The sequence below is a fragment of the Haloarchaeobius caseinilyticus genome, assembly GCF_051207395.1.
In the GTDB taxonomy this organism is placed as follows: domain Archaea; phylum Halobacteriota; class Halobacteria; order Halobacteriales; family Natrialbaceae; genus Haloarchaeobius.
On the sequence record NZ_JBPJZC010000001.1, the window covers coordinates 547,746 to 603,943 of the forward strand.

58 protein-coding genes (2 of these 58 cut by a window edge) are annotated in these 56,198 nt (G+C 63.0%); 31 read left to right on the plus strand and 27 right to left on the minus strand.

The genetic code is table 11. The annotated features are described in order from the left end of the window. The 4 genes from ACSC1P_RS02985 to ACSC1P_RS03000 all read left to right on the plus strand — a co-directional run. Positions 1–194, plus strand: partial view of an alkaline phosphatase family protein gene (locus ACSC1P_RS02985; protein WP_435358644.1) — the final stretch only. The gene continues 763 nt to the left of window position 1, outside the view; the window shows 194 of its 957 coding nt (coding positions 764–957); its start codon lies off the left edge, out of view; the stop codon is at positions 192–194. 177 nt (positions 195–371) lie between these two features. After that, positions 372–1,109: a cytidylyltransferase domain-containing protein gene (locus ACSC1P_RS02990; RefSeq protein ID WP_435358645.1), complete on the plus strand. Its 738-nt coding sequence runs from the start codon at positions 372–374 to the stop codon at positions 1,107–1,109. Between the two features lie 176 nt (positions 1,110–1,285). After that, positions 1,286–2,311: a UDP-2,4-diacetamido-2,4,6-trideoxy-beta-L-altropyranose hydrolase gene (pseG, locus tag ACSC1P_RS02995; RefSeq protein WP_435358646.1), complete on the plus strand. Its 1,026-nt coding sequence runs from the start codon at positions 1,286–1,288 to the stop codon at positions 2,309–2,311. Further along, entirely contained in the window at positions 2,308–2,988 is a 681-nt protein-coding gene (locus tag ACSC1P_RS03000; protein WP_435358647.1) for a methionyl-tRNA formyltransferase, read from the plus strand. The genes pseG and ACSC1P_RS03000 overlap by 4 nt, the downstream gene beginning before the upstream one ends. Position 2,989: 1 nt before the next feature. Here ACSC1P_RS03000 and ACSC1P_RS03005 read toward each other — a convergent pair whose 3' ends face one another. The 8 genes from ACSC1P_RS03005 to ACSC1P_RS03040 form a co-directional block, all read right to left on the minus strand. Then, complete coding sequence (locus ACSC1P_RS03005; RefSeq protein ID WP_435358648.1) at positions 2,990–4,036, minus strand: N-acetylneuraminate synthase family protein; 1,047 nt, start codon at positions 4,034–4,036, stop codon at positions 2,990–2,992. A gap of 78 nt (positions 4,037–4,114) precedes the next feature. Then, positions 4,115–5,305: a DegT/DnrJ/EryC1/StrS family aminotransferase gene (locus ACSC1P_RS03010; protein ID WP_435358649.1), complete on the minus strand. Its 1,191-nt coding sequence runs from the start codon at positions 5,303–5,305 to the stop codon at positions 4,115–4,117. Then, a complete protein-coding gene (locus tag ACSC1P_RS03015; RefSeq protein ID WP_435358650.1) occupies positions 5,302–6,252 on the minus strand; it encodes an NAD-dependent epimerase/dehydratase family protein in 951 nt (316 codons plus the stop codon). The genes ACSC1P_RS03010 and ACSC1P_RS03015 overlap by 4 nt, the downstream gene beginning before the upstream one ends. Further along, positions 6,249–7,277 (minus strand): SDR family NAD(P)-dependent oxidoreductase, encoded by a 1,029-nt coding sequence (locus ACSC1P_RS03020; protein WP_435358651.1) that lies wholly within the window; start codon positions 7,275–7,277, stop codon positions 6,249–6,251. The genes ACSC1P_RS03015 and ACSC1P_RS03020 overlap by 4 nt, the downstream gene beginning before the upstream one ends. A gap of 78 nt (positions 7,278–7,355) precedes the next feature. Next, positions 7,356–9,155: a glutamine--fructose-6-phosphate transaminase (isomerizing) gene (gene glmS, locus ACSC1P_RS03025; protein WP_435358652.1), complete on the minus strand. Its 1,800-nt coding sequence runs from the start codon at positions 9,153–9,155 to the stop codon at positions 7,356–7,358. Between the two features lie 2 nt (positions 9,156–9,157). Further along, positions 9,158–10,327 carry a sugar phosphate nucleotidyltransferase gene (locus ACSC1P_RS03030; RefSeq protein ID WP_435358653.1) on the minus strand — a complete coding sequence of 390 codons (1,170 nt, stop codon included), beginning with the start codon at positions 10,325–10,327 and terminating at the stop codon, positions 9,158–9,160. 89 nt (positions 10,328–10,416) lie between these two features. After that, on the minus strand, positions 10,417–11,166 hold the full coding sequence (gene aglF, locus ACSC1P_RS03035; protein ID WP_435358654.1) for a UTP--glucose-1-phosphate uridylyltransferase AglF: 750 nt from the start codon (positions 11,164–11,166) through the stop codon (positions 10,417–10,419). 65 nt (positions 11,167–11,231) lie between these two features. Next, positions 11,232–12,659, minus strand: coding sequence for an oligosaccharide flippase family protein (locus ACSC1P_RS03040; RefSeq protein WP_435358655.1), 1,428 nt, complete (start codon positions 12,657–12,659; stop codon positions 11,232–11,234). Between the two features lie 128 nt (positions 12,660–12,787). Between ACSC1P_RS03040 and aglJ the strand changes: the two genes are divergently transcribed. Beyond that, the gene (gene aglJ / locus ACSC1P_RS03045; RefSeq protein ID WP_435358656.1) at positions 12,788–13,759 is read left to right on the plus strand and encodes an S-layer glycoprotein N-glycosyltransferase AglJ; all 972 of its coding nucleotides are present in this window, start codon (positions 12,788–12,790) and stop codon (positions 13,757–13,759) included. Between the two features lie 18 nt (positions 13,760–13,777). On the opposite strand, the gene ACSC1P_RS03050 is transcribed toward aglJ, so the two are convergent. Further along, positions 13,778–14,116 (minus strand): DUF5789 family protein, encoded by a 339-nt coding sequence (locus ACSC1P_RS03050; RefSeq protein WP_435358657.1) that lies wholly within the window; start codon positions 14,114–14,116, stop codon positions 13,778–13,780. A 67-nt stretch (positions 14,117–14,183) separates the two neighbouring features. Here ACSC1P_RS03050 and ACSC1P_RS03055 point away from each other — a divergent pair, with 67 nt between their 5' ends. Next, positions 14,184–14,393, plus strand: coding sequence for a ribbon-helix-helix domain-containing protein (locus tag ACSC1P_RS03055; protein WP_435333092.1), 210 nt, complete (start codon positions 14,184–14,186; stop codon positions 14,391–14,393). Positions 14,394–14,436: 43 nt separating this feature from the next. On the opposite strand, the gene ACSC1P_RS03060 is transcribed toward ACSC1P_RS03055, so the two are convergent. Next, positions 14,437–14,850, minus strand: coding sequence for a JAB/MPN domain protein-containing protein (locus tag ACSC1P_RS03060; protein WP_435358658.1), 414 nt, complete (start codon positions 14,848–14,850; stop codon positions 14,437–14,439). Positions 14,851–14,955: 105 nt separating this feature from the next. Between ACSC1P_RS03060 and aglM the strand changes: the two genes are divergently transcribed. Both aglM and ACSC1P_RS03070 read left to right on the plus strand, forming a co-directional pair. Next, complete coding sequence (gene aglM, locus ACSC1P_RS03065) at positions 14,956–16,260, plus strand: UDP-glucose 6-dehydrogenase AglM (protein ID WP_435358659.1); 1,305 nt, start codon at positions 14,956–14,958, stop codon at positions 16,258–16,260. A gap of 140 nt (positions 16,261–16,400) precedes the next feature. Further along, positions 16,401–16,943 (plus strand): nitroreductase/quinone reductase family protein, encoded by a 543-nt coding sequence (locus tag ACSC1P_RS03070; protein ID WP_435358660.1) that lies wholly within the window; start codon positions 16,401–16,403, stop codon positions 16,941–16,943. Between the two features lie 37 nt (positions 16,944–16,980). Here ACSC1P_RS03070 and ACSC1P_RS03075 read toward each other — a convergent pair whose 3' ends face one another. The 3 genes from ACSC1P_RS03075 to ACSC1P_RS03085 all read right to left on the minus strand — a co-directional run bounded on the left by ACSC1P_RS03075 (position 16,981) and on the right by ACSC1P_RS03085 (position 18,664). Continuing rightward, positions 16,981–17,214 (minus strand): hypothetical protein, encoded by a 234-nt coding sequence (locus ACSC1P_RS03075; RefSeq protein ID WP_435358661.1) that lies wholly within the window; start codon positions 17,212–17,214, stop codon positions 16,981–16,983. 148 nt (positions 17,215–17,362) lie between these two features. After that, on the minus strand, positions 17,363–17,833 hold the full coding sequence (locus ACSC1P_RS03080) for a pyridoxamine 5'-phosphate oxidase family protein (protein ID WP_435358662.1): 471 nt from the start codon (positions 17,831–17,833) through the stop codon (positions 17,363–17,365). 102 nt (positions 17,834–17,935) lie between these two features. Then, on the minus strand, positions 17,936–18,664 hold the full coding sequence (locus ACSC1P_RS03085) for a hypothetical protein (protein ID WP_435358663.1): 729 nt from the start codon (positions 18,662–18,664) through the stop codon (positions 17,936–17,938). A gap of 131 nt (positions 18,665–18,795) precedes the next feature. Between ACSC1P_RS03085 and ACSC1P_RS03090 the strand changes: the two genes are divergently transcribed. Continuing rightward, the gene (locus tag ACSC1P_RS03090; protein WP_435358664.1) at positions 18,796–19,476 is read left to right on the plus strand and encodes a VOC family protein; all 681 of its coding nucleotides are present in this window, start codon (positions 18,796–18,798) and stop codon (positions 19,474–19,476) included. A 27-nt stretch (positions 19,477–19,503) separates the two neighbouring features. Here the strand turns inward: ACSC1P_RS03090 and ACSC1P_RS03095 are convergent, their stop codons facing one another. Both ACSC1P_RS03095 and ACSC1P_RS03100 read right to left on the minus strand, forming a co-directional pair. Then, positions 19,504–19,800 carry a DUF5779 family protein gene (locus tag ACSC1P_RS03095; RefSeq protein ID WP_435358665.1) on the minus strand — a complete coding sequence of 99 codons (297 nt, stop codon included), beginning with the start codon at positions 19,798–19,800 and terminating at the stop codon, positions 19,504–19,506. 67 nt (positions 19,801–19,867) lie between these two features. Continuing rightward, positions 19,868–20,323, minus strand: coding sequence for a ferritin-like domain-containing protein (locus tag ACSC1P_RS03100; protein WP_435358666.1), 456 nt, complete (start codon positions 20,321–20,323; stop codon positions 19,868–19,870). Positions 20,324–20,756: 433 nt separating this feature from the next. On the opposite strand from ACSC1P_RS03100, the gene ACSC1P_RS03105 reads away from it, so the two are divergent. The 11 genes from ACSC1P_RS03105 to ACSC1P_RS03155 all read left to right on the plus strand — a co-directional run bounded on the left by ACSC1P_RS03105 (position 20,757) and on the right by ACSC1P_RS03155 (position 31,667). Continuing rightward, positions 20,757–21,965, plus strand: a complete 1,209-nt coding sequence (locus ACSC1P_RS03105; protein ID WP_435360254.1) for a LeuA family protein — start codon at positions 20,757–20,759, stop codon at positions 21,963–21,965. Between the two features lie 298 nt (positions 21,966–22,263). Continuing rightward, positions 22,264–24,099 (plus strand): biosynthetic-type acetolactate synthase large subunit, encoded by a 1,836-nt coding sequence (gene ilvB / locus ACSC1P_RS03110; RefSeq protein WP_435358667.1) that lies wholly within the window; start codon positions 22,264–22,266, stop codon positions 24,097–24,099. Then, positions 24,096–24,761 carry an acetolactate synthase small subunit gene (gene ilvN, locus ACSC1P_RS03115; RefSeq protein WP_435358668.1) on the plus strand — a complete coding sequence of 222 codons (666 nt, stop codon included), beginning with the start codon at positions 24,096–24,098 and terminating at the stop codon, positions 24,759–24,761. The genes ilvB and ilvN overlap by 4 nt, the downstream gene beginning before the upstream one ends. Then, entirely contained in the window at positions 24,758–25,807 is a 1,050-nt protein-coding gene (ilvC, locus tag ACSC1P_RS03120) for a ketol-acid reductoisomerase (RefSeq protein WP_435358669.1), read from the plus strand. Before ilvN ends, ilvC begins: the two co-directional genes overlap by 4 nt. Before the next feature lie 32 nt (positions 25,808–25,839). After that, the gene (locus ACSC1P_RS03125; RefSeq protein ID WP_435358670.1) at positions 25,840–26,127 is read left to right on the plus strand and encodes a DUF7989 family protein; all 288 of its coding nucleotides are present in this window, start codon (positions 25,840–25,842) and stop codon (positions 26,125–26,127) included. 1 nt (position 26,128) lies between these two features. Next, on the plus strand, positions 26,129–27,556 hold the full coding sequence (gene leuC, locus ACSC1P_RS03130; protein WP_435358671.1) for a 3-isopropylmalate dehydratase large subunit: 1,428 nt from the start codon (positions 26,129–26,131) through the stop codon (positions 27,554–27,556). Next, positions 27,549–28,181, plus strand: coding sequence for a 3-isopropylmalate dehydratase small subunit (leuD, locus tag ACSC1P_RS03135; protein WP_435358672.1), 633 nt, complete (start codon positions 27,549–27,551; stop codon positions 28,179–28,181). Before leuC ends, leuD begins: the two co-directional genes overlap by 8 nt. Then, entirely contained in the window at positions 28,178–29,158 is a 981-nt protein-coding gene (leuB, locus tag ACSC1P_RS03140) for a 3-isopropylmalate dehydrogenase (protein WP_435358673.1), read from the plus strand. Before leuD ends, leuB begins: the two co-directional genes overlap by 4 nt. 175 nt (positions 29,159–29,333) lie before the next feature. After that, complete coding sequence (locus tag ACSC1P_RS03145) at positions 29,334–30,692, plus strand: restriction endonuclease (protein ID WP_435358674.1); 1,359 nt, start codon at positions 29,334–29,336, stop codon at positions 30,690–30,692. 42 nt (positions 30,693–30,734) lie between these two features. Then, complete coding sequence (locus ACSC1P_RS03150) at positions 30,735–31,313, plus strand: class I SAM-dependent methyltransferase (protein WP_435358675.1); 579 nt, start codon at positions 30,735–30,737, stop codon at positions 31,311–31,313. A 210-nt stretch (positions 31,314–31,523) separates the two neighbouring features. Then, positions 31,524–31,667, plus strand: a complete 144-nt coding sequence (locus tag ACSC1P_RS03155; RefSeq protein WP_435358676.1) for a DUF7557 family protein — start codon at positions 31,524–31,526, stop codon at positions 31,665–31,667. On the opposite strand, the gene ACSC1P_RS03160 is transcribed toward ACSC1P_RS03155, so the two are convergent. After that, positions 31,664–32,164, minus strand: coding sequence for a DUF5799 family protein (locus tag ACSC1P_RS03160; RefSeq protein WP_435358677.1), 501 nt, complete (start codon positions 32,162–32,164; stop codon positions 31,664–31,666). The two genes, ACSC1P_RS03155 and ACSC1P_RS03160, sit on opposite strands and share 4 nt — an antisense overlap. A gap of 149 nt (positions 32,165–32,313) precedes the next feature. Between ACSC1P_RS03160 and ACSC1P_RS03165 the strand changes: the two genes are divergently transcribed. After that, positions 32,314–33,159 (plus strand): Rieske (2Fe-2S) protein, encoded by an 846-nt coding sequence (locus ACSC1P_RS03165; RefSeq protein ID WP_435358678.1) that lies wholly within the window; start codon positions 32,314–32,316, stop codon positions 33,157–33,159. Between the two features lie 24 nt (positions 33,160–33,183). On the opposite strand, the gene ACSC1P_RS03170 is transcribed toward ACSC1P_RS03165, so the two are convergent. Continuing rightward, positions 33,184–33,576, minus strand: a complete 393-nt coding sequence (locus tag ACSC1P_RS03170) for an OsmC family protein (protein WP_435358679.1) — start codon at positions 33,574–33,576, stop codon at positions 33,184–33,186. A 200-nt stretch (positions 33,577–33,776) separates the two neighbouring features. On the opposite strand from ACSC1P_RS03170, the gene ACSC1P_RS03175 reads away from it, so the two are divergent. Both ACSC1P_RS03175 and ACSC1P_RS03180 read left to right on the plus strand, forming a co-directional pair. After that, positions 33,777–34,178 carry a DUF8036 family membrane protein gene (locus tag ACSC1P_RS03175; RefSeq protein WP_435358680.1) on the plus strand — a complete coding sequence of 134 codons (402 nt, stop codon included), beginning with the start codon at positions 33,777–33,779 and terminating at the stop codon, positions 34,176–34,178. 198 nt (positions 34,179–34,376) lie between these two features. Further along, a complete protein-coding gene (locus ACSC1P_RS03180) occupies positions 34,377–35,372 on the plus strand; it encodes a GNAT family N-acetyltransferase (RefSeq protein ID WP_435358681.1) in 996 nt (331 codons plus the stop codon). A 99-nt stretch (positions 35,373–35,471) separates the two neighbouring features. Here the strand turns inward: ACSC1P_RS03180 and ACSC1P_RS03185 are convergent, their stop codons facing one another. Further along, a complete protein-coding gene (locus ACSC1P_RS03185) occupies positions 35,472–36,209 on the minus strand; it encodes a metal-dependent hydrolase (RefSeq protein ID WP_435358682.1) in 738 nt (245 codons plus the stop codon). Between the two features lie 102 nt (positions 36,210–36,311). On the opposite strand from ACSC1P_RS03185, the gene ACSC1P_RS03190 reads away from it, so the two are divergent. Beyond that, a complete protein-coding gene (locus ACSC1P_RS03190; RefSeq protein WP_435358683.1) occupies positions 36,312–36,575 on the plus strand; it encodes a hypothetical protein in 264 nt (87 codons plus the stop codon). 109 nt (positions 36,576–36,684) lie between these two features. Here the strand turns inward: ACSC1P_RS03190 and ACSC1P_RS03195 are convergent, their stop codons facing one another. Next, a complete protein-coding gene (locus ACSC1P_RS03195; protein ID WP_435358684.1) occupies positions 36,685–36,885 on the minus strand; it encodes a DUF7835 family putative zinc beta-ribbon protein in 201 nt (66 codons plus the stop codon). 195 nt (positions 36,886–37,080) lie between these two features. On the opposite strand from ACSC1P_RS03195, the gene ACSC1P_RS03200 reads away from it, so the two are divergent. The 3 genes from ACSC1P_RS03200 (at position 37,081) to ACSC1P_RS03210 (ending at position 40,196) form a co-directional block, all read left to right on the plus strand. Continuing rightward, positions 37,081–37,428 (plus strand): winged helix-turn-helix domain-containing protein, encoded by a 348-nt coding sequence (locus ACSC1P_RS03200; protein WP_435358685.1) that lies wholly within the window; start codon positions 37,081–37,083, stop codon positions 37,426–37,428. Positions 37,429–37,782: 354 nt separating this feature from the next. Then, positions 37,783–38,028, plus strand: a complete 246-nt coding sequence (locus tag ACSC1P_RS03205) for a DUF7521 family protein (protein ID WP_435360255.1) — start codon at positions 37,783–37,785, stop codon at positions 38,026–38,028. 47 nt (positions 38,029–38,075) lie between these two features. Continuing rightward, entirely contained in the window at positions 38,076–40,196 is a 2,121-nt protein-coding gene (locus ACSC1P_RS03210; protein ID WP_435358686.1) for a DHH family phosphoesterase, read from the plus strand. 87 nt (positions 40,197–40,283) lie between these two features. Here ACSC1P_RS03210 and ACSC1P_RS03215 read toward each other — a convergent pair whose 3' ends face one another. Further along, positions 40,284–43,001: a PEP/pyruvate-binding domain-containing protein gene (locus tag ACSC1P_RS03215; RefSeq protein WP_435358687.1), complete on the minus strand. Its 2,718-nt coding sequence runs from the start codon at positions 42,999–43,001 to the stop codon at positions 40,284–40,286. A 205-nt stretch (positions 43,002–43,206) separates the two neighbouring features. Between ACSC1P_RS03215 and ACSC1P_RS03220 the strand changes: the two genes are divergently transcribed. Continuing rightward, positions 43,207–44,859, plus strand: coding sequence for a tRNA uridine(34) 5-carboxymethylaminomethyl modification radical SAM/GNAT enzyme Elp3 (locus tag ACSC1P_RS03220; protein WP_435358688.1), 1,653 nt, complete (start codon positions 43,207–43,209; stop codon positions 44,857–44,859). Between the two features lie 45 nt (positions 44,860–44,904). Here the strand turns inward: ACSC1P_RS03220 and ACSC1P_RS03225 are convergent, their stop codons facing one another. Together ACSC1P_RS03225 and ACSC1P_RS03230 are read right to left on the minus strand one after the other, a co-directional pair. Beyond that, positions 44,905–46,302, minus strand: a complete 1,398-nt coding sequence (locus tag ACSC1P_RS03225; protein WP_435358689.1) for an FAD-binding oxidoreductase — start codon at positions 46,300–46,302, stop codon at positions 44,905–44,907. A 217-nt stretch (positions 46,303–46,519) separates the two neighbouring features. Then, positions 46,520–46,765 carry a hypothetical protein gene (locus ACSC1P_RS03230; RefSeq protein ID WP_435358690.1) on the minus strand — a complete coding sequence of 82 codons (246 nt, stop codon included), beginning with the start codon at positions 46,763–46,765 and terminating at the stop codon, positions 46,520–46,522. Between the two features lie 92 nt (positions 46,766–46,857). Between ACSC1P_RS03230 and rqcH the strand changes: the two genes are divergently transcribed. Continuing rightward, the gene (rqcH, locus tag ACSC1P_RS03235; RefSeq protein ID WP_435358691.1) at positions 46,858–48,993 is read left to right on the plus strand and encodes a ribosome rescue protein RqcH; all 2,136 of its coding nucleotides are present in this window, start codon (positions 46,858–46,860) and stop codon (positions 48,991–48,993) included. A 39-nt stretch (positions 48,994–49,032) separates the two neighbouring features. On the opposite strand, the gene ACSC1P_RS03240 is transcribed toward rqcH, so the two are convergent. Next, positions 49,033–49,485: a DUF4870 domain-containing protein gene (locus ACSC1P_RS03240; RefSeq protein WP_435358692.1), complete on the minus strand. Its 453-nt coding sequence runs from the start codon at positions 49,483–49,485 to the stop codon at positions 49,033–49,035. Positions 49,486–49,664: 179 nt separating this feature from the next. Between ACSC1P_RS03240 and ACSC1P_RS03245 the strand changes: the two genes are divergently transcribed. Together ACSC1P_RS03245 and ACSC1P_RS03250 are read left to right on the plus strand one after the other, a co-directional pair. Further along, the gene (locus tag ACSC1P_RS03245) at positions 49,665–50,375 is read left to right on the plus strand and encodes a DUF4013 domain-containing protein (protein WP_435358693.1); all 711 of its coding nucleotides are present in this window, start codon (positions 49,665–49,667) and stop codon (positions 50,373–50,375) included. 40 nt (positions 50,376–50,415) lie between these two features. Next, a complete protein-coding gene (locus ACSC1P_RS03250) occupies positions 50,416–51,483 on the plus strand; it encodes an mRNA surveillance protein pelota (RefSeq protein ID WP_435358694.1) in 1,068 nt (355 codons plus the stop codon). Positions 51,484–51,494: 11 nt separating this feature from the next. Here ACSC1P_RS03250 and ACSC1P_RS03255 read toward each other — a convergent pair whose 3' ends face one another. The 4 genes from ACSC1P_RS03255 to ACSC1P_RS03270 all read right to left on the minus strand — a co-directional run. Next, entirely contained in the window at positions 51,495–52,778 is a 1,284-nt protein-coding gene (locus tag ACSC1P_RS03255) for an RNA-guided endonuclease InsQ/TnpB family protein (RefSeq protein WP_435358695.1), read from the minus strand. Positions 52,779–52,787: 9 nt separating this feature from the next. Next, positions 52,788–52,928: a DUF2080 family transposase-associated protein gene (locus ACSC1P_RS03260; RefSeq protein ID WP_435358696.1), complete on the minus strand. Its 141-nt coding sequence runs from the start codon at positions 52,926–52,928 to the stop codon at positions 52,788–52,790. A 978-nt stretch (positions 52,929–53,906) separates the two neighbouring features. Beyond that, positions 53,907–54,686 (minus strand): TrmB family transcriptional regulator, encoded by a 780-nt coding sequence (locus ACSC1P_RS03265; protein WP_435358697.1) that lies wholly within the window; start codon positions 54,684–54,686, stop codon positions 53,907–53,909. Next, positions 54,683–56,198: the final stretch of an MMPL family transporter gene (locus tag ACSC1P_RS03270; protein WP_435358698.1), read on the minus strand. The gene runs 2,300 nt beyond the window's last position; 1,516 of the gene's 3,816 nt are visible here — the last part of the coding sequence; its start codon lies off the right edge, out of view — the gene reads right to left on this strand; the stop codon is at positions 54,683–54,685. Before ACSC1P_RS03270 ends, ACSC1P_RS03265 begins: the two co-directional genes overlap by 4 nt.

Sequence of the window (56,198 nt, forward strand, 5' to 3'; positions counted from 1 at the left end):
GAGGCCCAGTAGTGCCAATAAAATATTATGGCCATATGACCGGCTTATATACTAAACAATTGACCAATGTTCCATGGTTTATTATAGATTCAAGCGACAGAAAGTCGATTGAGCGGGGTTCTGGAAACGAAGAAATAATTGAACAAGATGAATGTGTGGACGATAGGCTTAGAGAACTGGGATATAAGATATAGATTACTGGACCCGAGGAGCTCCCAACTCTGTAGAAGTTAGAACCAAATCAACTTATTTTTGATATAATTAAATCAGCACAAATGGGCCGAGCTACCGGAGTTCAGATGGTCACAACAAATGCTCCAGCAAAGCCAACACATAACAACCAAGAACTCCAGAACCCGTAGACAATACAAATGTCAAACACAGTCGCGATTATTCAGGCGAGGATGGGTTCGACACGGCTCCCCGGCAAGGTGCTCATGGATATCGGGGAACACCCGATGCTGTGGCACGTGGTCACCCGCACGCGACGAGCGGCGACACTCGACGACGTCGTCGTCGCGACATCGGAACACGAACAGGACGACGACGTGGCAGAATTCTGTTCGGACTTCGGGGTCCCGTGCTATCGCGGGAGCGAATCCGATGTACTCGACCGCTACTACCAGACGGCCAACGAATACGACGCAGACACCGTCGTCCGTGTCACCGCTGACTGTCCGCTACACTCCCCACCGGTCATCGACCGGGTCGTCAGGCGGTATGGCGAATCCGACGCCGACTACGTGACGAACATCATTGAGTACACTCACCCGCAAGGCCTCGACGTCGAGGTGTTCGATTTCGACGCCCTAGAGACTGCGTGGGAGGACGCCGATGCAGCGGACGAACGTGAGCACGTGACGTTGTATATCAGAGAGTCTGGGAACTTCGAAACGGAGAACGTCACCAACGTCGTCGACGTCTCGTCCTACAGTTACGCGGACGAAGATGCGGTGTTGCGCTGGACGGTGGACTACCCGGAAGATATGGAGTTCGTTCGGCAGGTCCACGAGGAGTTGACCGAGAGCGGGGAGTGGCTCTACGACCAGATTTCGATTCTGGAACTCCTCGAACGTAAACCGGAACTCGTCGAAATCAACGAACGGTGACGACCCCGTGGACGCGGAGGGTTCTCACACTCCGACGTCGTCCACGCCGCCCGCCGGGATAGCTGGTCAAACCGACGCGAGCGAATTCCACCACCCCGAACGTTCAGGGTTTCGGGTTCGTCTCATTTATTAGTTTGCTCGAGGAAGATAGCACCACTAAGTTGACCTCCAGAGAGATGGATGAGAGCAAACAAACCTTCATCGTCCGCGCAGACGGTGGGCCGGGAATCGGACTCGGCCACCTCGTCCGCACCGGTGCTATCGCCGCGGAGTTCCTCAAACACGGCTACCGAGTGGTATACGCCACGGAAACGCCGGAGTACGTCGAGGAACTCTGCCCATCAGCCGTCGACATCGTCGAACTTCCCGATAAGACCTTGGGCACGTTCGAACGTACCCTCGACGCCGTGTCGCCGGACGTGAGCCTCGTCGACTCCTACAGGGTCGGAACCGACCACCAGTCGGCGGCGAGAGGTCACGCTGCACGTGCCGGGGTGATACTGGACGATACGCGATTCACCGTCGACTGCGACGTACTCGTCAACGGGAATCTCTACGCAGACGGCCTATCGTACGAGTGGGAAGGCGACGAACCGACGTGGTGTCTCGGACCGTCGTATCTCCCGCTTCGGCAGTCGGTCCGGCGCTGTGCGAGTCAAGCGTCGACACCTCCGTCGCGCCTCGAATCTATCGTCGTCACGATGGGTGGGACTGACATCAAGAACTCGACGCCGTCCATCGTTAGGGCGTTGGCCGGCATCGACCAGCGGATAGATGTCGTCGTCGGCCCCGGGTTCTCGAACATCTCGGAGATACGGGCCGCCGCGGACGAAGTCGAGACGACGGTCAACGTCGTCGAGAACCCGTCGGATATGGCGAAGCTGCTGTACGAAGCGGACGTGGCGGTCAGTGCGTGTGGCAGTACCGTCTACGAACTCCTCGCGCTCGGAACGCCGTTCACCGGCGTCGTACAGGCGGACAATCAGGAGTCAATCGGTGAGGTGCTCGAACAGCAACAACTCGCGACTGTCGTCCGCGAACCAGTCGACATGGCAACCGTTCGTGACGGCGTCGAGACGTTACTCGAAGATTCGGTCCTCCGCCAGCGACGCCAGCGGGAGGGGCGTGCAGTAGTAGATGGTAAGGGAGTCGAGCGAATCTACAACAGACTCACTGGCTCGACGGAGGGTGAGCGACAGTGAGTGACACCGAAGTCGTGTTTCTCGGAGTCAATGATGCCGGGATGCGCATCTACGAGTGGCTCTGTGACAAAGACGGCGTCACAGTCCACGCGTTGGTGACGACGAAAGAGCAACTGTCGCTGGTTGAACGTCTCAAACCGGATTACCTCGTCTCGGTCGGTTATCGACACATCGTCCCACCATCGACACTCAGCGTCCCGTCCGAAGGCTGTATCAACGTCCATCCAGCACTGTTACCGTACAACCGCGGTGCGAACCCGAACGTCTGGAGCATCGTCGATGGGACGCCAGCAGGAGTTACGATACACCAGATGGACGAGAACCTCGACACCGGCGACGTGCTCGCGCAGGAAGAGGTAGACACCACGTTCGCCGACACCGGTAGAACGCTGTACGAGCGCCTCGAAGATGTCCAATACGACCTGTTCGTCGAGACGTGGCCACAAATCGAGGACGACACCGTCTCGCAAACCGCACAATCGGCTGACGAGGGGACCTACCATCGGCTCAGCGACTTCGACGAGTTGTGCAACCTAGACCCCGAGGAGACGACGACGGTTCGGGAGTTACTCGACCGTCTCCGGGCACTGACGTTTCCACCTTACGATAACGCGACCATCGAAATCAACGGCGAGTCGTATTACGTTGACGTCGACATCGAACCCACCAAGGACTGACTCACTCGATGGCGTCCCACGTGATGCCTTCACCTTCCGCGATGTCCTGCGCGGCAGTTCGACCGACTATCTCGTCGTAGAACTTCGGCTCTAAGCCCTTCTCACGCTGTCCGGGACGAAGCACCGCAATCGTCTCGTCCGACAGCGTCGTGCCCGCAGAGATGTCCGTTCGTGCGTGGATTGCACGCCGGGCGATGTCGTGCAGTTCTTTCTCTACGTCAAGGACTTGCTTCGTTCCCGAACCGACGACCGTTTCGGCGTTCCGGATGGCGGTGACCATCTCGTCCAGTTCGTCGGGCTCGAGTGCGAACTCGTGGTCGGGCCCGTCCATCGACTTATCGAGCGTGAAGTGCTTCTCGACGACTCGGCCACCGAGTGCGACTGTCGCGGCGGGTGCCGCAGTCGGGTCCATCGTATGGTCGGAGATACCTGCGAGGACCTCGAACTCCCGCTGGAGCGTCTCGACGACGCCGACGTGAATCGATTCGAGGGGTGTCGGGTACGCGGCGACACACTGGAGCAAGACGAGGTCGTCACAACCAGCGTCGCGGAGTACGTCAACCGCTTCGGCCACTTCGTCAAGCTCGTGCGCTCCCGTCGACATGATTATCGGTTTGCCTGTCTTGGCGAGCGTCCGGAGGAACGGATGGTGCGACATCGTGTAGGAGGCGACTTTCCACGCCGGCACGTACTCGGCGAGTTCGTCGGCCGACCGCTCGTCGAACGGGGTGGACATGAACTGGACATCTCGTTCGTGACAGTAGTCGTGGAGTTTCGGTATCCACTCGTATGGCATCTCCATCGACTCAATTATCTCGTAAATCGACCGCTCGTCGTCGAGATACTCAACGTCGCCACTGTCACGAACGTAGAGGTCCGTCGCACGGAACGTCTGGAACTTCACGGCGTCTGCACCAGCGTTCGCTGCCGCGTCGACGAGTCGCTTCGCCGTCTCGAAATCGCCGTTGTGATTCGACCCGGCCTCTGCGATGACGAACGTCGGACTGTCCGGGCCGACGGTCTGGCCACCGATGTCGATGTCGTTCATGCCAGTAGGTGAGAGAACGGACGACGTAAAACCCGCCGGTGCGAGACGCGCCACTCCGCTGGCGGAGTGACCGAGAATCTACGAGTGATACGCGTGCAGTCGTCGGACGGCCCGGACCACGTCGCCGACGTCTTCGTCGGTCATCTCCGGGAACAGTGGGAGCGAAACCAACCGACAGTACACCTCGTTCGTGACCGGGAACTCGTCCTCGCTGTAGCCGAACTCGTCCTGGAAGTACGGGTGGTGGTGCAACGGGACATAGTGGACCTGCACACCGATATTCTCGTCGTGCATCGCGTTGACGAACTCTTGGCGGTCACAACCGAACGCCTCGGCGTGAATCTCGACCGCACATAGGTGAAACATCGGGTCGGTATCATCGTGGACGACGGGCATCTCGATACCGGAGACATCGGCAAACGCCTCTCGGTAATGCGCCAGTATATCGTCGCGTCTGCCCTTGAACTCGTCGAGACGGTCTAACTGAGCGAGTCCAAGCGCGGCCTGCAGGTCGGTGACGTTGTAGTTGTAGCCCAGTCCCTCGGTGACCTGATACCACGGTTCGTTCTCGTGGCCGGCGGGCGCGTAGTCCATCTCGAACGACCGGAGTGACCGAAGCCGTTCCGCGAGGTGGTCGTCGTCCGTGACGACCATGCCACCCTCTGCAGTCGTGATGTTCTTGACCGGGTGGAAACTGAACACGACCATGTCTCGCTGTGCGCCGATGGGGTCACCCCGGTACGTGCCACCGATGGCGTGACAGGCGTCCCAGATGACCGTCAGGTCGTGGTCGTCCGCGACGTCGAGCAACGCCTCGATGTCTGCCGGATGGCCAGCGTAGTGCATCGGGACCAGGCCGACCGTGTCCTTGGTGATGCGCTCACGAACCGCGTCCGGGTCGAGCGTCTTCGTTTCGGGTTCGACATCCGTGAACACCGGCGTCGCACCCGTATAACTCGCCACGTGCGCCGTCGAAGCGAACGTCAGGGGCGTCGTGATAACTTCGTCGCCCGCGCCGAATCCGGCAGCCCGCCCACAGAGGTGGAGTGCCGTGGTCCCCGACGTCGCCGCGACGGCGTGGGCGACGCCGACGAGGTCAGCCACACGCTCTTCGAACCGTTCGACCGTCGGGCCACGCGTGATGTAGTCGCCGTCGAGTGCCTCGACGACCGCTTCTCGCTCGGCGTCGGTGATGCTCTGTCCGCCGTAGCCGAGGACGCCCTCGCGGACCGGGTCACCGCCGTAGTGTGCGGGACGGTCCGTCGTCATCGTCGGTCGGGATTCTTTCGGAGCCACTCGCGGAGTCGGTCGACGCCCTCTTCGAGCGACACCTCGGGTTCCCAGCCCAGTTGTTCGTTGGCCTTCGACGGGTCACAGAGCAATTTTTGGACCTCGCTCTGGGGGTGGTGGTGTTCAATGTGTTCTATGTCGGTTCCCTCCGAGGCGACCAATTCCGCGAGGTCGTTTATCGAGATGTCGCGGCCGGTTCCCGCATTGACGACTTCGCCGACGACTGCGTCACTGAACGTCGCGTCGATGATGAAGCGGGCACAGTCGGTACAGTAGAGCAAGTCACGGGTCTGGGTGCCGTCACCGAAGATTTTCAGCGTCTCGCCTTCGATGTCGCGACTCGTGAAGATAGAGACGACGCCACCGGCCATGTCCGTCTTCTGGTACGGGCCATAGGTGTTGAACGGACGAAGAATCGTGATTGGGATGTCGTACCCGTGGAAATATCCCTCCGCCATGTCCTCGCCCGCGAGTTTCGACCCGGCGTACGGCGAGGCGGGCTTGACCGGATGGTCCTCGTCGATGCCGGCGTCGCCACCGGCCATGTCGTACACCATGCAAGTCCCGACGAGACCGAGTCGCGTCTCGTGTTCCCGGCACAGTTCGAGGACGTTCTGCGTGCCGACGACGTTCACCTCGAAGTGTTCTTCCGGTTGCTCGAGGCTCTCGTGGACGTCTATCTTCGCTGCGAGGTGGAAACAGGCCTCGACCGTCTCGTCGAACAGCGGTTCGAGGTCCTCGTGGTGACGCACGTCGCCCTCAACGAACGAGAACGATTCGTCGTCGGCCAACGTCTGGATGTTGTCCCGACTGCCGTTCGAGAGGTCGTCCATCCCGCGGACGGTGTACCCGCGGTCCAAGAGGTCGGAGACGACCCACCGACCGATAAATCCTGCCGCGCCGGTAACCACGACCGTTCCACTCATCTGTCCACCCCCAGAGCGTCGTTCGCGTAGAGGAAGTCGACGATTTCATCTTTACCGAGTTTCTGCGCTGGTTCGGACGAGCGAACGATGTCGTCAGTCGCTTCGAATCCGTCGAGTCCGTCGTGGTCGATATGGCCGGGTTCGTCGGCAGTTTCCGGAAGGACCGCGTAGTATCGGTCGCTCTCGTGGGTCCGATACGATTCGCGCTCAGTGACGATTTCCTCGTGGAACGTCTCACCGAGTCGCCGACCGACAATTTCGACATCGATGTCTTCCGGACTGTACCCGAACTCCGGTGCGAGTTCTTGTATCATCGCTTCGGCGAGGTCCTCGATACGAATCGCGGGCATCTTTCGGACGAATATCTCACCACCTTGGGTCTTGCCGATGGCCGTCCGAACGAGGTCCGCGACGTCGTCGAACGTGAGGAAGAACCGAGCCATTCGCGGGTCGGTGAGTGTCACCGGTCCGCCCTCACTAATCTGTTCTTTGAACAGCGGAATCACCGACTGCGAGGAGTTGATGACGTTGCCGAACCGAACAGAAGAGAGTCGCAAATCGGCTTCGCCGGCGTGCTTGTTCCCCGCGATAATCAGTTTCTCGCCGAGGAGTTTCGTCGTCCCCATCGTGTTGGCCGGATCGACGGCTTTGTCACTGCTAGTGAACACGACCCGCTCTACGTCAGCGTCGATGGCGGCGTCGACAACGTTCTGCATCCCGACGACGTTCGTCTGGACCGCCTCAAATGGGTTGTACTCGCAGATGTCGACGTGTTTCATCGCCGCAGTGTGGACGACGACGTCGATGTTCGACATCGCACGGTCGAGTCGCTCACGGTCACGAACGTCCCCGGCGAGGTACCGGAGTCGGTCGTCACCGTGTTCGGCCCGAATCGCAGAGAGACTCGGTTCGTTGTTGTCGAACACTCGAAGGACAGCCAGGTTGTCTTCGAGAAGTCGAGGGATAAGTGCTCTCCCCACGGAGCCTCCGCCTCCGGTGACCAGTACGTTTTTGCCCTGTAGCATTGAGAGCAAATAGACGAAAGCAGTAGATTAATCTGGTGATGTACCCAGAACCGAGTCCCCCTCCGAAACCGTTGAGGACTATTCCACCGTCACACTCTTCGCCAGATTTCGCGGCTTGTCTATCGGCCGCCCGAGTTCGTCGGCGATGTGGTAGGCGAAAAGCTGTAGGTAGACGTTGGCCACTAGCGGTTCGAGGACGCCCAGTTCGGGGACGGTGAATTCTACGTCAAGGTACTTCGTGGTGTCGTCGAGCGAGGAGACGCCGACGACGGGGGCGTCACGGGATTCGACTTCTTTGACGTTGTTGAGGCTCTTTCGCGGGGCCGCTCCGTCGGTCAACACGGCGACGACGGGTGTCTGGTCGGTGACGAGCGCGAGCGTCCCGTGTTTCAACTCGCCGGCGGCGAAGCCTTCGGCGTGGATGTAGGATATCTCCTTGAGTTTAAGTGCGCCTTCGAGCGAGACGGGCCAGCCGAGTTTGCGGCCGATGAAGAAGAACGCGTCGCTGTCGACGAACTCGGCAGCGACGTCGCGTGTCCGTTCTTCGTCGTCGAGGACCTGCTGGACCGCACCCGGCAGTTCCCTGAGATTCGAGAGCAGCGAACTCGCCCTGTCGCCCGAGAGGGTGCCACGCTGGCGGCCGAGATACACCGACACCATGGTCAGCGTCGCAACCTGTGCGGCGAACGTCTTGGTCGCGGCGACGCCGATCTCCGGCCCGGCCCGGATGTACACCACATGGTCCGCATCACGGGCTGCGGTGGAGCCGACCATGTTTGTGATGGCCAATGTCCTCGCACCGGCGCTGGCGGCCCGACGCATCGCGGAGAGCGTGTCGGCCGTCTCGCCGCTCTGGGTGACGGCAACGACGAGCGTCCGCCACGGGTCGCGGCCGCCGCTGAACTCGTACTCGCTCGCGGTTTCGACGGTGGTCCGAACGTCCGCGAACTGTTCGAACAGGCGGGCCGCGTAGCGGCCGGCGTGGTTCGAGGTGCCACAGGCGACAATCTGTATCTCCTGCAGGGAGCTGAGATACTGTTCGGGCAAGTCCAGTTCGAGGTCCACGTCGCCGGTGACGGTGTCGAGTCGCCCGGAGAGCGTCTGGCGGAGGGCCTGCGGTTGCTCGTGAATCTCTTTGAGCATATAGTGGTCGTAACCACCTTTCTCGGCCGCTTCGGCCTCCCACTCGACGGTCTGGACCGCCCGGTCGGTCCCCTCACCGTCGTGAAACACGGAGACGCCATCGGTCGTGAGGTGTGCCACGTCCCCGTCTTCGAGGTAGGACACGTCGCGGGTGTGTTCAAGAAACGCGGTAACGTCGCTGGCGACGAACGCCCCGTCGTCGCCGTGGCCGACGACGAGCGGGCTGTCCCGTCGTGCGACGACGAAGCCGTCGTGGCCGCTGGCCGTGACGGCGATGGCGAAACTCCCGTCGAGGCGAGCAATGGTCGCCTCGACGGCCGACCGCAGGTCGTGGTCGTCGGCGAGGTACTCCTCGACGAGGTGTGGCACGACTTCGGTGTCGGTCTCACTGGTAAACGTGTGCGAGTCGAGTTCCGCCCGTAGCGCCTCGTAGTTGTCGATGATACCGTTGTGGACTACGGCCACTTCACCGTCCTCGTCGGTGTGTGGGTGAGCGTTCACGTCGGTCGGCTTCCCGTGCGTTGACCATCTAGTGTGACCGATGCCACAGTTTGACGGATGGGTTTCGGGTACGTCGAGGTCGTCGATTTCGCCCGATTTCTTGAACACGTCGATGCCATTTTCGTTCAGGGCGATGCCAACGGAGTCATACCCTCGGTATTCGAGATTTTTCAGTCCCGTCGCAACGATGGGCAGAGCGTGGTCGTTGCCAACATAGCCGATGATGCCACACATGGTTACCCTCGTCGAACCTCCACATTCGAATCAACAGCACCGCCAACAGTCGTGCCGGTGTCGACGAGACTCGAGTCCCCAAGAACAGTCCCGCTTTCGAGGACGACGCCGTCGCCGACGTGGGCGTTGTCTCCGACGACGGCTCCGAGCGATACGTCGTCGTACGCTATCCCGTCTACTACCATCGACGCGCTTCGGCCAGCCACGGTGACGTTCGCCCCGACGCTGGCGTTCTCGCCGACGACGCAGTCGCGCAAGACGGTCCCCGGCCCGATTGTCACGTCGGGATAGACGACGACGTTCGAGAGGACGACGTTCGCGCCGACGGTGACGTTGTCACCCAACGTCGTCCCGGGCCGAATCGTCGTGTTCGCGCCGATTCGCACGTCGGTTCCGAACGCAGTCGCGGCGGCGACCACGGCGCTTTCTTCGACGGTCGCAGTGTCCGAGAGAGGCGTGTCGAATCGGTCGATGACCCGCCGCGAAACGCCGGGGACGTCCCAGAGATAGGAGATGTCGAGCCACAGCCCACGGTATCTCACCGCGCGAACGCCGTTGTCCGCAATGTACCGGTCGACGACAGCAGTGATGCCGAGTTCACCGCCTTCGTCGCGCTTGCACGCGCGGATATAATCGAACACGGATTCGTCGAAGCGGTACACGCCGGCGTTGATGATGCCGGACGGAACGCTCGTCGCTCGTGGTTTCTCGGTCAGCGCCGTGACGAATTCCCCGTCGACGTCCACGACGCCGTACGAACTCGGCTGGTTCGAGCGCGTGACGGCCATTGTCATCCCGTCGGTTGGTCGGTCGACGTCGAGCGTCGCCGAGACGACTGTTGACTCCACGATTCGGTCGCCGTTGAGGACGACGAACCCGCCGTCGATAGCCTCCTCGGCCTGCAGGACGGCGTGGCCGGTGCCGAGTTGCTTCTCCTGTACCGCGTACTCGATGTCGACGCCCCAGTCGGCTCCGTCGCCGAAGTGCGTCTGTATCCGCTCTCGCTTGTAGCCGACGACGAGCATGATTTCTTCGATACCAGCCTCGGCGACTGCCTCCACTACGTACTCAAGTAGTGGCTTGTTGGCGATCGGAAGCATCGGTTTCGGTCGTCTGTTCGTCAGTGGTTCCAGCCGCCGACCTTCGCCAGCGGCGAGTATGACTGCTTTCATTATCTCTGGCTACTGTGCTGGCCGTGTCATTGGAAAGGGGGTGTCACGCTCGCACAGCAACAACGGTTGCCCCAGCTGCAGTGTGAATCTCAGTTGACTTCTTCGCTCGTCCGTACCCCGGCCTCGAACTCTCCCTGTAACCGTCCTTCAGCCTCGTCCCGATCCTCTGGATACCCGATGTCCATCCGCCACCCATCGAGCCTGATCGCGTCGATAGTCCTCCCACTGCGAATCAGCAGGTCAACGGCGTCGGAGATTTCGTACTCGTCGCGGTTCGACGGCTGGACGAGGTGGCAGGCGTGGAAAATCGCCGGCGTGAACGTGTAGAAGCCGGTCATCACGAGGTTCGACGGCGGGTCCTCTGGCTTCTCAACGACCTCGGTTATCTCGCCGTACTTGTTCGTGTTACAGACACCGTATCGGCTGGCGTCCTCCCACGGGACCTCCTCCACCAAGAACGCGGCGTCGGCCCGGTCCTCCTGCTGGCGGCGGACGACGTCTTTGAGGTTCGCCTGGAAGATGTTGTCGCCGAGCATCAGCATGAAGTCGTCGTCAATGTGCTCTTCCACGGTCAAGAGCGCATGCGCCAACCCGTTCTGTTCGCGCTGGTGCGAGTAGGTAATCGGGATGCCGTCGAACTCATCGCCGTAGTGGCTGATTATCGCCTCTTTCTTGTAGCCGACGACGACGACGAACTCGGTCGCGCCGAGGTCGCGCAACTGCTCAAGACAGTGCGTAATAATCGGCTTCCCGGAAACCTCGACCATCCCCTTCGGTTTGTCTTCGGTCAGCGGTCGAAGCCGGGTGCCTTTCCCAGCGGCGAGGACGACTGCTTGCATACCACAACGTGGTCGGTCGGGGGGATAAATACTTTTAGCCCGTCCCTGTTCTAGCACAGAGCGTCTCAGCGGGCATCGAACAGGGGGATGGCGACCGGTAAGTTGTCTTCGACTGTCTGTCTGAATTCTGTCGAGAGAGTTAGAAGCGTCCCAAAGTAGACTCCAGCTCCGGCGCCTGCAAGTGGCACCACGACCAGCAGGGAGTCGCCTATTGCGATGCGACCGACGTAGACGACGAGCGCCATCAGTCCTGCAGCTACCCACTGTTTCGAAATTTCCATCAGTGGCACGTCGAAGTCCAAGATCGACGAGGCGTAATGGTGGCTGAGTACGAGAGCAATGCCCGCCGATATCGTCGTCGCGGCCGCTGCTCCGTACCAACCGTATTCTCCCGTCAGTGCGACGTTCAGGATCAGGTTCACCAGCACGAATACTAAGTTGATACGAAATGTGAGTTCAGGGCGGTCGATCGCATCAATGATGCCGACGAACTGTTCTTCGTAGCTGTACAACAGCCGTGCGAACACGAGGACGATGAGGATGTAGTAGCCCGTGGAAAACCCATCCCCATAGACGGTGAGAACCACGTCACCGAGCAGTGCTGACCCCACGAATCCTGGCACGATGAATAGTCCTGCGTACGTCAAACTCGTCCGCAGCAGACCACCTATCTCGTCATTGTGGCCGCCAGTGGACGACAGTTTGCTGATCTCCGGGAACAGCGTCTTTCGAATCGACAAGCCGAAGATGGCGAACATCGACGCCAGATTCCACGCCACCCCGTAAACGGCGATGACGCTGTTGGCTACAAAAAACCCGAGGACGATCGTGTCCATCGACATGAAAGTCCGTCCTTTCACCGACGAGAGCCACGAAAATTGCGCGTACGAGATGATTCGATCGAAGTCTGCTCGCTCTGGTCGCGAGATTGGTATGGTTACGAAGTACGAACCGACGATGAACGCAACCACACCACCGAGGAAGTAGCCAGCGAACGCACCCGCCAACTCGAAACCGTACACGACGAGTGCTATCTGTACGCTGCTTCTGACGACCACCTCCACTGGTGAGAGGATGCTCGACACGTGCACGAGATGCTGCCCGTCGAGAACGCTGTTGACGAGGCCCGCAGCCAACCGAGCAAACAATAACGCGATGACGACGAGAGCAGCGTCGACGCCCAGATACGACGTTAAGTACGGTCGGGACAACCAGATAGCTACCGCGACCACGGCGTAAAGACTCACCTGAAGAAGTGCTCCAGCCACGACGTAGTTCCCATCGTCGGCCTCGCTCACTCGCTTCCTAATCGACGTTGTCAGTCCGAGATTTGCGGGTATCGCTGCCCACATTATCACCGAGAGAACCAGAACGTAGGTTCCGTAACGACTCTGTCCGAGAGTTTGAGTAAGTATTACAGTCGCGATGAACCCGAAGAGTGGGACGGATAATCGCGAAAGAAAATCGATTATCGAAGTGTGTCCAAATCTCATGTCGACGTTACGCGAACGGGCGTTCACGAACTCGTATCCATCCCACCCGTATCAATACCACGCTTCCGCCTATGGACCCGACGAGTCGACAGCAACTCTTTTGCACCCCCACCGTCCACATCCGGCCAATGCCGGATAGCGACGACGTGTGCGTACTCGTCCCCACCTACAACGAGGCGGCGACCATCGGCGAGGTCGTTGAGGGGCTCAGAGCCGAAGGGTTCGAGAACGTGCTCGTCATCGACGGGCACTCGACGGACGAGACGCGGGACATCGCGGAGGCCGCTGGTGCACGCGTCGTCACGCAGTCCGGGTCTGGCCGCGGGGCGGGCAAGGGCGAAGCCGTCCGGGAAGGTGTACTCCACCACATCGAGAGTGAGTTCGTCCTGATGCTCGACGGCGACGGAACCTACCGCGAGGAAGATGCACACGCGATGCTCGAACCCCTCCATGCTGGCCGAGCAGAACACGTCGTCGGCGACCGATTCGCCGACATGGAGTCGGGGGCGATGACGACGTTGAACCAGCTCGGGAATCGGATGATAAACGCGGGGTTCAGCACCATCCACGGGAAGAACTTCCGAGATATCCTCAGTGGGTATCGGGCGTTCACTCGCGAGTCGTTCGAACGGATGACGCTCAACGCGGAGGGGTTCGGTATCGAGACGGAACTCGCCGTCGAGTGTGCGAGACACGACATTCCGACGGCGGTCGTGGACATCACGTATCTCGCGCGGCCGGACGGGTCGGAGACGAATCTTCGACCGTTCCGTGACGGTGGGCTCATCTTGTTGACGCTGTACCTCCGGGCGAAGACGCACAACCCGCTGTTCTACTTCGGCAGTCTGGGTGGCCTCGCGGGACTCACGAGCGTCTTCCTGGGCATCTACATCGCCTACGAGTCGTTCTTCCGGGGTATCGACCACAACATCCTCGCATTGCTCGCGGGGGTCTTGCTGTTGCTCGGTGTCCAGTTGTTCATGTTCGGTGTCCTCGCCGACACCATGGTCTCCTTGCATCGAGAACAGCGGAGTCGGCTGGAACGAATCGCCGAGCGGGCCGAGGTCTCTGGCGGGTTGACCGAAGAGGCGGACGATTGAGACTCGGCGAGTCGTCGCCTAGAACGGGAGAACCGACCGCACCTGTTCGACGACGCCGCCATCGCTGCCAGTCCGTCGTGCCTCGAACACTGGGTGAAGCGCGTTCAACAGGTCTCGTTTGTGCTCGAATCGCTGCTGTTCGGTCTGCGTGAGCGCGTCCCCGAGCGACATCGTTCGGCCGCGGGTGTCGTACGCGACCTGTGCGTCGCCGAGTGCCTCGCGGAGGCGTTCTTTCGTAACCGGATACGATACGTCAGTGTCGGCGAGGAGTCCGTCCACTGCCACGATGCCGAACTCGGTCACCGATGCGTCGCTCGTCTCGTTCGTAGGTGGCCGCATCCCCATATCTGGGCTCACATTATGACTCCGGGCAGAAGGTTCTTGGGTCGAAACGTCCTTGCTGCGTGACCGTCCAGAGTGGAGTATGACCGACTACACCACGGTCTCGATTCCGAAAGACCTCGCCGACCGCGTCGAAGAGACCATCGAGGGGACGAGTTTCTCGTCCACGTCGGACCTCGTTCGGTTCCTCTTGCGAAGCATCGTCATCCAACACCAGCGGTCGGGTGGCCTCTCGGAGAAAGAGTTCGAAGAGATCACCGAGCAGTTGCGCGACCTCGGCTATCTGGAGTAATCGGCTGGCCCTCTCAGTCGGTGACACCCTACCGAGTCCGGCATCAGTTCCACTGTTCGTGCGGTGGCTCGGCGTCGACGACTTCCAGGTCCTGCGCTCGCCCGGCCCGGTCGAACGCCCGGACGCTTTCGGCTTCCCACGGCGGGACCGCGACGAACACGACGGCGTGGAGGTCGTCTTCGCGTGTGACCGCTCGTTTTCCGATCGGGTGTGAGACGAAGCGGCCGTGCGTCTGTCCGGGCGGTGTTCCGAGGTCGACGCCGAACACGGCATTGACCGACCCGCCAGCGGAAGGCATGTAGAAGTCAGTGAACACTGGCGTCTCGGGTTCCAAATCGCCAGCGCCGTCGAGGTCGCCTGCAGCGGTCGCTGCCAGTGAGAGCGTCAGCGGTTCTGGGTCGGCCGTCTCGGCGAGGTCGACGAGGACTTCGAGCAGCCCACGAGTTACGAAGACCACGGGATAGATAGGCGGGCTGAGGGGAAAAGCGCTCGGTCGATTGCTTCGCCTGCCCGCTTCGACGAACCATCACCGTCAAGAGCAGCTACCGAGTACCTGCTGGCGATGGACGTCAGCATCATCGGGAGCGGCTACGTGGGAACGACGGCCGCGGCGTGTTTGGCCGACCACGGTCACGACGTGGTGAACGTCGATATCGACGAGGACATCGTCGCTTCGATCAACGACGGAGAATCGCCGGTTCACGAACCCGGGCTTCCGGAACTCATCGCGGAACACGCGGGTGGGCGACTCCGGGCGACGACGGACTACGACGCCGTGCTCGACACGGACGTGACGGTCATCGCGGTCGGCACGCCCTCGCGTGGCGACGGCAGTATCGACACCTCGGTCGTCGAGGCCGCCACGCGGTCGCTCGGTGAGACGCTGGCACAGAAAGACGAGAGCCACCTCGTCGTGATGAAGAGTACGGTCGTTCCCGGGACGACCGACGAACTCGTTGCGTCGACACTCACCGACGCGGGCGGCCTCACCGTCGGCGAAGACGTACATCTCGCTGTCAACCCGGAGTTCCTCCAGATGGGGAGTGCCGTCGAGAACTTCCAGCAGCCCCACAAAATCGTGCTCGGGACACAGGCCGACGACGAGTGGGCGCTCGACACGCTCCACGAACTGTTCGAGCCTATCGTCGACGAGGCGGACCCTGCCGTCGTCGAGACTGGCCTCCGCGAAGCCGAGATGATCAAGTACGCGAACAACGCGTTTCTCGCGAGCAAGGTCAGTCTCATCAACGACATCGGGAACATCTGCAAGGAGTTCGACGTCGACGCGTACGAGGTCGCAGACGCCATCGGTCTCGACGACCGTATCGGCGACCGCTTCCTGCGGTCCGGACTCGGCTGGGGTGGCTCGTGCTTCCCGAAGGACGTCGCGGCTATCATCGCCGCCGCGAAGTCACAAGGATACGAACCGCCGCTGCTCGAAGCCGCGGTCGAGGTGAACGACCTCCAGCCCCAGCGATTGCTCGACATTCTCGCCTCGCACGTCGACCTCAATGGCGCGAGAATCGCCGTCCTCGGCCTCGCGTTCAAGCCCGGCACCGACGATATCCGTGGCACCCGCGCCATCCCCGTCATTGAGGGACTGTGCGACCGTGGTGCTGACGTGGTCGCCTACGACCCCGTGGCGGTGGACAACGTCCGAGAACAGTATCCCGCACTCGACATCGAGTACGCTGACTCGGCGGCCGAGGCCCTTCGCGACGCCGATGGCTGTGCAGTCGTCACTGCCTGGGACGAATTTGCTGCGCTTTCCGACGAGTTCGACGACATGGCGTCTCCCGTGGTCGTCGACGGCCGGCACGTCATCGAACGCCGCGACGGACTGACGTACGAAGGACTGACGTGGTGAACTGCTGTCCTGGAACTGTTTTCGGTTGCGTCTGTCCTGCGACGAGCGTCACCTATGCGACCCACCTCGTGCGCACTGGACCGAGCAAGCTGCGACGAACGCATGTTCTATCTCTCCCGCCGTCGTACGGACGACTTGCGATGTTGAAACAGCGACTGAAACCGAAGCGGGGTCGTGTCTCGGCCGCACAGCGGACGCTCGAAACGCGAGTGGCGAATCCTGTCTTCGGTGCGCTGTTGCGTTCACCGCTCCATCGGCTGGCGAGTACTCGGCTGATTCTCCTCTCGTACGCGGGCCGCCGGAGCGGGAAGCAGTACACGATTCCGGTCGTGTACACCCGCGTCGACGGCGCGCTCGTCGTCGTCACGCCGCGGTCTGAGAGCGTGTGGTGGCGAAACTTCCGCGAGAGCCACCCCTGTAGCGTCTGGTACCGCGGTGAAGAACGGTCGGCGACAGGGACTGTCGTCTCGGGTCCCGAGCGGCGACGACTCCTTTCGGCGTACGTCGACGAACACGGACTGCTGGCGCGCAGCCTCGGTGTTCGGCCCGGAAGTGTCGACGCCGATGCCGACACGAACGACGGGACACCTGCGGACCACCTCGTAGTGGTCCGACTCACGCTCGGGCCGTCTGGATTACGGACGAGAATGCGGACGGTCCCGAACGTCGTTCGGGGACTGTGAGGGTTTAGAAACGGAGCACGGACTATCAGCGTCTCGCTCAAACCGCGTCGGCGACGAGTCGCACCACTGCGAACGGGAGCGCAACCACGCCGCCGAGGAGGACGGTCCACGCCAGCAGCGCGAGCAGCAAGCCGACGCCGGGGACGACTGCGGCCAGTGAGACCAGGGCGGTCAGGAGGACGAGCAGTCCGAACACGGCGAGTGTGCCACGGACGAGGATGGTCGGGATGGTCTTTCGGGCGGTTCGACGGGTAGTGATGTGGGCGTTCATCGTCGTTCTTCTGTAGGACTCCGGCGGACAAATATATAATCTGAATTACATTTCTGTAACCGAACGAACCGAAATTCGGTTCTGTCGGAGAATTGGTGATTCGGGAGGCGATTCACTCGCAGAAACAGTCGTCGGGCGGGCGGTTCGACTATCTGAGCGCTTCGGGGAGTCCCGTGTGCCGGATGCCGCTTCGTTCTTCGACGACGAAGCGGTAGACGAGTACGTCTATGTCCCCGCTCGTCCGTGCGGTTTCGAGCAGGTCGGGTCGCCATGCCTCGTCGAGGACCGATTCGATGTCGCCCCACTCGGCCGCCGGCACGAGCTCGACGACGCCCCGAAGCAGGACGCTCTCCCACGTGAACGGTGACTGCGCGTCGTACACGAGGAAGCGCGCACTGGTCGCAGTCTCGGTCAACGACTGTTTCGTACTCTCCGGACCGAGCAGGTACGTGAAGTAGAGGTTGCGCTCGCCGTCGTACCCGTACGACATCGGGAGCAAGTACGGTGCGTCGTCTGCAGCGAGGCCGAGGACGCCAGTTCGGTGACTCGACAGGAAATCGTTCATCGCCGTGTCCGCCATCTGTTCCAGTCCGTACTGCTCCAATTCGTCGACGGTCATACCTACTGTAGGCCCCGATAAATCATAAGCAACTCGTCAATTCCCACGGTCGTGCACTGGGGCGACGATTCGTCCCGTGGTCGTCCGACCGTCGCGTCGCGCTCAGAACGGGAGGAACGAACGAGCGTTCTTCGCGTACAGGCCGAGCATCTTCTTGCGCGAGTTCGCCAATGCCTCGGTGAGTGCGTGAGACGCATCGGTCTGGATGCCCGCACCGTGACCGACGGCGAGGACTTCCACGTCGATGCCGTCGAGTTGTCGCCGGGGCGGAACCGCCCGAAGCATCGGGTGGACACCGAGTCGCTCACCGCTCCCACAGAAGTAATTGACCGTCCCGACGGATTCGGGCACCCAGAGCACCTTCGTCTCCGGGTTCCACAGTCCCGCCTCCTGCCAGAAGCGGTTGTCTCGAAGCCGAAGCACGCGGAAGCCGGTATCCCCCAGCCGATTGCCGAAGCGCTCGACTGGTGCGTTCAGTTCCTCGGCGACGCCCTCGAACCAGTTCGGGATGTACACCGGAACGTCGTGGCGGTTGGCGATGGCGGCACTGTCTCGCTTGTGGCGGTCCAGCGTGACGACGACACCCGCGACTTCGCCGCGCTCTGCGAGTCGTTCGTCGAGTCCGGGCACGTCGACGGGGTCGACGACCCACACCTCGCCAGCGCTGGATGCTGTCCCGCCAGCTGACGAGTCCTGCCCGTCACCATCGACGACGAGCGCGTGACTCGCACGCTGCATCGTCTCGTCCGGATAGGCGATCCAACCGAATCCGTGCTCGTGCTCGGTGACGACACGGTAGTCTTTCGCCGCGCCGGAGCCTTTCATTCCCATACCCTCACTGAGGCACGCTGGGGAAATAAGGGACTGCCTTACGGCAGACAGGTCACGAGACCAGAGAGACCGGCCTGGCACGTCGTCTGTCCGCCGACTCGTTTTAAGCGACTTCCCCACGAAGCACCGGTATGCTCTCGACGCTGCGCTGGCTGGCACTGGAGGTCAAGTACCTCGACCCAGCCGCCGACTTCTACGGGGAGACACTGGGGATGGCCGAGCGTCGCCGAAGCGACCACGAGGTGGTGTTCGGCGCGGGCGAGACCGACTTCGTCCTCCGGCGACCGTCGACGGTCCCTCGCGGCGGGGTCCACACGCACTTCGCGTTCTCCATCCCGGCCGCCGAGTACGACGAGTGGTGGGACGTCCTCTCTCGCGACTACGACCTCGACGAGTTCGTCTTCGGCGAGTCGCGGTCGCTGTACCTGTACGACCCGGACGGCAACTGCGTCGAGTTGGGCCAGACCGACGTGGCCGGCCCGGGCGTCGACGGGCTGTTCGAAGTCGTCCTCGAAGTCACGGACCTCGCCCGTGCTGAGTCGTTCTACCGCGACCTCGGCTTCTCGGTCGTCGACCGCGGCGGGAACCGAACACGAGTTCGCTTGCAAGGACCGGTCGCCCTCGAACTCTGGGAACCTCACCTCGGCCTCGCGGACGCACGCGGTGGGCTCCACGTCGACCTCGGTTTCGGCGGTGACGCGGTCGCGGCACGCGAAGCTATCGGTGACGAGGCGTGCGCCGTAGAACAGGTCGACGGCGGCGTCAGAATCCTCGACCGCGACGGGCACTACGTGACCGTACTAGACGAGTAGGCCCCGTCGGCCAGAGATGTCAGCAGGTCAGAGCCGGCTCGTGTCGATGTCGATGCCCGGCGGCGAGACGATGAGGAAGCCACGGAAGTGGACGAGTTCGCCGCCCTCCTTCTTCACGGCGCGGGCGAAGCCCGCCGCGAGTTCGTTCACGTCGCCCTCGACGTGCAAGACGAGGATACGGCCGCTCATCACCACGTCTATCCAGTCCTCTGGCGCGGTCTGTCCGTCGAGCACCCCGAGTTCGACGGCACCGACGAGGTCACCATCCTCGTCCTCGTCGAGGTGGTCCTCGACAACCTGCAGGTCCAAGTCGAATTTACCCATGGGCGACTACTCGGGGTGGGCCGAGAAAAATCCTTGCGTGTTCGAAGCCGGTCGAGTCGCGGGTAGGTCAGTCCTGTTTGTACTCCTTCCGGTAGCCACGGAACTCGGTCCGGTGGGCTTCCTCGTCGGCGAGGATGGTGACCGCGAGGTCTTCCGTCACGGGGTCGTCGTTCGCCTCGGCCGCGTTGATGAGGTCGCGATACGTCTGGATGGCATCTTCCTCAGCTTCGATGACGCCTTCGATGACCGACAGCACGTTTGTCGTGTCCTCCGGCGGCTGGAGCGACTCCTGTCGGGCCGTGAAGTCCATCGACCCGGGTGGGGATTCGTCGAGTTGCTTCAGTCGGTCGCCGAGCTGTCGCGCGTGGGTGAGTTCCTCTTGAATGTCCACGTCGAGGCTGTTCTTGATCTCCTCCGCGCGCACGCCGTCGAGCGCGATGGAGTTACTCAGGTAGTTCATCACGGTCTCGATTTCGTCGCCGTAGGCCTTGCGCAGGAGTCGGATGACTTCGTCGTCTGCCATACGTCGAACTACGGTTCGAGGGTCCTTATGTCATGGCGACGATGCCACCTCTTCCGGTTCCTGTAGGGCTTTACTCGACCCGGACGAGGGGAGGTGACAGGTCGTAGTGGCCCGCAATCGACACCGGTACGTGTTCGCTGGTGCAGACGCTGGAGGCGTCGATGCGCGCGAGGGCGACCCACCAAAATTCCACGTGATTCTGCGCAAAATCTGTCGGGTGATGCGCACGGGTAATCTGCAATGAGGTTGCTATGAACAAGACAATATAAGGAATATGTATTCGGTTATAGTCGCTGCAGTCGTGCGATTCGGCGATTCGTCACGGTCGTTCATCTGCCATCAGATTCGTTCACGAATCCTGTCACAGCACCACATTTATATACAAGATAGGGCCTCCCACCGAGTACGATGTCATCCAACGACACACCTCGCTCTGACACCCCTCAGGGCGGTCGAGTTCTTCCAGGGCACACTGAACGCCACGACTGAGTTTGACACAGCTCGAGTCTTCGACACCACGCTGCGCGACGGTGAACAGTCCCCACGTACATCGTTCTCCTACGACGATAAGCGAGAGATAGCTGCGGCGCTGGACGAGATGGGTACCCACGTCATCGAGGCCGGGTTCCCCGTCAACTCCGACGCCGAGTTCGAAGCTGTCTCCGACGTGGCGAAGTACACTGACGCGACCACTTGCGGGCTGGCCCGCGTGGTGGACAAGGACATCGAAGCCGCCATCGACTCCGGCGTCGAGATGGTCCACGTCTTCGTCAGCACCTCTGACGTACAGATAGAAGACTCCATGCACGCCACGCGCGACGAGGTCAAACAGCGCGCCATCGATTCCGTCCAGCGCGTGAAAGAGGCCGGCGTCGAGTGCATGTTCTCGCCGATGGACGCGACCCGGACCGACGAACCGTTCCTCATCGAGATGGTCGAGGCCGTCACCGAGGCGGGCACCGACTGGATCAACGTCCCCGACACCTGCGGCGTCGCCACGCCGCGGCGGTTCTACGACCTCATCGAGACGGTCGGCGAGCACACGACCGCAGAAATCGACGTGCACACGCACGACGACTTCGGCCTGGCCACCGCGAACGCGCTGGCCGGCATCGAAGCCGGTGCCTCGCAGGCACAGGTCTCGGTGAACAGTATCGGCGAGCGCGCCGGCAACGCGGCCTACGAGGAGTTCGTCATGGCCGTCGAGTCGGTGTATCAGGCCGACACGGGCATCGACACGACCCGCATCACCGAGTTGAGCCGACTGGTCGAGGAGAAGTCCGACATGCCGGTGCCGGCGAACAAGCCGGTCGTCGGCCAGAACGCCTTCAGCCACGAGTCGGGCATCCACGCCGCCGGTGTCATCGAGAACTCCGACACGTTCGAGCCGGGGGTCATGACCCCGGAGATGGTCGGCGCGAAGCGCGAACTGGTACTGGGCAAGCACACCGGCGTCCACGCCGTGCGCGAGCACCTGGTCGACGCGGGCTACGACCCGACCGAATCGGAGGTCCGAGAAGTGACCCGCAAGGTGAAAGACACCGGCGCGGACAAACAGCGCGTGACCGCGCGGACCGTCCGTGAGTTCGCCGAGGAAGTCGGCGTCGACACGATGGACGAGCACGAGGAGGTGACGGCGTGATGCACGTCACAGACAACATCTGCCCCACCACCAAGGTTTATATCCAGGGAGGGTCCTACCCAACTGGTAATGAGACAGTCTCCCACCGCCGCGCGAGTTTCCCTCGCCAGCGGTCGGGCTGTCGTACGTATTCTGTCGATTGTAGGGGCCGCCTAGCCCCTACTCACTCCCCTCCGCCGACTCTCGAACCGACTTCACAGCCACAGCCGACAGCACGTACGACACCGATGTCACAGCCAACCACACGACCCACTGCCGCACCGACGGCAGCCAGCCCGACAGGAACCAGCTATCGACCATGAGCGAACGCGCGACACCGATTCCCACCGAGACAGCCACAGGTGAATCGACCGAGTCGGACGCGGCGACCGACGCCGCCGACTCGACGACGGACACCGACGGCTCCGGCACGACCGAGACGCCCACCGACCAGCCCGCAGAGACCGAGGTACCGAAGACCGGCGCGACGGCGGTCGTCGAAGCCCTCGAAACCGCGGGCGTCGAGTACGCCTTCGGCGTGCAGGGCGGGGCCATCATGCCCGTCTACGACGCGCTGTACCACTCCGACATCAGCCACATCACGATGGCGCACGAGCAAGGCGCGTCGCACGCGGCCGACGCGTACGGCATCGTCTCCGGCGAGCCGGGCGTCTGCCTGGCGACCTCGGGCCCGGGCGCGACCAACCTCGTCACGGGTATCGCCGACGCCTCGATGGACTCTGACCCGGTCGTCGCATTGACCGGACAGGTCCCGACGGACTTCGTCGGTAACGACGCGTTCCAGGAGACGGACACCACGGGCGTCACCGCGCCCATCACGAAGACGAACACGTTCGCCTCCCACCCCGATACGGTGGGAACGGACGTGTCCGAAGCGTTCGCGCTGGCCCGCGAGGGCCGCCCCGGCCCGACGCTGGTCGACCTGCCGAAAGACGTGACGCAGGCGGATTCGACCGCCGAACCGCAGGAACCGACGACGCCCGACACCTACGAGTACCAGACCCACGCGGACGACGACGCGGTTCGGGCGGCGGCCGACGCCATCCAGTCGGCGAACCGCCCGGTCTTGCTGTTCGGCGGCGGCGTCATCAAGGGCGACGCGACCGAGGAGGCACGGGAACTGGCGACTACGTACGAGATTCCAGTCGTCACGACGATGCCTGCCGTCGGCGCGTTCCCCGAAGACCACGAACTGGCGATGGAGATGGCCGGTATGCACGGCACCGGCTACGCGAACATGGCCGTCACCCACACCGACTGCCTCGTCGCGGTCGGCTGCCGGTTCGACGACCGCCTGACCGGCGGCATCGAGACGTTCGCACCCGACGCGGAGGTCGTCCACGTCGACATCGACCCCGCGGAAATCAGCAAGAACGTGCAGGCGGACTACCCGCTCGTCGGCGACGCGGGCACGGTCATGACGCAACTGCACGAGGCAATCGAGACGCCGCCGCAGACGAAGAAGTGGCGCGCGACCTGCCAGCAGTGGAAGTCCGAGTACCCGATGGACTACCGCGCGCCCGACGACGAACCGCTGAAACCGCAGTTCGTCGTGGAGGCGTTCGACGAAGCGACAGAGGACGACGCCATCGTCACGACCGGCGTCGGCCAGCACCAGATGTGGGCGGTCCAGTACTGGACCTACACCGAACCCCGGACCTGGGTCTCCAGCCACGGCCTGGGAACCATGGGCTACGGCCTGCCCGCAGCAATCGGCGCGAAAATCGCCGCACCCGACCAGCAAGTCGTCTCCTTCGAAGGTGACGGCTCGTTCCTGATGACCATGCAGGAACTGTCGGTCGCGGTCCGCGAGAACCTGGACATCACGGTCGCCGTCCTCAACAACGAACACATCGGGATGGTCCGCCAGTGGCAGGACGCCTTCTTCGGCAGCCGCCGGATGGCCTCCGAGTATCACTGGTGTCCCGACTTCGCGAAACTCGCCGAAGCGTTCGGCGCGAAGGGCATCGCGGTCGACGACTACGACGAAGTCGCCGACGCCGTCACGGAGGCTCTGGAGTACGACGGGCCGACGGTCATCGACTTCCACGTCGACCCCGAGGCGAACGTCTACCCGATGGTCCCGAGCGGCGGCGACAACGGGCAGTTCGCACTGGAGGATGGTCACCTATGAGCAGTCACAGTAACGGGCTGGACGGCCCAGCCCCGGAGGAACGCCCGACCCCGCAGGGGCGGCGTAACTCACAAGGCATCCGCATCGACCCCGAAGTCGAGGCCGAACAGCCACCGCGGCGCGCGGTCATCTCCGTGCTGGTCGAACACGAGCCGGGTGTCCTCTCGGACGTCTCCGGCCTGTTCAGCCGCCGGCAGTTCAACATCGAGAGCCTGACCGTCGGGCCGACGGCGGACGACTCGAAGGCGCGAATCACGGTCGTCACCGAGGAACCCGACCCGGGCATCGACCAGTTGGAGAAACAGCTCCGAAAAGTCGTGCCCGTCATCGCGGTCAACGAACTGCCCGCGGACGCCATCAACCGGGAACTTGCCCTGATAAAGGTCGAGGGCACCCAACCGGACCAGGTCGCGGCCGTTGCCGACATGTACGACGCGAAGACGGTCGACGCCAGTCCGGAGACCGTGACCGTCGAAATCACCGGCTCGCGCCAGAAGATAGAGTCGGCCGTCGACACGTTCGAACGGTTCGGCGTCCGCGAGATTACCCGAACCGGGACCGCCGCCATGGCGCGCGGGACGACCGATACGGCACACGGGACCGACGCCACAGCCGACAGCACAGACGCGACGACCACCACCGCCACCGATTCAGACCAATGACAGACGAGTTCACCACCGACGTGTACTACGACGACGACGCAGACGCATCGTACATCGAGAACAAGACCGTAGCCGTCCTCGGCTACGGGAGCCAGGGTCACGCCCACGCGCAGAACCTGAGCGAGAGCGGCGTCGACGTGGTCGTCGGCCTGCGAGAGAGTTCGTCTTCGCGGAGTGCCGCCGAGGCAGATGGCCTCGACGTTGCGACGCCGTACGAGGCAGCCGAGCAGGCCGACGTCGTGGTCTTCCTCGTCCCAGACACGGTCCAGCCGGCCGTCTTCGAGGAGATCGAACCAGCGCTCGAACCGGGCGACACGCTCCAGTTCGCACACGGGTTCAACATCCACTACAACCAGATTCAGCCGCCCGAGGGCGTCGACGTGACGATGGTCGCACCGAAGAGCCCGGGCCACATCGTCCGCCGGACGTACGAGCAAGGCGAGGGTGTCCCCGGCCTCATCGCGGTGTACCAGAACGCGACCGGCGAGGCGAAGTCAGAGGCACTGGCGTACGCACAGGCCATCGGCTGCGCCCGCGCGGGCGTCATCGAAACGACGTTCCAGGAAGAGACCGAGACCGACCTGTTCGGCGAGCAGGCCGTCCTCTGTGGCGGCGTCACCTCGCTGGTCAAGCAGGGCTACGAGACGCTGGTCGACGCCGGCTACAGCCCGGAGATGGCCTACTTCGAGTGCCTGAACGAACTGAAGCTCATCGTCGACCTGATGTACGAAGACGGACTCGGCGGCATGTGGCACTCCGTCTCGGACACGGCCGAGTACGGTGGCCTGACCCGCGGCGACCGCATCGTCGACGAGCACGCACGCGAGAAGATGGAAGAAGTCCTCGAAGAGGTCCAGAACGGCGAGTTCGCCCGCCAGTGGATCTCAGAGAACCAGGCGGGCCGCCCGAGCTACTCACAGCTGAAGCAGGCCGAGGAAAATCACGACATCGAAGCCGTCGGCGAGGAACTGCGCGCACTGTTCGCGTGGCAGGACGACGACGAAGAGACGGAACAGGACGCGGAAGCACCGCCAGCAGACGACTAACCACGACGCAACCAACTACGCACCCCCCAACAATGACGACGAAACACGACGACTCCGACCGACACTCGATGCGAGACGTGAGCCACACCAACCCGAACACCGGCGAGAGCATGGGCCAGGTGTTCGAACACGGCGTGACCATCGTCGCAGACGGTGGCCGTGACCCGGCCCGCGAGGGCGACGCGGAGACGGAGACCGACGAGGAGAACCGAACCATGGAAGAAGTCGACCACACACCGCCCCACGACGGCGGCGAGGCCACCGACCGGGTGTTCGCCCGCGGTGGCGAGGACGACGACAGCGTAGAAGCAGAGGAATAGCATGTCCGAGGGCACGCTCTACGACAAGGTGTGGGACCAGCACAGGGTCACCACGCTGCCGACCGGACAGGACCAGTTGTTCGTGGGCCTGCACCTCATCCACGAGGTGACCAGCCCGCAAGCGTTCGGGATGCTCAGAGAGCGCGACTTGGAGGTCGCCTATCCCGAACTGACGCACGCGACGGTGGACCACATCGTCCCGACGGCCGACCAGTCCCGACCGTACGAGGAGGACGCGGCCGAGGAGATGATGGCCGAACTGGAAGAAAACGTCCGCGAAGCGGGCATCCAGTTCTCGGACCCGGACTCTGGCGACCAGGGCATCGTCCACGTCATCGGACCGGAGCAGGGGCTCACCCAGCCCGGCAAGACCATCGTCTGCGGCGACTCGCACACGTCGACGCACGGCGCGTTCGGCGCGCTCGCGTTCGGTATCGGGACGAGCCAGATTCGCGACGTCCTCGCCACGGGGACCATCGCGATGGAGAAACAGCAGGTGCGCAAAATCGAGGTCACCGGCGAACTCGGCGACGGCGTCGAGGCGAAGGACGTCATCCTCGAAATCATCCGTCGCCTCGGGACCGACGGTGGCGTCGGCTACGTGTACGAGTACGCCGGCGAAGCCATCGAGAACCTCGACATGGAAGGCCGGATGAGCATCTGCAACATGTCCATCGAGGGCGGTGCCCGCGCGGGCTACGTCAACCCCGACGAGACTACCTACGAGTGGCTGGAAGGCCGCGACGAGGTGCCCGAGGGCGACGAGTTCGAGGAGCGCAAGGGGTACTGGGAGTCCATCCGCTCCGACGATGACGCAGAGTACGACGACGTGGTCACCATCGACGGCTCGGAACTCGAACCGGTCGTCACGTGGGGCACCACGCCCGGACAGGGCGTCGGCGTCACGGAACCGATTCCGGCACCTGAGGACCTGCCAGCGGACAAGCAGGACACGGCCCGACGCGCACAGGAACACATGCGCGTCGAACCCGGCGAGACGATGGAAGGCTACCCAATCGACGTGGCCTTCCTCGGTTCGTGTACGAACGCCCGCTTGCCCGACCTGCGCCGCGCCGCACGCGTGGTCGAGGGTGAGCAGGTCGACGACGACGTTCGCGCGCTGGTTGTCCCCGGCAGTCAGCGCGTACAGGAGACTGCCGAACAGGAAGGTCTCAAGGAGACGTTCGAGGAAGCCGGCTTCGACTGGCGTAACGCCGGCTGTTCGATGTGTCTCGGCATGAACGAGGACCAACTGGAGGGCGACGAGGCGTGTGCCTCCTCGTCCAACCGGAACTTCGTCGGTCGACAGGGGAGCAAGGACGGCCGCACCGTCCTGATGAACCCGCGCATGGTCGCCGCCGCGGCCATCCACGGTGAAGTGACCGACGTTCGCGATGTCGCCGAGACGGAGGTGGTCTCGAATGACTGATTCGGACGACGGCCCCGCCGAAACGGTCGAACACGTCTCCGGTACCGGTGTCCCGGTCCGCGGGAACGACATCGACACCGACCAGATAATTCCGGCTCGGTTCATGAAGGTCGTCACCTTCGACGGGCTGGGCCAGTTCTCGTTCTTCGATTTGCGATACGACGACGACGACGAGGAGAAAGACCACCCGTTCAACGAGGAGCAGTTCCAGGGCGCAAACGTCCTGGTCGTCAACAGCAACTTCGGCTGTGGCTCCTCGCGCGAGCACGCCCCGCAGGCGCTCATGCGCTGGGGCATCGACGCCATCGTCGGCGAATCCTTCGCCGAGATTTTCGCGGGGAACTGCCTCGCGCTCGGCATCCCGACGGTCACCGCGGATTCGGAGACGGTACAGGCGATTCAGGACTGGGTCGACGCGAACCCCGACGACGACATCGACGTGAACGTGGCCGCAGAGACGGTGACCTACGGCGACACGACCGTCGACGTGACCGTCGACGATGCCCAGCGAAAGGCACTCGTCGAGGGTGTCTGGGACACGACCGCGCTGATGAAGGCGAACGCTGGTGAGGTCGAGAACACGGCCGTGAGTCTGCCGTACGTCGACGGAGGTGAGCAGGCGTGACGGAGAAAATCGCAGTCATCCCCGGGGACGGCATCGGTCAAGAAGTCGTCCCCGCAGCAGTCGACGTACTCGACGCGGTCGGCAACTTCGAGTTCGAGTACGGCGACGCAGGCGACGCGACCAAAGAAGAAACGGGCGACGCGCTCCCGCAGAAGACGCGGGACCTCGCGTCACGGTGTGACGCGACGCTGTTCGGCGCGGCCGGCGAGACGGCGGCGGACGTAATTCTCCCACTCCGCGACGTGGTGAACTCGTTCGTCAACGTCCGGCCCGCGCGGGCCTACCCCGGCGTCGACGCACTCCGCCCCGAAACGGACCTCGTCTTCCTTCGCGAGAACACCGAAGGCGTCTACTCCGGTCACGAGGACCGACTCTCTGACGACCTGTCGACGCTGACTCGCGTGGTCACGTCGTCGGCGTCGGCACAGCTCGCAGAGTACGCCTGTGAGTACGTCGAATCTCGCGACGTGGACGGCTTCCACGTCGCGCACAAGGCGAACGTGATGCGCGAGACGGACGGTCGCTTCCGCGACACCGTGGTCGACGTGGCCGAGTCGAACGGCGTGGAGACGGAGGAGGTCCTGATGGACGCCTTCGCCACCCACGTCTGTCTCGACCCGGAGCAGTTCGACGTGGTCGTCTGTCCGAACCTCGCGGGCGACGTGCTGTCGGACCTCGCCGCGGGACTCGTCGGCGGTCTCGGGCTGCTCCCGAGCGCGAACATCGGCGAGGACAACGCCCTGTTCGAGCCGGTCCACGGGACCGCGCCCGATATCGCGGGCGAGGGCGTCGCCAACCCGGCGGCGACGATTCTCTCCGCAGCGATGCTGCTGGAGTACCTCGGCTACGAGGACGAGGGCGAGTCGGTGCGGAGCGCGGTCCGCGAAACGTTGGCGGAGGGACCGCACACGCCAGACCTCGGTGGTGACGCGAGTACGGAAGACGTGACGAGCGCCGTCGTCGAGCGACTGGACTGAGACGCTCGCCGACGCGCGGCGACATATCCTATTGCTGTACCGAGACGATTCGAGCGACAGTGAAGTACTGTTCTCCAGTCAGCGACGGTAAACCACTGTTCCCCAGAAGTCGGTGAGACCGAACCATGTGATAGAAGCCCGAACGGTTATCCGACGAGCCTTCACTGTCCAGTACATGGCTGTCCTTGACGAGTTCTCGGGGTTCGAATTCGAGGACCTGATGGAGGACGTGTTTCGAAATCTCGGATACGAGAACGTCCACCAATCGACGAAGACGGGTGACGAGGGGCGAGATATACTCATGGAAGAGGTCGTCGACGGCGTCCGCAGAGGCGTCGTCGTGGAGTGCAAACACACCAGTTCGGTCGGTCGGCCTGTCGTGCAGAAACTGCACTCGGCCGTGACAACCTACGATTTCGACGGGCCTGTCCGTGGCATCGTCGTCACGACGGGGACGTTCACGAACCCGGCGCGGGAGTACGCTGAAAAGGTGCGTGCGAACGGCGGCGGAACGACCATCGAACTCATCGACGGCACCGACTTGCGGCGGATCGCAGACGAAGTCGGCCTCGACATCTACAACGGGCACATCGAAATTCTCTGTACCGACACCTTACGACCGTTCGACCCGACAGCTGGGGCGGATGCACCGGTCCGGGATGCGTTTCGTGACGTAGACAACCTCGACATCGGCCGTGTCCCTTCGCCGTCCGGGCAAATCGAGTTGCAACCGGTTCTATCGATAACCGCGAGCATCGACGCTGTGTTCGAGACTTCTGTCGGCGTCGTCCACGAGATTCACGAGTCGGCACGCTTCGTCGTCGACGCGAACCGGGGCCATCCCGAGATAACGAAAGACGAGGTGAGACAGCTAGTCGACGGGAATTGGACCAACACAATCGAGGTCGACGAAGCTAGTCTTGGAGAGACGTACGAAACAGTCTCCACTGCACACTTCGGACAGACCGAGACGGCGTACAAAGACTGGGCAATCGACCAACTCAGGACCCGCTACACGACGACGGTCCACTACACGGGCGGGAATAATGTCGACTACGAGAAAGACTGTGAGCCGAAACGGTCCGACGTCACGGTCCAGTCCATAGAACCCGTGTATCTCCCAAAAATTCGACAGACGACGACGCTCGGTGAGTACGACTACCCATACGAGTACTACGCTGCCGGCCCGTCGAGACTGACGCTCGAGGACGGCGTTCGGCGGTGTGTACACTGCGACAGTTCCGGTGGCTCGTACACGTTCTGTACGAACTGTGGCAGCGTCAACTGTGGGTCGCACACGAAGACGGAGCGTGTCGAGGAAACGCCCATCTGTACTGGCTGTGCCGTGACCGAACGGTTCGCACTTCGAACGAAGTACTTCTACGACGAAGCGAACCGAGACGAGTTCCGGGCGGAATACGAGGAGATGGCGGTGCACGAGAAAGCGATGGAGAACAAGCCCCTCGTCGCTGGGTCGTTCGTCGGTGCAGTCGTGACGGTACTGTTCGTCTTGACTTCGATGGGACTAGTGTAGCCACCCCGACAATCGTTTCAACTAGCTGTGTGTGCGGTGAGTATGGACGAACTGACGAGGACGAACACCGTCTACGAGTCAGACTCGGCGTCGTACGTCGAGAAGTACCAGTCGATGTCCGTCGCCGAGACCTTCGGCGACCCGTTCTTCGACGCGCTGTCGGGTGAGCGCGTCCTCGACGTGGGCTGTGGTCCCGGTCCCGACTCGGCCGTCTTCGCCGAGCGCGGCTACGACGTGGTCGGTTTCGACCTGACGGCGTCGTTCCTCGATGCGGCGCGAGATGCAGTCCCCGCTGGGCGATTCGCTCGCGGCGACATGCGGCGGCTGCCGTTCGCCGCCGACGCCTTCGACGGCGTCTGGGCGTGTGCGTCGTTCCTGCACGTCCCGCGTGATGATGCGGCCGCGACGCTCGACGAGTTCCGGCGTGTCCTCGTGCCCGAGGGCGTCGCACACGTCTCGGTGAAATGCGGTGACGGCGGGAGCTACGACGAGAAGGGGCGATACTTCGAACACTACCAGCCAGACGAGATTCGCCGACTGTTCGAAGAAACGGGGTTCGAGGTATCAGCAATCGAGACGACAGATCTGTGGATAAACGTGTTCGGGCGGAACCGCGACTAGGGTTTCGCGACCAGCAATGTACGTGCTCGACGAGTTGTACTAGGGCGCTCGACGAGTTCCTCACCTTCACCGCACTGGACCCAACTGGAGTCGGTCGTGGATGCAGTCCTCGCTCGCAGGTCCGAGGACAGCCAATACAGCGCCGGCGCTCACGACACGTTGCATATCTGAGAGAGTCATTATCCCCACCGGGAGCCTATCTCTGGACGTATGCCGACCATCGAGATTAGCGACCGGACGAAAGAACGACTCGACGCGCTCCGTGAAGAGGACGAGACTGACGACGAACTCCTCACAGAACTCATCAACATCTACGAAGCGAGCGAGCGCAGCCTGTTCCACGCGGGTGACTAGTTCGACGAATCGTCCGCCGCAGCGTCGGTGTCGCTGTCACTGCCCGCCGCGGCGAACCGGCAGATTTCTTCCCAGCGACCCTTCGACTCGAGGTGAGCCTGTAGCTCCTCTGCGTACGACGAGGCGAGTTCGCTGGCTGCAGCCTCCCGTTCCGCGTGGCGCTCTTCGTCGCCGCCACCCATCCCGAGCGCATCCTTCACCGAGCCGAACAGTCCACCGCTCTTTTTCGACTGCTGATTGCCGCCGGACGCGCCACCCATCGCTTGCATCTGTTGCTGGATGTTCTCCAGTTCCGGGATGATGGCCGAGAGGTTCGAGTCGTCGACCGTGATGTGTGCGTCGTCCGGGTTCTCGGCGTTCTCGACTTCGAACTCGACGGCGCTCATGATGAGGTCCCACTCCTGATTGGAGAACTCGGAGTCGAGTACGTCCTGCGTGAACTCTTTGTCGACCGTCATTCGCTCGCCGACGATGTGGTCCGTCCAGCGGTTTGCCATAGGCGACGTTGGGAGAGGACGGGTATCAGAATTGTGCCTCGGTCCGAGAACTTCGTATTCCTGTCAGAAAAACGTTCTGCAGTTCGGGAAGTTTCTGGAATCGTACACTGGTTATGGGGCCGCTGCGCTCGCAGGTCGAGACGGTCCCCATGGACGAAGACAAGTACCCTCCCGAGACCGACCGGCGGCGCTTCGTGAAAGGCGTCGTCGGTGGTTCCGCCCTCGCCGGCATCACGACCGCCGGTGCAGCAGCAGTGAACGCCACGACTAGCCGTATCGGGTCCGGTGGCGGCAGTACGACGTATCGTGCGATTCGCAACGTCGACGGTCCAGCACCGCGGGGCATGCCCCAGATTCCACTCACGACCGACGACGATGGCTACCTCATGGGCGTCTGGCCCGAACCCGAGGAACGTGAACTCGACGACGGGACGACCGTGACCGTCGCCGAGACGGACATCGGCGGTGTCACGTACTCCTCTCGCTGGTTCCAGTACTGCGGCGTCCAGACCTACGAGAGCATCCAACCCGACGCCGAACAGGACAACTACATCCGGTACAACGGCGTGACGCGCTACGACTGGCAACGGAGCCAGACCAGCGGTGGCGACAAAGTTCATCTCGACGACTTTGCCGACTACGAGACGTGGACGAACGACATCGGCGACGCCGGATACGGCAAGCCAGCCACCTGTTCGTGGCGGTCACAGGACGTCAAGGACGAAGAGACCCTCGCGGTACAGGTCATCCGCAGTCCGCGTATCGAAGCGGCAGCCCAGGAGAGCGAGTGGCTCGCAGCGAGTACAGTCGAGGGCTGTATCGCCTATCTGAACAAGTGTACCCACTTCTGCTGTATTCCGGGATTCAAAAACAGTGGCGACGCGCCAAAGTTCGGCGCGTCGAACCTGAGTTACTGCGGCTGCCATCAGTCGGTGTACGACCCCTTCGACGTGGTCGAGCGGACGTTCACCGCGCTACCGAGACCGTCGAACTAGCGAGACGGTCTCGCGACTGCCCGCTCAGAACGCGTCGTCTTCGAGTTCGACCGTCGCGTGGAGGTCCGACTTGAGCGCGTCGTGGACCTTGCAGAGCTGTTCTGCGCGCTCGACGACGGCGTCGCCCTTGTCGCCGACGTCGTTCTCGACTTTCACGTCGAACGTGATGGCGGCGAGTTTGTCGTCGTCGTTCAGGTCGCCCGTGGTCGTGATTTCGACTTTGCCGAGGTCGCCGGCCTGTCGCTGCTCGGCACCGACGCGAAGCGCCGGGACGAAACAGGCGGCGTAGGTCGCGAGCAGTGTTTCGAGTGTGTCCGGCGCGGACTCGCCGGTCGCGTCGATGGTCGTCTCGAAGTCACGGATCTCGTTCGTCGCGCTGAATCCCTCCTCGGAGATGGTGCGAACTTCCTTGGACATTGCACCTGCAACGTCACGCGCGAGAGAGGTAAAGTCACCGTTAGGGGAAGCACTCGTCGCGCGCGGCCGAGGCTCACCCCGGCCGCTGAAACCTCCGAATCTCGGCTCGTTCTGGCTTCAATTTGGGTCTAACTTCCGGTGTATCTGTCCTCGAACTCGGCAAATCCTCTTTTAGGCACCTGGACTCTGGATGGCTGGAGGTGCTGAACGAAACGACGACGCTCACCGCCGCCAGACTCGGCGTCGTCGTGACCTATCTGTTCACACGTGTTCTCGGACGGTTCCCTCGTCGCGTTCCCACCGAAGTCCTCCTCTGGCTCCAGGTGCAGACCTTCGTCTCGACGTTCACCGTCGTCGGCAGCCTCGGTCTCGTGATGAACGACCTCAGCGTCTACCGGGACATCCCGAGTCGCTTCACGCTGAGTCTCATCATCTTCAGCCTCGCGCTGCTGTTGTACGCCATCACGTCGGTGCCACTGGTCGCGATACTGCTGACCGGCGTGCGGCAGGGACTCGCCGCCAGTCTCGGGCCGTTCACGTTCATCCCGGACGTGTTCGCGGCCATCGCAGTGTTGATACTGCTGTATCAGAGCTTCGAGTGAGCCGACTGCAAGAACATCACAGCAAACACTCGAGGTCTCCGCACTCGGGTGCGAGGAGGGACTCACTACCGAGTTATGCGGTCCCTCCGAAGGCGTAATTCGCTGTATAACTAATGGCTACCTCGAAGTAGGCCGACGTATGGACGGGAACGACGACACGAATTCGGGCTCTCGAACGTGTGCAGAGGTCGGTGCTGCATGACCATCGAAGTCGAGCGTGAGTACGACGGACAAGTCTGGGACGCCGTACTCGCAGAGAGCACCGGGAGTACCTGCTTCCACTCGGCAGCAGTGCTACGGCTGTGTGCCGACCAGTTAGACGCGACACTGCACCCGTTCATCGGCTACAAGGGACAGGAACCGGTCGGCCTCTTTCCGCTCTTCGAACTGCAGAAGGGACCAGTCACGGGCGTCTTCTCACCGCCACCCGAACTGAAGATTCCGTATCTCGGACCGACGCTGACACAACCTGAGACCCTCAAGCCGAGAAAACGCGAGCAGTGGAACTACCGGTTCGTCGAAGCGGTCCTCGACAGCGTCGAGCGGGACATCAATCCGCGCTTCACGAACGTCAGAACGACGCCGACCTACGGGGACGAACGACCCTTCGTCTGGTCGGGCTACGACGTGACGCCACGGTACACCTACCGACTCGACCTAACCCCGGACGAAGACGAGTTGCTCACATCGTTCAACAGAGAGGCACGACGGGCCGTGACGGAGCACGTCGGTTCGGTGGACATCGCCGTCGCGACCGAGGCAGAAGTCGACCGGATTCTGACGGGTGTCGCCGGTCGCCACGACGAGAAGGACGCTGACTACCACTTCCCCCGCTCGTTCGCGACCCGACTCTATCGGATGCTCCCCGACGACACGCTGCAAGCGTACGTCTGCCGTCAAGACGGTGAACTCTGTGGCGGGATGCTCACGTTCGAAGACGAAGACACTGGCTACGGGTGGCAGTCGTATGGCGACCTCACCCGGTCGGTCCCGGTCTCTGACCTGCTTTTCTGGCACGCCTTCCGCGAGGCGAAGTCACGAGGGTGTACCACGTTCGACCTCGTCGGTGCGAACGACAGAGGGTTGGCACGGTACAAGGCGAAGTTCGCGCCGGAACTCCACCGCTATCAGGCGCTGAACCGGGGCACGAATTACGCGAAAGGAGCGGTGAAGTTGTACTCGTACCTCCGGTGACCGTTCTCCAGCAGGTCGTGCTGCGACGATTTCCGACTGGCAATCTCGTCGAAACCGCCGAGAAAAATCGAGAACAGGTACGGGTACAGTTACAGGTGCTCAGTCCAGCAGGTTCTCGCTTAGGTTCCAGGACCCGTCGCCCTCCAGCACGACGACTTCGGCGTCGCTGCCGGTCGCTTTGACCTCCTTCGCGAAGTCCTGTGGGTCCTGCTCGATGGGCGGGAACGTGTCGTAGTGCATCGGGAACGCGTAGTCCACGTCAAGCCAGTCCGCGGCGATGGCGGCCTGCCACGGCCCCATGGTGAAGTGGTCGCCGATGGGCAGGGCTGCCGCGTCGGGTTCGAGGTACGGGCCGATGACGTCGCGCATCTCGGTCATCAGGCCGGTGTCGCCCGCGTGGTAGAACGTCTCGGACTCCTCGTCGGACACCTGCGTCGGCTTCGTGTCGGAGATGATGAAACCGGCAGGCATCCCGCCGGAAGTGCCGTAGCTGGTGTCCATTCCGTTGGTGTGGTCGGCCCGGTGCATCGTGATGTAGGCGTCGCCACACTCGACCGTGCCGCCGATGTTCATCCCCATCCCGCCGACGGCCTCGTACTCGCCGAACTCGTCACGGCAGTACTCGACGACTTCGGGCGTGGCGACGAGCTTCGTCCCCTCGTAGCGGTCCACGTCGCCGATGTGGTCGGCGTGGCCGTGTGTGAGGAGCAGGAAGTCCGGGTCTAGCTCCTCCGGGTCGGTCGACGTCTTCGGGTTGTCGAAGAACGGGTCGATGAGCAGTTCGGTGTCGCCGACCTCGACGAGCCACGTGGAGTGGCCGTACCAGGTGAGTTGCATGGCAACTGACTCTACGCCTGAAAATCACTTAAAATTGCACGCGGCGGCAGGGGGTGGGTGGTGTCCGACAGGTTATAAGCCCCGTTCCTGCGAAGCGACGCTATGCTCACACTGCAACTCAGTGACTTCATGGTCGAACTGAAAGACGGCTCCATCAAGAACGTCGGTCCGGCGAACAAGACCGGTTCCGCCAAGCTGTTCGACGTCGTCGACGCCGAAGCGCGCGAGTTCGGTGACAAGCGCGTCAAGTTCGTCTTCGAGGACGAGGACGGAAACGAGGTACAGGCGGCGCTCTTTCCGGAGCAGGTGCGAAAAATCGCCGCGGATATCGAGCAGCTTACCGATACGTCCCCTGTGTTCGAGTGACCCCAATCACCCGTCGTTCAGCCCCACGGCACCACGGTTCGGTGGAGGGCGGGACGAGACGGCAGTACCCAGCTACCGACGCGTCCCGGCCACACACGTGCTCGCCGGTTCAGGCGTTGTTCATCCGCTGGCTGGAGCGCTCGCCGCAGGTCTGACACTCCTTCACGCGGTACGGTTCGCGGGAGAACTGTGCGTTCTCCGTCTTCGAACTCTCCGTGATGATTTGCACGGAAACCTTGTGCAGCGTGTCCCCACCACAGCACTCGCAGTATTCGGTCAGCCCATTGAATGAGTCGTCAGTCGTTGCCATACATCCAAATTAGGCTCTACTATTATAATGCCACATTAGCATTTTCACGCTGAGAAATAACCCGGTGATATACTGAGTAATATTCTCGGTTTCGGTCAGGTGGCGCGGTTTCTCACTGCGCCACTCGACTCGTGGACTGACTGGCGATTAGGTGAGGCCCAAAACCTTATGTTTCGCAGACGGTGACGTATCGTCGTGGACGACGAGCGGCCAATCGAGGATATTCTGGACACGATCGGCGACGAGCACGCACGCGAAGTGCTCGCCGCGGTCAGCGAGGAACCCCTCTCCGCGAAAGAGGTCGCCGAGTTCTGTGACCTCTCTCTTCCGACCGTGTATCGACGTATCGAGATGCTCAAAGAACATAAACTCATCACGTCGGAGACGCTCGTGGCGAAAGACGGGAACCACTACGACGCGTTCAGGTCGAACTTCGACGCGACGGTCATCCGACTCAAAGAGGACGAGTACGACATCCGTATCTACCGGAAAGAGAATTTACCTGATCGCTTCTCCAGCCTCTGGGACGAACTCGGTCGATAACGCCGACACTCCCAGCTAGTCCGTCGTCGCTCGTCGCTCAGGTCGTGCCCGCGCGATTCGACGAATCGCGTCGTCGCAGTGCGTCCTTCAAGAATCATCGTCGCAGTTCTCTCGTTCTCGCGTAATCTCGTCCTCGAATAACCCCGATTGCGCACGCACGAGCGTACGACGACTCCTACCTGTGAGTCGTAACGACCGACGAGAATCGTAACTTGATGGTCTCGCCGGACGAGTCAGCCGACGAATCCGACCGGACGCGGCGTCGAGCCACCCCGGCGGTGCAGTTATAACCCCTGACACGGTAGGGTCGCCCGAACCGTGGTAGAGTTGATCGAAATCGCCGGGACGGTGCTGATGGGCATGCGCCTCGTCTTGTTCGCGCTGGCGCTCGGACTGACGTTCATCAGTTTTCAGGCATACAATCAGAAGGGTGGGAAGCGGCTCGAATCGGCGTTCATCGGCTTCGCGTTCATCAGTATGGGGGTGGCACTGACGAATATCAGTATGCAGATAACTGAGGGAGTCGTTTACTTCAATATCGCCGAAACGGTGCCGTTTATCGTCGGGTTCAGCATGCTGTACCTGTCACTGTACCGCTGAGCGTGTATCGACAACAGTTTTAGGCCGGGTCCATTCTACTCGGTCAAATGGGTAACTGTATCATTTGCGGTGTCCAGGTAAATGGGCACATCTGTACGAGCCATCAGGAGGACGTCGTCTTCACGTTCGAGGGCGACCACCCGAACCAACTCACACCCGGTCGATACTACCGCGGAACCGTCGACGGCTTCGCCGAATTCGGCGTCTTCGTCGACATCGGTGATTCTGTCACCGGTCTGCTACACCGTAGCGAACTCGACCAGCGTCTGGAGAGCCTCGACTGGGAACCGGGCGACGTCGTGTACGTGCAGGTTACGGACGTCCGTGACAACGGCAACATCGACCTCGGCTGGTCCATCCGACAGGCCGACTCCGAGTTCCGCGGTGTCCTCATCGACAACCCCGAGGGCGACCGCCTGCCCGAGGAGGACGAGGACGAGCAGGAAGAGGAGGAAGAAGTCGTCGCCACGACCGGTAGCAGCCGGCAAGGAAACGCGGCCGTTCGCACCCCGAGCGGTGACGACAGCCAGCCGACGACGACGAAGTCCAGTGAGCCGGAGGAAGCACCGACCGAGAGCGACGTCGACGCCGACACCGCTGACGCGTCTGCCGACGAGCACGTGACCGAGGACGCCGACGAGACCGACGAATCGGCCGACCTCGAACGAACGACCATCGACACCCTCACGGAGAAGGTCGGACAGGTCGTCCGCGTCGAAGCCGAAGTCATCAGCATCCGCCAGACCTCCGGCCCGACGGTCTTCGAACTCCGCGACGAGACGGGCACCATCGAGTGTGCCGCCTTCGAAGAGGCGGGCGTTCGCGCCTACCCCGAAGTCGAAGTCGACGACGTCGTCCGACTCGACGGCGAAATCGAGCGCCGCCACGACAACATCCAGATCGAGACCGAGGACCTGACCGTCCTCTCCGGCGACGACGCCGACTCGGTCGACGAGCGCATGGCCGCCGCCCTCGAAGACGAGGCCGACCCCGGTGCAATCGACCTGCTCGCGGAACACGATTCGGTCGAAGCCGTCAGCGAGAACGTGCGTAACGTCGCGACGGCCATCCGCCGTGCCGTCATCCAGTCCCGTCCGGTCGTCATCCGCCACAGCGCCACGGCAGAAGGCTACGTCGCCGCCGCCGGCATCGAGCGCGCTGTCCTCCCCCTCGTGCGCGAGGAACACGCCCGCGACGACGCAGTGTACCACTTCGTCGAGCGCCGCCCGCTCGACGAGCCGGTGTACGACATGGACGCCGCGACGAACGACGTGACGAACATGCTCGACGCGCGCGAGCGCCACGGCGAGCAGCTCCCGCTCGTCGTCCTCGTCGACCTCGGTAGCACGGTCGAATCCCGCGAGAGCTACGACCTGCTCGACGTCTACGGCGCAGAGCGCGTCGTCGTCGACGCCAGCCACCCGGACGCGGAAATCGTCGACTCCGTCGAAGCCATCGCGAACCCGCACCTCACCGAGGTCGAGGACGAAGTGACGAGCGCGGCCGTCGCCGCCAACGTCGCCGCACACGTCAACGCGGACGTGCGCGACGACCTGCTCCACCTGCCCGCCGTGAGCTACTGGGCGAACGCGCCTGCGACGTACACCGACCTCGCAAACGAGGCTGGCTACACGCCGGACGACACGCGCGAGATTCGCGAAGCCGTCGCACTCGAAGCGTACTACCAGTCCTACAAGGACAAGCGCGAACTCGTCACCGACCTCCTGTTCGAGGAGGCAGACGGCCTCGCTGGCCACGTCAGCGAACAGTTCCGAACGAAGCTCGACGACGAACTCGAGACCGCGAAGAGCAACCTGTCCCAGCGCACCGCGCAGGGCATCGAGTTCGCCGTGCTGGACGCCGACGCGTTCACGCACCGCTTCGACTTCCCGCCGACGGAACTCCTCCTCGACGCGCTCCACCGCGAGGAGTCCGCCGAGGCCGACGACAACCTCGTCACCGTCGCACTGGGCGACGACGAACTCTACCTCCGCAGCACGGAACACGTGGATGTGCGTGAGGTCGCTGCCGAAGTGACGGAGCAGGTCCCCGCCGGGGGCGTCTCCGTAGTCGGTGGCCGCGACGGGCACCTCGAATTCCTCTGTGGCGAGCGCGAGGACGTGCTGAACGCAGCCGTCGCCGCCATCGCGCAGACGTTCAAACCGTAGAACCGCCGTAAACGCTCCTTCTCACTTCTCCGTTCTCGCGTTCCGCCGAGCCACGCGGACACTGACGATGCGGACGCTGGCGAGGACTTACTCCAGTATCTCGACGGTCCCGTTCGTCCCGTCGACGCGGATTCGGTCACCGGTTCGGATTCGACTGGTCGCGTCGGGTACGGCGACGACGGCCGGCAGGCCGTACTCACGGGCGACGAGCGACCCGTGTGTCATCACGCCGCCGACCTCGGTGACGAGTGCGGTCGCGTTGAGGAACAGTGGTGTGACGCCCGGGTCACAGTATTCGACGACGAGAATCTGCCCAGCGTCGAGTGTCTCGGTCGTCGGGTCACGGACGACCCGCGCGATTCCATCGACGACGCCACTGGAGACCGGTGTGCCGGTGAGAATCGGTCCGTCCGTCGGCGTGGCCGGTGGCTGGAGTATCTCACCGTCGCTCGTGATGACGCGCGGCGCGTGCATCCGAGCGTGGTGGGCGAATTCGTTCCGGCGAGCGTCGATGTCGGGGACTGCCCGGGTGTCCCCCGCGAGTGCATCCCGAAGTTCGTCGAGGCGGAAGAACCACACGTCGCGTGGGTCGTCGACGACGCCCGCATCGGCCAGTTCACGGCCGGCGTCGAGGAACGCGCCACGGCAGGCGGCGAGCACACGAGCGATGCCGTACTTCGGGTGTTCCCGAATCGGGAGATAGCCGCGGTAGACAGCGACGAGTCGTCGGACGGCCGCGGCGCGTGCCTGTCCGGTCCAGCCGCCCGGGCCTGTTGCCCCGCCGAAGCCGACCTGGGAGGGGACATTCGTCCGTGCAGCAGCGATTTCGAGTCGCGTCGCCGCCGTTTCGGCAGCGTCGACGAGCGCAGCGATGTGGTCGCGATGTGCGCCCGGCTGTGTTCCACGGAGCGCTCCACGAACCACGCCGAGGATGGGCGTCGGGTCCTCCGACCAGCGTGGGCGGGAGAGGTCGATTTCGTTCGGCCCGCGGAAGCCGTACTCGTCGAGGAACGCCTGCAAGGCCGCGTCGAAGGCCGCCCCGCCCTCGGAGACGGCCGCGATGGTCTCTCTGTCTGCACCGGATTCGATGGCTCTCGCGACGGCCGGGAACGACCGCGCGAGGTCGGCCAGGTCACCGAGTGCGAGTGTGGCGTCGGTGACCACGTCGGCCGACAGTCCCCGCCCGAGCGCCTCGATGTCTTCTTCGTGTCCGGGACAGAGTGCGCGCAAGGCGGCTCCTGCGAGCATCGTCGCGTAGAACGGGAAGAAGCGCGGGAACACGACGGCGACCGCATCGGTGAGTTCGGTGAGGCTCGCGTCGAGTCGCCCCGCGGCGGTCTCGTGCTCGCGAATTCGGGCCGTCGCCGCCGTGGCGTACTCGTCGTACCACTCGCGCTGGTTGGCCGCTGCGTCCGTCGGGTCGCCGACCAACAGTGCCGGGACCGCACCCGCGGCCAGTTTCGTGACGACCGGTGCGATGCCGATGGTGGTCTGTAGTTCTCGCCCCGGCAGGACGACTCGGTGACGTGTCTGAACCCACGGGTCGCGCTCTGTGAGGAACGCCCGGAGCGCGTCGACCGCCGGTTCGTCGACGCTCTCCATCAGGTCGAGATACCGCTTACGGAGCCGATGGTCCCGCAACAGCGGTGTCACGTTCTGGTACACCCGACCGCCTGCAGCGGCCGCGGGAACGTCGAACTCGTCGGCGAGTCCGACAGATTCGGTGACCTCTCCGATGAGGTGGACCCAGAGGTCTACGACGAGTGGCGGCATCGCTGCCGGCATCGCCTCGCGGTGGCTCCAACTGTGATAGACGTGTAACTCGCCATCGGCGGGGGTCGGTTCGGGGACGGGGAAGAGCGTCGTCACGGGACGTGCCTGCAAGACGACCAGCCGACCGTCGTCGAGTCCCCACTCCACGTCCATCGGCGTCTCGAACAATTCGATGATACGGTTGCCGAGGCCGACGAGTCGCCGGACCGTCGCGTCGTCGAGGACTTTGCGGTCGCGGTGGTCACTCGTCACGATCTTCGTCTCGGTCCCACCGCCAGGCAGTGCGTGGACTGCCTGGCGCTTCTCACCCACGGTGTACGACAGGACTTCGCCGGTTCGGGCGTCCGCCCGGACACTGTCTGCTGTCGCCAACCCGCCGACCTGCGTCTCGCCGAGGCCGTAGCCGGCGTCGATGGCGTAGACCGTCCGATTTCCAGAGACGGGGTCGGCCGTGAACAAGATGCCCGACGCCTGAGGGTAGACCATCCGCTGGACGACGACGGCGCACTCGACCGAACCGTGCGGGATGTCCTCGCGGAATCGGTAGGCGATGGCCCGGTCGCTGAACAGACTCGCCATGCACTCGACGACCGTGCCGGCGACCGCGTTCGGGCCGACGACGTTCAGAATCGTGTCCTGTTGGCCCGCAGCCGAGGACCTCGGCTGGTCCTCTGTGGTCGACGACGACCGTACGGCGTAGGCGTCTTCGATACCGAGAATCGCCAGTTCACCGGTAATCGCGTGGCGAACGTCGTCCGGAAGCGACTTGCTCCGAATCGCTTGTCGCACCCGTTTTCCGGCCCGCGAGACCGCCTCGGTGTCGGTCGGGTCGACGTCGGCCAGCGCCCGAATCCGCTTCTGGACCGTCGGGTCGTCGACGAGTCGACGGTACACGTCGGTCGTGACGCAGAAACCGGCCGGGACTGGCAAGTCGGCGGCGGCGAGTTTGGCGAGGTTCGCACCCTTCCCACCGGTCAGTGTCGGGTCGGCCGCGAGCGATTCGGCGAACGGAACGACTGTGTGTACTGTCACTTGCACTCCCCCAAGAGTGACTGCTCTAGGTGTCGGACAGATATGACGGTTCCGCGGGTTGAGGAAAGCGAATATTCGGAAAGCGCTCACGTTTCGACACTTCCGATTTGTCCGGTACCGACTTCTCGACCTCTACGACATGCTGCGCACCTAGGCCGGCCCGTAGACGACACGCTTTTCCCCCTCACACCGCGATGAAACAGCAATGAGTACCGAGACGGACCCGACCGAGTCCGACGCGTTCGCGGCGGTCTGTGAGGACCTCATCGACCGAATCCTCGCGGGCGACCTCGAACGCGACGACGTGGAGTCTGCGAAGTTGCAGGCCTGTTCCGACCACTCCGCGCCGAAGGTCCCGAAGAACTCCGAGATTCTGGACCACGCGCCGCAAGAGCGACGCGAGGAACTCGAAGCCGTCCTCCAGCGAAAGCCAGTCCGGACCGCCTCGGGCGTCTCCCCCGTGGCCATCATGACCTCGCCGCACATGTGCCCGCACGGGAAGTGTCTCTACTGTCCCGGCGGCCCGGCCAGCGAGTTCTCCAGTTCGCAGTCCTACACCGGCCACGAACCCGCGGCGGCCCGCGGCGTCCAGAACGACTACGACCCGTACGGGCAGGTCACGTTGCGCCTCGAACAACTGCGAGAAATCGGCCACCCGGTCGACAAGGTCGAACTCATCCTGATGGGCGGGACGATGACCGCCCGGAGCCACGACTATCAGGAGTGGTTCGTCAAGCGCGCGCTGGAAGCGATGAACGACTACGACGTGGACAAACAGCCCGAACCCGCACAGGGCGAGAGCTTCGCGCAGGACCCCGAGACCGTCGACTTCCGCTACCTCGAAGACGTCATCGCCGAGAACGAGACGAACTCGATTCGCAACATCGGGACGACGTTCGAGACGAAGCCGGACTGGTGTGACCCAGAACAGATAAACCGGATGCTCGACCTCGGCGGGACGAAAGTCGAAGTCGGCGTCCAGACCACCTACGAGCGCATCAACCGGGAGATGCACCGCGGCCACGGCGCGCAGGCCAGTATCGAGGCCAACCAGCGTCTCCGTGACTCGGCGTTCAAGGTCGGCTTCCACATGATGCCCGGCCAGCCCGGCATGTCACAGGAGATGTGCATCGAGGACTTCCGCCGCCTGTTCGAGGACGAGAAGTGGCGACCGGACTACCTCAAAATCTACCCGACACTCGTCGTCCGTGGCACCCGCGTCTACGACCAGTGGCACAACGGCGACTACGAACCGCTGGACAACGAGACTGCCGCCGAGGTCGTCGCCGAAATCAAGTCGATGATTCCGAAGTACACCCGACTCCAGCGCGTCCAGCGCGACATCCCGGCGGACTTCATCGACGCCGGCGTCTGGAAGTCCAACCTGCGCCAGTTAGCGTGGAAGAAGATGGAAGAACACGGCTGGACCTGCGACTGCATCCGCTGTCGCGAGGTCGGCATGAACGACGAAGTCCCAGAGAACGTCGAACTCGACGTCATGACCTACGACTGCGCCGGCGGGACGGAACACTTCATCAGCTTCGAAGACCCCGAGAAGGACTTACTGGTGGGCTTCTGTCGCCTGCGCTTCCCGGGCGACCCGGTGCGCCGTGAACTCCAGAACGCGGCCTTGGTCCGCGAACTGCACGTCTACGGCCCGATGGTCGAAGTCGGCGAGAAGAGCTACGACTGGCAGCACAAAGGCTACGGGAAGAAGTTGCTCAGAAAGGCCGAGGAGATGGCTGTCGACGCCGGGTTCGAGAAGGTCAGCGTCATCTCTGGCATCGGTGCCCGAGAGTACTACCGGAACAAGCTGGGGTACCACCAGGACGGCCCGTACGTCTCGAAGCGGCTCTGAGAGGGCTACTCGCAGCAGTTGGTCGACGAACCAGCGGTCCTTGTCTCAGGCCGCCGGTTCGATGTTCTGGTTCACGTGGAACAGGTTCTCCGGGTCGTACCGTGCCTTGACCTGCTGGAGTCGCTCGTAGTTATCCCCGTAGGTCGCCTTGACCCGCCCCGGCCCTTCGTCCATCAGGAAGTTCACGTACGAGGCGCCGGCCGAGTACGGGTGTAGTGCCGACCAGTAGTCACGCGCCCAGTCCGTGATGGCGTCGGTGTTGGCCGGGTCCGAGTCCACGCCGACGATGACCATCGACCACGTCGCGTCCCGGACGTCCCAGGCAGTCTCGTCACTCCCCACGCGGTGGACGGCACCGTCGATAGGGTACAGGTGCATCGTCGACCGCGCCGTGGGAAGGTCGGCGAAGCGGCGGTGGACCGCGATGGCCTCGTCAGGCAGGTCGCGGACGAAGTCTCCCTTCCAGTACCACTGGTCACCCGGCGGATAGAGCGCGTCGAACAGCCCTTGCAGTGCCGGGTACGGCATCGACTCGATGTGTTCGAACAGCGGCTCCGCAACGTCGCGGGCCGGTTTGAGCACCGCATCGATGTCCGCTTCTGGGCCGGTGTAACAGACTACGAGGCCACAGACGGGGTCGCCCCGAATCTCGGCCGGGAACGGGTACGGGTCACCGGGCACCGTCGCCACGAGGTAGAACGCGTACACGTCCTCGGACTGTTGTGGGAGCCACTCGCGGTACCACTGCATCGTGGTTTCGAGTTCGGAAATCGGCCAGAACAGTGGACCGGCGACGACCGTCTCGACCGGGTGGAGGCGGAACTCGAAGGACGTGACGACGCCGAAGTTGCCGCCACCACCGCGGAGTGCCCAGAACAGGTCCGGGTGCTCGGTTTCGTTCGCGTGGACGAGGTTCCCGTCGGCGAGCACGACGTCTGCACCGACCAAGTTGTCGATGGTGAGCCCGTACTTCCGAGTCAGGTAGCCGTGGCCACCACCCAGCGTCAGCCCGGCGACGCCCGTCGTGGAGATGACACCGCCGACGGTAGCGAGACCCAGCGCGTGCGTGGCGTGGTCCACGTCGCCCCACGTACAGCCAGCCTCCACTCTGACGGTCTGTGCGTCGGGGTCCACCCGGATACCGGTCATCTGGCTGAGGTCGATGACCAGTCCGTCGTCGACGAGCGAGAAGCCGGGGGCGCTGTGGCCCCCGCTCCGGACTGCGACCTCGATGTCGTGTTCGCGGGCGAAGTGCACGGCGGCGATGACGTCGCCCACGTCGGCACAGCGGACGATGAGCCGCGGGTGCTTGTCGATCATCGCGTTGTAGATGGTGCGTGCCTCCTCGTACGTCGGGTCACCTGGCCGGACGAGGTCACCACGAAGTGCCTCCCGTAGCTGTTCGATGGCCGCCTCCCCCTCGTCTATCGGTGTTGTCGACATGGCTCTATCAGGTCCACATCGTCAGCTCTCCCCGACGCTTGCTGCGATTGTGAACTCTACCTGATTGTAGGAAGCAGACGAGGATAATCTGTGGCCTCACTCGGTCGCCCAGTCCAACGTGTCGCTACCGAACGATAAATTATCAACGCGGTGAGAGCCGACCCCACTCACTGCCATGCAGTTCGTGAGCGAACTGTCCCACTGTCTCAGTCCCCTCTCAGGGCTGCGACTCGTCGAAGAAGTCGGTCAACTCGTCCCAGAGGACGAGTCCGGCACCGACGGCTAGCACGAAGAATCCGAGTTGCAGAACAGCCGTGCTGGTCGCCAGCCCCACATAGGAGACCAACAGCACGTAGGAGACGAGTGTGACCAGTCCGAGGACGATCGTGAACAGTCCGAGGAGCCTGGGTGGGAGTGGAATCAGCGACCCACCGTCGGGTGCAGAGAGCGGGGGTGAGACCATCGTTCATCGTACCGACACGAAGCGTGTGGAAATACATTTCGCCCGCATGACCGAACGACAGGCCCTTACCCTCCCCACGAAAAATCCCGGCCATGGAACCGAAGCGCGAGCTGACCAGCGTCGACCTCGCCGCCCTCGTCTCCGAGTTGAACTCGTATCGAGGGGCGAAAGTCGACAAGGCGTACCTCTACGGGGACGACCTGCTACGCCTCAAGATGCGCGACTTCGACCGCGGTCGAGTGGAACTCCTCTGCGAGGTGGGCGACACGAAGCGCGCCCACGTCGCCGCGCCGACGCACGTCCCGGACGCCCCGGGGCGACCGCCGAACTTCGCGATGATGTTGCGAAACCGGCTCTCCGGTGCAGACTTCGAGGGCGTCGAACAGTACGAGTTCGACCGCATCCTCGAATTCTCGTTCACGCGCGAGGACCGCGACACGAAGATCATCGTCGAGTTGTTCGGCCACGGGAACGTCGCGGTCTGCGACGGGAACTACGAAGTCGTCGACTGTCTCGACACGGTCCGACTCAAGTCCCGAACCGTCGCTCCCGGCTCCCTGTACGAGTTCCCCGAGTCGCGGCTGAACCCGCTGACCGTGGGCTACGACGCCTTCGTCGCCAAGATGAACGAGTCCGACACCGACGTGGTCCGGACGCTCGCGACACAGCTCAACTGGGGCGGTCTCTGGGGCGAGGAACTCTGTCAGCGTGCCGGCGTCGAGAAGGCGATGGACATCGAGGACGCTGGCGAGGAGGAGTACGAGCGCCTCTACGACGCGGTCCAGCGACTCGCTGAATCGCTTTCCTCGGCCGACGTGGACCCGCGACTGTACTACGAAGAGCGCGACGGAGACGACGAAGACGGCGGCGGCAGCCGGCGCGTCCTCGACGTGACGCCGTTCCCGCTCGAAGAGCGTGAGTCGCTCGCCAGCGACGTGTACGACACGTTCAACGGTGCGGTCGACGACTACTTCTACGAACTCGAATCCGAGGACGAGGAAGACTCGGGTGGCTCACAGGTCGGTTCGACGAAGCCCGACTTCAAAGCGCAAATCGAGAAACACCAGCGCATCATCGACCAGCAAGAGGGTGCCATCGAGGGCTTCGAACAGCAAGCGCAGGCCGAGCGCGAGAAGGCCGAATCACTGTACGGCCACTACGGACTGGTCGACGAGGTGTGTTCGACTATCCGGGCCGCCCGCGAGGACGAAGTCCCGTGGGACGACATCGGCGCCCGGTTCGACGAGGGCGCAGAACAGGGCATCGAGGCTGCACAGGCGGTCGTCTCTATCGACGGGGCCGAATCGACGGTCACCCTGAATCTCGGCGGCACCGAGGTCACGGTGGACGTGTTCGAAGGCGTCGAGAAGAACGCCGACGAACTGTACACCGAAGCGAAGCGCGTCGAGTCGAAGAAAGAAGGCGCGCTGGCGGCCATCGAGGACACCCGCGAGGAACTGGAAGAGATCAAAGAACGGCGCGACTCGTGGGAGGAACCCGACGAGACCGAGGGTGATGACGACGACGAGCGCGAGGTCGACTGGCTGAACCTCCAGTCTGTCCCCATCCGGACCGACGAGAAGTGGTTCGAGCGCTTCCGCTGGTTCCACACGAGCGATGGCTTCCTCGTCATCGGCGGCCGAAACGCCGACCAGAACGAGGAACTGGTGAAGAAGTACCTCGACAAGGGAGACCGCGTGTTCCACACGCAGGCTCACGGCGCGCCGGTGACGATATTGAAAGCGACCGACCCGAGTGAGCCCTCGCGTGAGGTCGACTTCCCCGAGTCCAGTATCGACGAAGCCGCGCAGTTCGCGGTGACCTACTCCTCGGTGTGGAAAGACGGCGTGTTCGCGGCCGACGTGTACGAAGTCGGTGGCGACCAGGTGACCAAGACGCCCGAGAGCGGTGAGTACCTCGAAAAGGGGTCGTTCGCCATCCGCGGCGACCGAACCTACCACAACGACACACCGGTCGGCTGTGCGGTCGGTATCCAGTGCGAACCGATGACGCGCGTCGTCGGCGGGCCGCCGTCGGCTATCGAACCGCGGACCGTCGTCAGTGCCCGGGTCGAACCGGGTCGCTTCGCACAGGGCGACGTCGGCAAGCGAATCTACCGGCAGTTCCGCGAACAGTTCGCAGACACATCGTTCGTGCGGAAGGTAGCGAGTCCGGACAAGATTCAGCATTTCCTCCCGCCGGGCGGGAGTCGAATCCTCGACGAGTGAGGAGTCGGTAGTCTCTCGACTACGTTTTCGGCGTTATTCTTAGTTCGCCAGCGAGTCGGCGATACCGGCTGCAACCGGGAGACGCGTCTGCTTCCCCTGGTACGCCGAGTACATGAGGTAGAGCCAGAGGACGAAGCTCCCGAACATCAGGCCAAAGAACACCAGCGTCCCGAGTAACGACAACAATCCACCGAGGATACCGCCGACGACGATACCGAGGACGAGGTTGACGAACCCGATGACCATCGAGAGCCCGATGATGCCACCCCAGACGACGATGCTCTGTGCGCCGTGCCAGCGCACGGTCTGGTTCTCCGACTCCATGAAGAAGACGACGAGTCCCGAGATGATGCCGAGGGCGTACGCGAGTGCACTCCCGACGTTCTCCTCGACGCCGAGGCTCGACTGCGGTGGGTGAACCGAGTTCTGCCCGTGTGTGGTGGTCTGGTCGCCCTGTTCGTGGACCGTCGTGCTGACATCGTCAACAGCCATGGAGTATGTAACGACGAACTAGTATGTAAATATTGACTCGTTAGCGTGCCTCATAATCTCGGTTCCGAACAACTCCGTACACTGGGCAGAACCAGCAGACACTTGCGACCACGGCTGCCACCGCGAGGTATGCTGACTCGGCAACGGACGGTTATGTCGGCGAGAGAGGTGGCGGCTGCGTGTTGACGGACGCACTGCGGTATCCGTTCCGTGGGTCGCACGCCCGAGACATCTGGGCCGTTCTCGTCGGTTCGGGGCTGGGGGCCGCCCTCCTCGGTCGGTTCGCGGTCGGGCTGTACCCTGCAGTACTGTGGCTCCTTCCAGCCGTCCTCGTTCTCGTCCCAGTGAGCGCTGGCCTCGGAGTCTGTCGCGCAGTCGTCGCGACGAGTATCGCCGGGAACGACGAAGTCCCACAGACCGGGTCACTCTCGGCGTTCGTCACACCGGGTGCGACGACCGTCGGCCTCTCGCTCGTCTATCTGCTGGTCCCGTTTCTCGCCATGCTCGTGACCGTCGCTGGGGCAGGGTCGCTCTCGCCGGACGCGGTCGCTGGCAGCGGGGGGCTGGTCGTCACTGCCGGGTCGACGGCAGTCGTCGTGCTGGTGCTCCTCGTGAGCTACCTGTATCCGGTGGCAGTCGCCAGACTGGCAGACGGAGACGGGTTGTTCGGTTCGCTCGACCCTCGCCCCGTCGCGTACGTGCTCCGTGACTCTACCTACCTGCTGACGTGGGGCGTCGTCGTGACGGCCGGTGGCATCGCGCTGACCGGCTTCCTCGTCTTTCTCACGGGTAGTAACGTGGTCGGCCTCGCCGCTGGCGTCGCTGCGGTCTACCTGAGTCTGGTCGCCTCGCGACTCCTCGGCGTCGGCTACGCCAGCGCCCGTCGGTAGAAGGGAAAGGGTTGTACGCCCGGCACGCGGAGTCGGCGATATGCAGATCAAGGGCCGAGAGCGACTCGACGGTCGCACCGAGCGCATCACGCTCGTTCCCGAAACCCTCGACGACCTGTGGCACCTCCAGTACGTCCTCGAACCGGGTGACATCGTCGCGGGCGACACGACCCGGCGCATCCAGCGCGACGACGAGCAGTTGCGCGACACGGGCGGCGAGCGCGAGCCGATGTGGGTCGCCATCGGCGTCGAAGAAGTCGAGTTCCACAAGTTCGCCAACCGACTGCGCGTCTCGGGCACCATCGAACGCTGTTCCCGCGAGGACCAGTTGGGGTATCACCACACGCTGAACGTCGAGGACCACGACGAAATCGAGGTCGAGAAGGTGTGGAAACCGGACCAACTCGACCGCCTCGAAGAGGCAGAAGAGTCGGCCGACAGCCCTGACGTGGCCATCGCCACGGTCGAAGAGGGCGAAGCCCACATCCATACTGTCGCCCAGTACGGCACCGAGGAGCGGGGCACGTTCACGGGGACGACCGGCAAAGGCGAGTACGCCCGGGGTCGCTCGGAACTGTTCGCCCAGTTGGCCGACGCACTGGCCCGGATGGACGTCGACGCCATCATCCTCGCCGGACCCGGTTTCACGAAGCAGGACGCCTACAAGTACATCGAGAAGAACCACCCCGACGTGGCCGAACTCGTGACCGTCGTCGACACCGCGGGCGTCGGCGACCGCGGCGTCCACGAGGTACTGAAGCGCGGTGCGGTCGAGGACGTCCAGCGTGAGACCAGAATCGCCGAGGAGGCAGAGTACATCGACGAACTCACCCAGCGCATGGCGCAGGGGTACGAGGCATCGTACGGCCCCGACGAGGTCCAGAAAGCCGCCGAGTACGGCGCTATCGAGACGCTACTCATCCTCGACGAGAAACTCCGCGAAGAGCGTGGCCCCGAGGGGGAGTGGTCGTTCGACGTGAACGACCTCGTCACCGACGTGGAGCGAAAGGGCGGCGAGATCACCGTCTTCTCCAGCGAGTTCCCACCTGGCAAACAGTTGAAGAACCTCGGCGGCATCGCGGCACTGCTGCGGTACCGACTGGAGTGAACTACCCCACCCTACCACTGGCCTGACGGCTCGCGCTTGAGGGTGTTGTCAGAACGCGACGCGTTCTGACTGCTAACCAACTCCCGTCCGGAGTTGGTGATGGGGCTTCCTGTTTCCACGACGTGCTTTGCAGGGACCGAAGGGGTCCCCGTAGGGAGCGCAGTCTCCACAGGCGTTGATTCGGAGCGTCCCGCTCCTAACTGCTTTGTGATACCGCGAGAAAGAATGTTCCACGCCGCGTTTGCATCTCTATCCGCCTCGAAGCCACAGGACGGACACGAGTGTTCGCGTACCCACAGCGGTTTCTCCGTCGAAACGCCACAGGACGCACACTCTTTGGTCGTACCACGCGGATTCACCGCGACGAAGTGCGTTCCTTTCCGTTCGCACTTGTATTCGAGCATCCGCAAGAACGTTCCCCACGCCGCTCCCGCCCGGTTGCGTGAGTTGCCCGGAAGTTCGACTAACCCGTTCGCGTCGAGGTCTTCGACCGCCACGAAGTCGTATTCGCGTGCGTAGTAGTTCGACAATTTGTGAAGGAAGTCCCGACGCTTACGCTTGAGGTCGGCGTGGCGTTCGGCCACAACACGGCGCTGTTTCTCCCAATTCGCGGAACCGTGTTCCTTCCGCAAGAGGTCGCGCTGTGCGCGTTCCAACCGTTCGCGCTCGTCGGACAGGTCGAACGACCCGACCGCCGTGCCGTCGGTGTCGTGGGCGTACTTGCGAATCCCTACGTCGATACCGACGCACTTCTCGGGATTCTCCGGCTTCTTGGGCGGGTCGTCGGCGGTTTCGACGCCAAGAACGGCGTGCCACTTGCCGGTGGGTTCCTGTTTGACCGTGACGGTCTTGATTTCTGCGTCGTCAGGCAGGTCGCGGTGGAACGTGATAGGAACTTCTCCGAGTTTCGAGAGCCACAGTCGCGTCCGACCGCTCGTGTTCTTGAGCTTGAAGCCGGATTGACTGTAGGTGAAACTGCGGTACTCGCCCGGTGCTTTCCAGTTGAGCGTCCCGACGCGGTAGCCGTTCTGCTTGCGGCCACGAAGCGTTGAGAGATTGTCGTACAGGCGTTGAACGACTTTCTGAAGAACTTTCGAATGAACGCTTTTCAGGTCGCCCCACCACTTCTTGAGACTCGGCAAGCGTTTTTGTTCGGAGTACGCCGACGTGTCGTCGGTGCGGTTGAGTCGGTGGAGGAAGTGGTTGTAGACCTGCCTACAGGTATCGACAGTCCACGCTAACTGTTCTTTGAGGGCGTCGGATGGTCGGAGTCGATACCTGTAGTTGTAGTTCATCGGATAGTGCTACTCGTCAGGTTCGGTGGTTCGGACGACCTTCACGTCTGCGCCACGCCATCGTTTCGGGACGAGGACGTGAGCGCCGTTGCCGGTAGCTTTGGCCGTCCCTTCGATGACTTCGTGGCCTTCGATTTCGTGTCTATCCATCACCTGTGTTTACACTTCGTTTCAACATAAATGTGACTGTGGGCCTGTGGGTTGAGCGTCGAACGTGTCTGAGAACCGTGCGGCGTTGACGAGACGCAAAGCGTCTCGTCCGCACACCAGACCGCAAAGCGGTCTGGGGACGCTGTATCCCCTCCCTACTCACTCGCCTCGCTCACTCGCCTCACTCGTTCGTTGAGGAAGGGGCCTTAGCGCCTCAATTCAGGTAACCAGTCTGGCGGTCGTCCGGTCACAAACCGACCCACCGGCTGTTGCCGTACCGGGAACCAAAGCCGACCAGGAGGGCAGACGACCCGACTCGCCGCAGGCAGAGACTGCACAGGCATCGGCCGTGGCTGGCCGTCGTTGGACGGCGACGACCCCAGTCACCGGAGATTCTCACTGTCGACCGAGGGTTCAGCGAGAAACCCAATTCGATTTGGGACGGGTTCCAATAGAGACGACTCTCTATGTATAGATGCGGTTGGCAGCCGACGATGAGAAGTCAGTCGCCATCCCGGCAGCCACAACGGACAGCACCCACAATCAGTCCACCGAACTGACCCCACCTCAGTTCCACCCCACCAATCGGAACTCATCGAAGTTCCATCCCACCCACCGAACTGACCCCACCTCAGTTCCACCCCACCAATCGGAACTCATCGAAGTTCCACCCCACCCACCGAACTGACCCCACCTCAGTTCCACCCCACCAATCGGAACTTACCGAAGTTCCACCCCACCAATCGGAACTTACCGAAGTTCCACCCCACCGGACGGAACGCCCACCAACGTTCCATCCCGAAACAGTCATCCCACCCCACTGGAACTGTCCCACCTCAGTTCCACCCCGACGGACCCACCATCCGTCAACCTCCAACGGCCCTACTCAGCCAACCTTTTACGACACCCACTCGACGAGCGAGAGCAGTCGCTCAAGTCGTCTGTACTTCGAGAAGTGAGAAGAGCGAGAAGTGACCGCTACCGACGCGGCTGTGCGAACGACGACTGAATCAACTGGACGAGCACCGACGCGAAGTTCGTGTGCGCGCTCCAGAACGCCGTCTCGTGGTTGATACCGGGCAGCTCTTCGCCCTCACCGAGGACGCTCAACAGCAAGATGTCGTCGTCGGCGAACACGCCACGGCCGGTTCGGTCGTGGTCCGGATGTGGCTGTTTGGCTGGTTCGAACGCGTCGATGAGCGCGACATCGTCGAACATCGCCCGCACGTCGGCGTTCTCGCTCAGGACGAACACGTCGAGGCCCTCTTCCGCACTCTCGGTGAGCGCCGTGACGACCTCGTCGGTGACGAGTTCTGGATAGCGCGCCGCGTACACGACTTGCTCATCGGCGCGAGAGATGAGGTCGGCCGCGCGGTCCGCGACTTTCTCCTGTCCGCGGACCGTCCAGATGTCCTCTTGCTGCTCGCCGTTCTCGCCGAACTGTTCACGCACGGTTTCGACGTAGTCGAAGGCCGCATCGGACTCACGCTCGAATCGTTCGCGGAGGGTCGAGCGCGCTTCTTCGATGCTGACCGGTCGGTACTGCATCGGGCTGGACTGTTGCACCTCGATGAGGCCGCGGTCTTCGAGGCTCTCGGTGACGCTGTACACCTGCGAGCGCGGCACGTCGGCCACGCGAGAGACCTCGCGGGCGGTGCCGGTGCCGAGCTTTTGGAGCGCGATGAACACCTTAGCCTCGTAGCTGGTGAGGCCGAGGCGTTCGAGCGACCCGACTGCGTCGTCCTCGTCCGCGCTCATTTCTCCACGTCACCTCCGTCGCTGTACGGCGGCGTCTCGGTCGACTCGGCCTCGCCGAGCCAGCGCTCGTACAGGTAGTCGAGTTCGTCTTCGGTGAGTTCGCCAGCCTGTGCCTTCTCGCTGGCGCGGTCGAGCGTCGACTTCGTGAGCGGCCCGGAGAGGGCCTCTGCGAGGAACGGCGTCGTGACCGTGAGGTCGCTCGGGCCATCGACGATACCCTCGCCATCGCGCGTACGAACCTTCCCGTCGAGCGAGAGCTTCTCACCGGCCGAGGCGTCGGTCGGGACGCCCGCGAAGTAGGTGAGCGTCAGGTCGGTCTCGTCCTCTAGGTCCCAGAGGACGTACAGCGTCCGACCGACCATCGAGTAGGACGTCGGCGACGGCGTGAGTTCGGACACCTCGCCGCCAGTACCGGGGACGCGCTCGGTGAGGACGACGCGACCGGACACGTCGGTGGCCGAGAGCGTCACGGTGAACTCGTCGCCGCGGTCCGGCGTCTCGTCGGAGACCGTCCGCGTCATGCGAATCGGCGGTTCGGCGGCAGTCGCGCTGCCACCCGCCGCGGCCGCTGTCGCGGTCGGCGAAGAGGCCGACGCTGCACCGCTGTCGCCGAGCGAGGTCCAGTCGTCGCCGGTCGTTGCCGGGGCGGTCGTCTCTGCGCCGGTCGTTGCAGGGGCAGTCGTCTCTGCATCGGTCGTTGCCGGGACGCTCGCGTCACTGGTCGTCGCCGGCTGCGAATCGGTGGTGGTCGTCGCTGGCGGGGCCGTCGAGTCGTCGTCTACGTCGGTCGTCTCGGGACCGGCGTAGCGGTGCCAGACCACGAGCAGACTCGGCAACACCAGCACGCTCGCGAGGAACGCGTAGATGATGGTCAGTGCCGTGATGATGCCGAACTGCTGGAGTGCCGGGAAGATGGCGAAGCTCAGGACACCGAACCCGCCGACGGTCGTGGCGGCACTGCCGAGCAGCGCACCACCCGTGCCGGTGATGGTCCGGTCCATCGCTTCCCACTTGGTCTCGCGGCGTTCGAGTTCGAGGTTGAACCGTTCGGAGACGTGGATACTGTAGGCGACCCCGAGCCCGACAGTCAGGCTCGTAATCATCCCCGTGAGCACGTTGAACGGCATCTCGATGAGGTACATCGTCCCCAGAATCCACGCCACAGAGAGCGCGACGGGGAGCAGCGTGACGATACCGAGCGTCGCACTGCCCTCCGTGATCCGATAGGCGATCATCAGGAACAGGAACACGGCGATGAGCGTGATGATGAGGCTCTGGATGACCGTGTTCAGCAGGTCCTGCTGGACGATTTCGTTGATGATGGGCGACCCAGTGGCGATGACGGCCTCGTCGTCGAGGCTTGCATCGTCCTGGATGTTCGACTCTATCTGGCGCATCTGCGTCGTCACGTCGCTGGTCGAGGCGTCGCCCTTGATGGGGACGACGAGGCGCGTCGCGACGTACTCGCCGTCGTCGGTCCGGTAGACGATGTCGGCCGCGGCTTGCTCGTCG

Coding starts and splice junctions, on each gene's coding strand:
- ACSC1P_RS03240 (WP_435358692.1), bottom strand. CDS start 49,485: ATGGCTGTTGACGATGTCAGCACGACGGTCCACGAACAGGGCGACCAG.
- aglF (WP_435358654.1), bottom strand. CDS start 11,166: ATGCAAGCAGTCGTCCTCGCCGCTGGGAAAGGCACCCGGCTTCGACCG.
- ilvC (WP_435358669.1), top strand. CDS start 24,758: ATGACAGACGAGTTCACCACCGACGTGTACTACGACGACGACGCAGAC.
- ACSC1P_RS03030 (WP_435358653.1), bottom strand. CDS start 10,327: ATGAAAGCAGTCATACTCGCCGCTGGCGAAGGTCGGCGGCTGGAACCA.
- ACSC1P_RS03055 (WP_435333092.1), top strand. CDS start 14,184: ATGACCGACTACACCACGGTCTCGATTCCGAAAGACCTCGCCGACCGC.
- rqcH (WP_435358691.1), top strand. CDS start 46,858: ATGGAACCGAAGCGCGAGCTGACCAGCGTCGACCTCGCCGCCCTCGTC.
- ACSC1P_RS03165 (WP_435358678.1), top strand. CDS start 32,314: ATGGACGAAGACAAGTACCCTCCCGAGACCGACCGGCGGCGCTTCGTG.
- ACSC1P_RS03085 (WP_435358663.1), bottom strand. CDS start 18,664: ATGGGAATGAAAGGCTCCGGCGCGGCGAAAGACTACCGTGTCGTCACC.
- ACSC1P_RS03230 (WP_435358690.1), bottom strand. CDS start 46,765: ATGGTCTCACCCCCGCTCTCTGCACCCGACGGTGGGTCGCTGATTCCA.
- leuC (WP_435358671.1), top strand. CDS start 26,129: ATGTCCGAGGGCACGCTCTACGACAAGGTGTGGGACCAGCACAGGGTC.
- ACSC1P_RS03010 (WP_435358649.1), bottom strand. CDS start 5,305: ATGACGACGGACCGTCCCGCACACTACGGCGGTGACCCGGTCCGCGAG.
- ACSC1P_RS03250 (WP_435358694.1), top strand. CDS start 50,416: ATGCAGATCAAGGGCCGAGAGCGACTCGACGGTCGCACCGAGCGCATC.
- ACSC1P_RS03070 (WP_435358660.1), top strand. CDS start 16,401: ATGTTGAAACAGCGACTGAAACCGAAGCGGGGTCGTGTCTCGGCCGCA.
- ACSC1P_RS03205 (WP_435360255.1), top strand. CDS start 37,783: ATGGGCATGCGCCTCGTCTTGTTCGCGCTGGCGCTCGGACTGACGTTC.
- ACSC1P_RS03125 (WP_435358670.1), top strand. CDS start 25,840: ATGACGACGAAACACGACGACTCCGACCGACACTCGATGCGAGACGTG.
- ACSC1P_RS03080 (WP_435358662.1), bottom strand. CDS start 17,833: ATGACCGTCGACGAATTGGAGCAGTACGGACTGGAACAGATGGCGGAC.
- ACSC1P_RS03015 (WP_435358650.1), bottom strand. CDS start 6,252: ATGAGTGGAACGGTCGTGGTTACCGGCGCGGCAGGATTTATCGGTCGG.
- ACSC1P_RS03220 (WP_435358688.1), top strand. CDS start 43,207: ATGAGTACCGAGACGGACCCGACCGAGTCCGACGCGTTCGCGGCGGTC.
- ACSC1P_RS03180 (WP_435358681.1), top strand. CDS start 34,377: ATGACCATCGAAGTCGAGCGTGAGTACGACGGACAAGTCTGGGACGCC.
- ACSC1P_RS03075 (WP_435358661.1), bottom strand. CDS start 17,214: ATGAACGCCCACATCACTACCCGTCGAACCGCCCGAAAGACCATCCCG.
- glmS (WP_435358652.1), bottom strand. CDS start 9,155: ATGTGTGGCATCATCGGCTATGTTGGCAACGACCACGCTCTGCCCATC.
- ACSC1P_RS03265 (WP_435358697.1), bottom strand. CDS start 54,686: ATGAGCGCGGACGAGGACGACGCAGTCGGGTCGCTCGAACGCCTCGGC.
- ilvN (WP_435358668.1), top strand. CDS start 24,096: ATGAGCAGTCACAGTAACGGGCTGGACGGCCCAGCCCCGGAGGAACGC.
- ACSC1P_RS03145 (WP_435358674.1), top strand. CDS start 29,334: ATGGCTGTCCTTGACGAGTTCTCGGGGTTCGAATTCGAGGACCTGATG.
- ACSC1P_RS03210 (WP_435358686.1), top strand. CDS start 38,076: ATGGGTAACTGTATCATTTGCGGTGTCCAGGTAAATGGGCACATCTGT.
- ACSC1P_RS03170 (WP_435358679.1), bottom strand. CDS start 33,576: ATGTCCAAGGAAGTTCGCACCATCTCCGAGGAGGGATTCAGCGCGACG.
- ACSC1P_RS03195 (WP_435358684.1), bottom strand. CDS start 36,885: ATGGCAACGACTGACGACTCATTCAATGGGCTGACCGAATACTGCGAG.
- ACSC1P_RS03090 (WP_435358664.1), top strand. CDS start 18,796: ATGCTCTCGACGCTGCGCTGGCTGGCACTGGAGGTCAAGTACCTCGAC.
- ACSC1P_RS03095 (WP_435358665.1), bottom strand. CDS start 19,800: ATGGGTAAATTCGACTTGGACCTGCAGGTTGTCGAGGACCACCTCGAC.
- aglM (WP_435358659.1), top strand. CDS start 14,956: ATGGACGTCAGCATCATCGGGAGCGGCTACGTGGGAACGACGGCCGCG.
- ACSC1P_RS03225 (WP_435358689.1), bottom strand. CDS start 46,302: ATGTCGACAACACCGATAGACGAGGGGGAGGCGGCCATCGAACAGCTA.
- ACSC1P_RS03160 (WP_435358677.1), bottom strand. CDS start 32,164: ATGGCAAACCGCTGGACGGACCACATCGTCGGCGAGCGAATGACGGTC.
- ACSC1P_RS03150 (WP_435358675.1), top strand. CDS start 30,735: ATGGACGAACTGACGAGGACGAACACCGTCTACGAGTCAGACTCGGCG.
- ACSC1P_RS02990 (WP_435358645.1), top strand. CDS start 372: ATGTCAAACACAGTCGCGATTATTCAGGCGAGGATGGGTTCGACACGG.
- ACSC1P_RS03005 (WP_435358648.1), bottom strand. CDS start 4,036: ATGAACGACATCGACATCGGTGGCCAGACCGTCGGCCCGGACAGTCCG.
- ACSC1P_RS03155 (WP_435358676.1), top strand. CDS start 31,524: ATGCCGACCATCGAGATTAGCGACCGGACGAAAGAACGACTCGACGCG.
- pseG (WP_435358646.1), top strand. CDS start 1,286: ATGGATGAGAGCAAACAAACCTTCATCGTCCGCGCAGACGGTGGGCCG.
- ACSC1P_RS03190 (WP_435358683.1), top strand. CDS start 36,312: ATGCTCACACTGCAACTCAGTGACTTCATGGTCGAACTGAAAGACGGC.
- ACSC1P_RS03020 (WP_435358651.1), bottom strand. CDS start 7,277: ATGCTACAGGGCAAAAACGTACTGGTCACCGGAGGCGGAGGCTCCGTG.
- leuD (WP_435358672.1), top strand. CDS start 27,549: ATGACTGATTCGGACGACGGCCCCGCCGAAACGGTCGAACACGTCTCC.
- ilvB (WP_435358667.1), top strand. CDS start 22,264: ATGAGCGAACGCGCGACACCGATTCCCACCGAGACAGCCACAGGTGAA.
- ACSC1P_RS03185 (WP_435358682.1), bottom strand. CDS start 36,209: ATGCAACTCACCTGGTACGGCCACTCCACGTGGCTCGTCGAGGTCGGC.
- ACSC1P_RS03260 (WP_435358696.1), bottom strand. CDS start 52,928: ATGGATAGACACGAAATCGAAGGCCACGAAGTCATCGAAGGGACGGCC.
- ACSC1P_RS03040 (WP_435358655.1), bottom strand. CDS start 12,659: ATGAGATTTGGACACACTTCGATAATCGATTTTCTTTCGCGATTATCC.
- ACSC1P_RS03255 (WP_435358695.1), bottom strand. CDS start 52,778: ATGAACTACAACTACAGGTATCGACTCCGACCATCCGACGCCCTCAAA.
- aglJ (WP_435358656.1), top strand. CDS start 12,788: ATGCCGGATAGCGACGACGTGTGCGTACTCGTCCCCACCTACAACGAG.
- ACSC1P_RS03100 (WP_435358666.1), bottom strand. CDS start 20,323: ATGGCAGACGACGAAGTCATCCGACTCCTGCGCAAGGCCTACGGCGAC.